Here is a 57,671-nt window from a genome sequence, read left to right on the forward strand (position 1 = left end):
ATTATTATAAAAAATGGATATACCAACTTTATCTCTAAGCATACCAGGAAGCCAGTTCTCTACAAAATCCTCTAAACTTATTGACTCTGGATATGTACTCTTCCATTTCTCAATTGAACATTGTTTTGCATGCCCTTCAGTCGGCCAAAAATGAAGTTGTATTGTTCCAATATCGTCTTCAGATGTAACCCACCCTTTATCATTACTTAATGACCAGACTTCTTCATAGTCAACAACTTTCTTAATAAAATAACGATATCTTTGATCAGGGTCTAACTTTAATGACATCTCAAGTTCTTTTTCATTCATTTTTCACTCTTCCTTGTAAGCAGTGTAAGAGGGGCATCAGCTAGTCCTTGACCCTATCTAATGCCCCTCTGGATATAACATCAGATTATTATTTCGATAAATTCCGCGTAACGGTTAGGGAAGTTTTGAAGATTTTTTTACATCTTCCAGATTTGTTTTTAAAGCATCTGCAAAGGATTCTAGCTTTTTTTCATTACAGGTAATCTCAAACAAATTAGAATTAAACTTAACATCACCTTCAAGTATAATTTTAATCTTAAAGCTGTAATTTCCGTTTTCTTCATTAATACTGAGAATTAAAAGTGGATCAATGGTTTCTATATTTATCATATCTTGATTTCCCATTATCAACGTTTCAATTCCAGATATCAGCAATTTATATTCACTCTCTAATAAAACAGCGGAAAAATCGCGAACGATTGCTTTTTTATTTTCCAACAACTCAAATATGGATAAAATAAATGGATCATCATCCATCTCTTGATACCTTCTCGGTGTTAGTTCAAGTTCAAGACAATCGTCTTTAATTTTGGCCATGCTGCCTCCTTGTTTATATGAGGATTATTTAATAAAATTTCCTTTCCAGTACTGCTGTTTGAAATCGTAATACTATCGCTGTTTACAAATTGTCTGGCTCCTGTTAAACCGTAAAAGGCTGATAACCTTTCTTATATGTTGATTTATTTATGATTTGAATGATATGCATAAAACGATTGATCATCAAAGCGAACTGTTTCAGCTTCTATAGCAATCAGCATTCTGTTCATGTCAATAAGAAAGTTAGCATTTGATTGATACTCCGGAATTATAGAATTTGATAGATTCCCGATTCCTTCTGGATGATAACTCATCTCAAATACTTGCCAATTGTATTCTTCCGGATCTATTTTTTCCAATCTCATGTCGCCAACATCTGCACTATAATAAGCGGATGCCACATTTTGAAATACTATTTTATGGGTATATTCAGCTTCACTTTCAAAAACCTTTATATTAAGTGAGAGCTCTTTTTTAAACACATTAAAATCTAAATAAAGGACACTGCACCCCTCATCAATGTAATCAACCCATTCATTAATTGTTTTGTACATTGTCATCTCCTACCTCTTTTTTAATCAATAACACCTTACCACCAAACACAAATTATTCAGTATATTGTTTGATCCAATCATTTAAATCATCTGTTGAATGCAAATAAGCTTCAGGAGAATCTTTCAAATCAATCCCACTTAGAAGGATTAACATATTCCAGACTCTATCATCTTCTACTTCGGGGTCATACGCATAAACATAAATGCCCGCCCAATCTGACACTTCTTCTCTTGTTGTTTGTCCATTTAAGACACTTTTGATTTTATTTATGCATTCTATTAGCTTTGGCTCGCTCAATTTGATCACCACGTATTCAAGTACTATATGATTTGTTATTAGTATGCAAAGCACCGTACTGATATTTAGATATTGAAGTTTTTTCCGTAAAAGATATGTTCCAAAAGGTTTCTAATCTACCAATAAACAAGCTCACAGCCATATTCCGTGTGCAATACACATAATCCGAACTGACACTCAGGCTCAACCAAAATAAAACTATGATTGAGAATCCCTTCATCGAACTCAATACACTCCAATAAGCAGTCAAGGTGCTCGAGACATTTTCCAAAAGAACAAACTAACGCACCAATTTCGCTGCAGTATTGATGAAACAGCAGAACGGCCCTGTCATCATAGGCAACATAGGACTGAGATGTATTCAAGATCAGCTGTTTCGCTTCCGTTTTTCCGAAAGCATCAACCTCACGGGTGTTGGCTGGTATTGAATTTGATAAAACCAGCTCAAGCAATTGCTTGCTTTGTGCCAGATCAGCAAAACGATAAGTGAAGCCTCTTTCTGCACACGAGACTAGTTTTTCTTTGATTTCGATCATCAACATATGTCTTTTATTCTCGGCGAGTTTTTCGATTAATCTTTTTTGCATGAGCTGCATTCCCTCCGCCGTCAATTTCTCAAGTTCTTTAAATTGATTCATCATTCTCTTGTTTTCTTTGTCGTTCGTGTTTAGATTTGTTTTAAAAAAGCTTGTATCGCTTATTGATACAAGCTTTATCTTCAACTATTTAAAACTCACCCAGCGGATTTTCCCCAAAACGCTCCCACAGCTTTGGAAACCTTTCAGGCAAATCTTCTTCTTCCCAATCCAATTCAATACCATCCGATTCGGCAAGTCCCTTTTGTTCAAGCGCATCTAAAAGCTCGTCGTGTACTTTATCAACCCATTCATCGTCTCCAGTCTTCATATATGTCAACGCTTCGATTGCCACTGACAGCAAGGCTTCATTTTGTGGATAGCCTTCCTCGTCAAGCGTTTCCTCTGTGATGTATGCTGCCAAATACTCGTGATCACCCAGCACTTTTTCGAATGTCTCTTTGCCCTGGGCAATCAGCCATCCGCGGAAATAATCAAATGTATCGTCCGAGCAGCCGTCCATTAGGATGTATGCTGCCGCCCATAGTGAGGACAGATAGCTTTTGTGCATGAATGTCTGAAGCATAAATTCAAAATCAACGATCTCATTGATTTCTTTTTTCAATAATGCATCACGCAGCCACTCATTAGGTTCTTCCTGGCTGCCAGCTTGGTCAATAAGCTGCCAAAACGATGTTTCATTCATTTGTCTTCCCTCCTCTGATATCCCTCTTATAGATCCCTGAATCTGATAGAGCATAAATAGCATTACTTGTCAGTTTCACCTGTTGTATCGAGAGCTCCCTCCCGTCTTGATCACAGCACTTCACCTCTTGTATCGGCAGACTGACATCAGCCGGAATGAGGGACAGTGAATGTTCATCTTTGCATATCCAAAACCCGTCATCTGAAATTGCAAGCTGGTCATATACTCCAGAATATTCTTTATCAGAAACAATCCACACTCGTCTCACGTCCGTCTCATCAAAGGCAGCAATGACTGTATAAGAGTAATACAGCATGTATATCAGTCCATCTTTTTCTGCAAGTGCATAGCAGTCATCTACCACGGGCGCATATATTTCTAAAAGCTGTTGATCAATATGAGTTTCCTTTAGTTGTCCGTCTAAAGTACAACACAGCACACTTTGTCCACTGGGGTTTGCGTCACCATAAATGCCTTCATCACTTAAACCCACCCAAAGGTTTTGTTTCTCGTCCAAAAGAAAGCAGGAAACCCCTGAAGGCAAGGGAAAAGCACTTTTCACCCTTCCCTCTTCTGAAAAAACCTTTACCTTCGGCTCGTACGATTCGTAATAAACGAAGACATAGCCATCTGCACTTTGTTGAAAGAGCAGAATATCGCTGTATGCAATCGGCTCTTTCACTTTAAAATCCCGAACATCACCGGAAGGATCATAGATTGAAATGGTGATATCTCCTTTCAACCCTTTTCCAATGTAGACACGCCCCTGTGGATCAGCATGGAAAAAACAACCTTGGGTGTTCGTGTTGATGATTTTATTCATTGGTTATGCTCCCAGGTTAGAAAGGGCAAGATATGTTTTCTTACTCGTTTATATACTTCATTAAATATATTGTCTTTGGTTTTTACCCATAAATCGTATAGTCTTTTACAGTTAAGTTCTGACCGCATTGGTGGAATGCTGATTGCTCTCCATATAAGCTGAAGGTGAGAGAAACCCATAAGAAGTCACGGACTTTATCACAATATTTATTGACGTTTCCCCAAATTCATTCGATATCGTAATCCTCCCATTCTTTCCAATGGTTATTAGGAACTCCTACATTAACTGGACCTATTCCGCTTTCAAGGTATTGAGCAAAAGATTGAAATGAAATTAATTCACTTGGATCTGTTAAATAATCAGGATATTCCCAGTTCTCTGTTTCGTATACACCTTCATCATCACCTTTTAAACCTAGTTCACTCTTAAGTTTTTTTGGTTTAATCCAGAGTGCGTCTCTAAAATTGGCATCCTCAAACAAATTTCTAAAATATGTTTTCCATGCCTTTTCTTTGGTCTTCTTTTGGAATTCATTTCTTTGGTGAATATTTATGCAGTAAAGGGAATCTGCAATTTTTATTTTCACTGCTTCGCTTAATTGATTAAAGTTACTTTCACTATATGTTACTTCCTCATCTTCTTTGGTCTTTAAAACGATGTCATTAATTATGATCAATTTATAGTTCTCTGAAAAACAGTTACTATAAGCATGAACAGACAGAAAGGGTCCTTCATTATCTATTTGGAAGCATTGGATTGCCAGTAACCAGTGTTCTTTATTTAATCGTACTAAGGTACATTTACTTCCAATATAATTAGATTCGCGCCATTCAAAAAGAGGTCGATTTAACTCACTGAATTCGTCATCTAATAGACTAAGAATTTCTGTTTTTTTAATCAATGTTTATTCTCCTTTTTTACTGTTTTTATCTTTATACTTGCAAACTAAATAATGATTTCGACCTTTTCAGGAAAATATATCCTTTTTATATCGTGTATGATCATCATATGATAAAATATTATGGATACACAGCCATAGGCTGTATATCCGTATCATCTTTAATAATACTGAACAGAATCTGAATATGTCCATGTTGACCAATCAGTGTTACCTTTCTCAAGTTTCTGGATATATGCAGCATCTTTACGACAAATTGCTTGAGCAATAGCTTGAAAGAAAGGAGAAAGGCTAGGAAAATCCTTTTCTGTTTCAGGATGCATCCAAGATTCAGTTGAATACAGTTGGTCATAATCGCAGGAGAGACCTGCCAATTGTAGTTGTTCTTGTTTTGTCAACCAGAGTGTGTCGAGGAATAAACGATTTTTAATCATTTGCCTTAAACATGTAATCCATTCATTCTCTGATGTAATCTTTGCTAGTATTTCTTGCTCAATGAAAAATTTAAATGTTCTCCCTCTAAGGAACACATTGATTTGTTTCCTTGTAAAACCTGGTTCTACATCTTCCAACTCTAGTTGATCTCCTAATTTATCTACAAAACAAAACGGTTCATCCACTAAATAATTTGCTGCATTATTTATTAACTGATTTCCAAACGTATAAAAATCAATGGCTGGACCCAATTTCGACAATCCAAACAGCTGGATCGTTAAAAGCCAGTTATCTCCATCAACAAATACCGAAAGTTTTCCTTTGGCAAAATCAAAATTCGAATTACAAATAAGAGGGAACTCTTCCTTTCTGAATGAATCGTTAAGTAATGCTAGAATCGCTTCTTTTTTGCCCAATTTCCTCACCTCCGTTGATGTCTTTTTCTCAAAATAGAACTCGTATATCCTCCCTGTTTCCGCGAACAAGTTTGACAGTGAGGATATAGCCTTTGACGCTGGCCTTTCTTCCTTAATTTTGATACTGGTTGGTGATCCGCAATCCAATTTCCACTTTTAGTTCCAGGATGCCTTCTACCACAAGTGTGACAGCCATATTTATTCCCAATCTTGTTTAATACTCTTCTTTCCTTTTTATTCAACCTGCTACTTGTACTTCTTGCAGGTATTGACCTTTTGGCATATTTACCTGGTTTTAAATACTTCTTAGCTCCCTTCGCAACACCTAAAACCTTCTTGGCGCCTTTCAGCACTTTTCCAGGGCCAAAGTTAGAAGCAGCTGCCCAAGCAACACTTTTCCACCCTTTACCTGATTTATATGCCTTGTACCCATCATAGGCTGCAAATCCAGCATTTACCACAAGCCAAACCCAATGCCCATCAGGGTCAACATTCATCACAGGGTTATTATTTCCATAAGCATACCCATTCTGATCCAATGAGTCGCCATCGCTGCCCGGGTCTGGGTCAAGTGAGAGGAACACGCCGTTTCTTGGCTCGTAGTAGCGGGCCATGAGGTAGTACAGGCCGGTTTCTTCGTCGTATTGGTAGCCTGCGTAGCGGTAGCGGTTGTCTTTTACTTCATCGCTTGCTTCGGTTTTTGTTGGATTTCCCCATGCGTCGTACTGATATTTGGCAACCGTTTTTCCGGTGCTGTCTGAGATCGCGATGACGTCGCCGTGTGCGTTGTAGTGATAGAAATATTTCTTGCCATTTTCTGTGTAGGATAACAGTTGGCCGCTGTCCCCGTACGTGTATGATTTTGTGACGTTGTTGTCCGCGTCTGTTTCATACAAGACGTTCAAGCTGTCTCCGTCGTAGAAGTAGTTCGTGACTTTTCCGTTGACGGTTTTTTGGATTCTGTTTCCTTTTTCGTCATACTTATATGTTGCGAATGGCTTGTCTTCGCCTTTTTTGGTAACGGCGGTCAGGTTATCTTCTGCATCCCACGTATATGTGAATTTGCCGTCGGATGTGCGGTTGCCGTTTTTATCGTAAGAGATGCTTTCATCATTGACTTTTGTCAGCTGGTTCATGATGTTGAAGGAAGCGTTCACCGTTTTGCTTGAGCCGTCTTTTACAGTTGTAACGGTTTTCCGGTTCCCGAATCCATCATATGTGTATTCAATGACAGTACCGTCTTCATGGGTTTCTTTGACAAGCTGATTCAGCTTCCCATACTCATATTTCACCTTGCCGCTTGCTGAGCTGTTTATCGTTGTGCGATTGCCGTTGGCATCATATTCATAGCTTTCCGTCAGAATGCTTCCGCCGTTTTTGTCACCGATATGCAGCGAGCTTACAAGGTTTCTTTCGTCATATGAAAAACTTGTTCCGCCGCCGTTGCCCGTAATAAAGGTTTGGACGTTTCCATTTTCATCATAATCAAATGAATATGAAGATGTACTGTCTTTCATCTCAACCATTTGGTCCAGCTTGTTATACGTAAATTGATTCGTTCCTTTTTGGTCCCCATGAGTCCACGAGAAGGTTTTCAGCTTATCGGAGTCACTAGGGTATGTCCAAGTTTGGCTGCCGCCGCGGTCAGTCAATTCGGTTAAACGGTTTTTGTTGTCAAATGTCCGTTTCTTTGTGGTGTTCTGCTCTTTATTAACGACCGACGTTTCATTTCCATTTTTGTCATACGTGAAATTGTACTTTTCTGTACCGTTATACGACTTTGATTTCACCCGGTCTGTTCCATCATAAGAAAGAGACACTTCGTTGCCATTTGGTGAAATGGTTTTGGTCAGGTTGCTGTTGGCATCATATTCGCTTGCTAGCACATTGCCCAGAGGGTCAGTTGTTTTGACAAGCTTGCCCATCACATCATATTCGTATTTATAGGTTTGATCTGCTCCCGCCCGGATGGTTTTGCTTACCTCATTGCCTTCCTTATCATAGCTGTGAAGGATAGAAGTGCCGTTGGAGAGCGTCATGTTTGTCAGTTGGTCTGCCTGATCATACGTATAGGTTGTTTTTTCACCTTTTGCATCCGTTTCAGCTGTTTTCTTACCAGTTTCATCGTAATCAGTTGAAGTGGCGTAACCTAGTTCGTCCTCTTCCTTGGTCACATAGTTGCCATTACTGTCATACGTGCTTTTAGTCAGAAGGCTTCCTTCAATCAAACGGATATCATCAAACCAGACTGTGCCTGTCGCACTCTTTTGGAACAGAATACTAATATCTACTTTATTGATCGGCTTTGTTTTAGGGATGACGACAGCTGCCCGGTTCCATTCCTGTGTTCCAGAAGGGAATTTCGCATTGTAGACGCCTGTGCTGCCGTCAGCGTAAGTGACATTCGCCTGCAGAGAATAGTCTTTTTCATCTGTAAATTTGACGCTGCTTGCTTTCGACATTCCTGTCAGTGTGAGATAAACCGGTTTGTCATTTGCGCTTTGCCCTAAGACAACGGTTTGTTTTGTTACTGATCCGGCTTGGGACGCACTGGTCCGGGCAGCTTTTAATGATACATCATCATTAAAGCCTTCTTCAGAATCAACGGATGCTCCGCTTACATTCCAGTTTTCCGTCGCTGATGTGAAGCTACTGTTTTGAACTGGGTTATAGCTTGACGATACTTCGCCTTTTTCCAGCTGGACTTCATCGAACCATGCTTTTCCTTTGCCATCTTTATCATTATGATCGACTTCCATATACACAACGGCTTTTCCTGCATTTGCTGGAGTCGTAAAAGTGATTTGCCGTTTTGTCCAGTCATTTTTTCCGGCTAATGCACTGTATTCATTGTGAATCCATTGAATTCGTTTTTGATCTTTGTCTCGCAAATCAATGTTAAAGTAGGCTCTTGTTTTTGCTAGATCTGTTTTGATTTTCCCGCTTAATGTATAGGTTGTATTCGGCTCCAGTTCAACTGTTTGTGTCGCTGAGGAAAACCCGTGATCGGTTCCGGCAGACGTTGATTGACTCAAGATTTCCAATGCCTTTGATCCGGAAAGAACTCCGCTTTTATCGGTGATAATTGAGATTTTGCCGCTGTCTTTAGAGGCAGTCAGATTCCAGCCGGATTTTTGCGCTTCAAAGCTTCCATCTTTCAAAATATTAGTTGAAGCTGATAAATCTTTGCTCGATTGAATCTGGTTTCCATATTTATCATAAACAGCTGCTGACGATGATTTTCCGCTCTGATCGGTTTCGGATACAGCATCCAGTCCGTCATAAGCAATATCAGTGACATTGCCCTCGGTATCCTTCATCTTTGTGACATCGTTGTTTTTGTTATATTCGTATGTCTCAGTTCCATATGCGTCTTTAACCGACGTAACGTTGCCATCTTTGTCATATTGATAGCTTTCCGTTGCTTTTCCGGTGCCCACGTCGTTTGGATCGACATCTTCTACGACATTGTTGCCTTCATATTTTGTATTCGTTGTAATTTTTAGCCCTTCGGCATCATCAATGACCTGAATCGGATTTCCAGCTTCATTATAGCCGTACTGTACCTTCCGGCCATTCGGCTGTGTCATGAGAAGCCTCTTTTTATCAGCATCATAGCTATAGACATATGTTTCTTTTTTAGCGTTAATCGCTTTATCGAGACGGTGTCCGTTATACTGATATTCGGTAAAGACAGGCTTTGCTTCAGTACTGTTGGCTGAATATTGTTTGACAAGGCGCCCTTCGCCATCATAGTCATAGCTTGTGACAGTCCCGTCTGTATCCGTAACCTTCTTCAGCAAATCATTCTCATATGAGTAGGTGACTTTTTTATTCTTAGGTCCGGTGATGGAAGTCACATGGCCGTTTTCATCATAGGTAAATGTAAGCTTGCGGCCTGATGCATCTGTAATGGCGGTCAGTTGATTTTTGTCATTGTAAGTATAGGCAGTTGCATTGTTGTGGCCATCCACTACTTTTTGAAGCTTACCGCCTTTTTTATTGAAATAAGCGTTGGTTTGATCCTTTGTTTTTAATATGAACTGATCAGCTGTTTCTGTTAATTCAAGATATACACCGGTCGGCGGCTGATACCTGCCATCGGCTTTTTTCGTGAATCGATGTGTCGTAGCGTCTTCATCGATATACATTGCCCCGCCATCCGTCGAGATGACAGATGTTTCTGCATCAGCATACCAGCCTTGCCCAAATAAATGATCAGAGCTGTCAAGACTGTTGTAGGTTCTCGATAAGCCAAGTCCCGGACCGCGTCCGTCAATTGACAAATCTTCTTCATTCACAATGACATTGCCTGTTGCACCATTTAACTGGCCGCTTGGGATATCAATGATAGACCAGTACTCTTCTGTACCTAGGAATTCTGCGCCTTCATGGAACGTTGGGTTAAAGGGCGCCGTTGGAATCGTTTCACCATTCGCATCATAGGCGACAAGCGTGAAAGAATAATTCTTCTTCCCTTTGTAATTCCCATTTGCATTGTTATAGACAGGTGATGGATCGAGGGCTAATTCTCCGCCTTTTCCATCAGTATGAAGCTTATAGCTTCCGGCTTTGATTTCCTCAGAAGTCGGCCAAATGTTTTTATTTTGGGTTGTCCAATGATCCGCGTCACCCACATCAAAGGACTGATATTCCTTACCGTTGTAAATGTTAACTTTATAGCCTTTCGCATTTTGAACCTTTTCCCATATCAAATTCACATAGCCCGTTTGACTCGATTTTGTATTTGTATACAAATAGCCAGTTAAATTCTTTGGCCTAGCGATATCAGGAAGTGCCGGGTTAGCAGCCGGGGATGCAATGGCTTCGCCGTCTTTGTTGTATGCGATAATTTTAAACGAGTAATTTCTTTTGGCTCCATCTCCCCCGGCGTTTTTATAGGTTGGTCCGGGATTGATCGGCAGCTCTGCTCCGCTTCCGTCCTTTAGGTGAAGAGCATATTTTCCCGCCTTGATTTCTGCACTTGTCGGCCAGATCTTTTTCCCTTTTGTGGTCCAAGACGTCTGATTTCCGAGATCAAGTGTCTCAAAGCCTTTCCCATTGAACACCTGAACCTTATAGCCGGTTGCACCGGATACAGCTTTCCAAGAAAGGTCGAAGTATCCTGTGGCATTCCCATTATTGTAGCCCTTTGCTGACGGTGCTTGTGCTTTTCCTACATTAGGGATAACAGGCTTTGCCGGTGCGGACATCGCTCCTTCTCCCTGATCAAAGATTGCACTGACGCCGATCCAATAGTTTTTGCTTGTGGCATAGCTTCCGCCGGAGTTCTTATAGACCGGAGATGGGTCTAGCGCTAGTTCAGTTCCGCCTTTTCCATCAAGGTGAAGCTTGTACTTACCGGATGAAATTTCTGCACTTGTCGGCCAAATATTTTTCCCTTTTGTGCTCCAGGAGGTCGTGTTGCCGACTGAGATCGCTTGATATTCTTTCCCATTATAGATCCATACCTTATAGCCTTTTGCACCCTCGGCTTTTTTCCAGCTGATATTGAAAAAACCAGTGCCGTTCCCATTATTGTATGCTTTAACAGCAGGTGTGCTCGCCTTCGGGATGGTATACGTCACTTCAATATACGGTTTATTGGCGGAGTTCGCTGAAGAAATTAGTTTTTTCCAATATTCCTTGCCGTTTCCGTTTGTATGAAGCTTAAATCCATAGTTGGCCCCGCCGGAGTTCCATGACTTTACAGCAGCGGTCACATCATAACTCGCCCACTGTCCTTTATGGACGTCGGCTTTTCCGATATTTTTAGATGCCGGTTTGGTGTTCCATGTCACTTTTGCATTATCATAATTGCTGTTGACCGTATCCAGCCAAAGACCGGTTGCCTTTGTTCCATAATAGGAATGGGCTACGTATGTTTTTAATGTCGCTTTAGTGACAGTCATATTTTGAATTGGCTTTAGGTTGTTAAATTTCATGAACGCATAGTTTGTGCCTGTTGTTTTGTCATAATAGCCCGTTTTCAGTACATAGGCCTTTAAATTAGCATCCCATTTTTGTGAGGAGGGTGAATAGTTCGTCGTCGGGTAGGCACTCATGACAAACGTATCCGATGAAACAGATAAAGAAGTTGACGGGTCGATAGATACTGGATATACGCGTTCTGGGTCTTTCAGCCAGTTCTCGTCAGCCGTAAGATGAAGCAAATACCCTTCTTCATTCTTTTCCAGCTTATAGCTGACTTTGTCTGACCGTTCAACCTCGCCGGAAAGCTCATCTAGTTTTGAATCCGTCATAAAAGGTTTAGGCACAGAAAAAACAACTTTGCCTTTTTCATCAGAAAAATCAATGGATCCATCCTCTTTTTCTTTAGCCTGCAAATCGGTTTTTAACTGAAATGTAAATGTGTTGTATCCATCATACTGATGAAGGACTAAATCTTCTTTTATGTTTTCATTGAATGTGAAAGTCTGAAGAGCAATATTCGGAAAAACATCCGGATACACAATCTCATTACTGTCAGTCTTATAATCTGCTGAGGTATCTTTCGGAGTAAGTGAAGTTTTATTCGGGCCTTTCGCTTCTACAAGTGAATATGTAACCTTATGGTCATTATGCTCAAAAGTCGCATAAAGCCCGTTCTTCATTTGCTTTTGAAAATCTGAATTCAAAATGGCGTTCTCTGTCTCGACTTGTTTGCTTGTCGACTCTTTTAACTCAGGAGAAATGTCTTCCCAGTCGGCATCAGGTGTTTCCTTTGTATGAATAGGATCAAGATATACTTCCTGTTTATAGACACCGTCACCTTCATAATAGAGTTTTGTATTTTCTGTTCTTTCCGAGGTGATCTCACCCTCTTTGTTTATATCTTTTGGATCAAAAGGTACAGCTTCCTCAGTTTGTTCTTTCTGAAGAGTTTCTTCTGGATCATCGGCAGCAATACGATTTCCATTCTCTTCTTCTGTGGTTTTTGCTAGTACATCGGCTGGCACTAATGAAATGATTAAAGCCAACACTAAAAATGCTGCTATGAACCTTTTAAAGTTTCGCCTCTTTCTTTTTTTCATTTTCTCTCTCCTTTTGTAATAAAAGTAATATTTACTCAATAATCTTAACTAGACTGAAATATTATTACAATATTTTTCTAGAAAATTTATCTTATTTTAAGGATTAGCGAGAGTCAATTGACCTAAAACAAAAAAAGGCCGCATAGGCCTTTTTACATTTTCCATTATTGCATTTGTTCAATATCCGTACCCTCAGCTGCCACATTCGCCTTCCCCTGCCTCCTGACAAGCGTCAAGGCCATACCCGCAAAGATCATTACGATGCCAAGCGTTTGATAGAGGTCAGGGCGGAAGCCTGTGAAGACGGTATCGAGCACGATCGCGACAGCGGGGTCGAGAAATACAATGATTGAAATAAATTTCGTTGATAAAAATCGCAAACTGTCAAAAAACAACAAATATACAATACCCGTATGGATGATGCCGGTAGATACCACCATAATCCAGTTTCCCTGAGATAGGTCAGCAAAAGCGCCAAAGTGAATAAACGGAATCAGGATGATAGCCCCTAAACCCGTCTGCAAGAAGGTGGTCGTGTAAGGACTGAGATTGTGAATGCCTTTTCCCAATAAAGTGGTGAACGCATAAAACAGTGCGGCGAGAACTGCCCATATGATCCCTGATCCCATCAGCTGTGTCAATGAAGTGCTGCCGTTAATCCCGGAAATCAGCGCAGTTCCCAGAAAACAGATGATAATGGAGCTGACGGAGATCACATTTAATTTCTCTCTGTAGAAGAAGCTCCCCAGAAGAAGAACAAGCACCGGCGCTAGATGATAAACGGAGATGGCAATTGTAACGGACGTTTCTTCAAAAGACTTAAATAAAAACACCCAGTTGAATACAAGAAAGAAACCGCACGCCAATGTTTGCAGCACGTCTCTCTTGCTCCATTTTTCAGTTTTATACTGGCCGGACGCCAGCCAGCAAAGGCCTAAAAACAGCGTCGCGCAAAGGCAGCGGACAAAGACCAATTCAAATGACGGCAGATTGGTATGCTCTGAGAAAAAGCCGATGGAGCCGAAAATCACCATAGAGATGACCATTTTGATTACGGCTGTTGATTTTTGTTTTGGTGTGATTGAGAGATCTTGCTGCATCAAGCGTATTCTACCTCCAATTATGTATAGGGAAAAGCACCCCAACTGCAAGGTGCTTTTCCCTTTTTTTATAGTTTCTTGCCGGCCGTCCAGCCGCCGTCTATGACAAAGTTTGAACCTGTAATAAAGTGCGCCTCATCAGAAGCCAAATACTTCATACAGGAAACGATATCACTCGGCTGCCCCCACGTATGAAGGGCATGGTTAGCTTTGATCAGCTGAACCATTTCATCGTCTTGAAAATACTCTTCCGTTAATTCTGTTTGGATCACGCCCGGCGAAATGCTATTCACCCTGATCCCCTTTGATCCGAACTCCATAGCGAGCTGCTTCGTCAGTCCGATGATCGCATGCTTGGAAGACACATAGGCAGCCCGCGCAGGCTCTGCCATCAGCCCGGACACAGAGGCGATGTTGATTATACACCCTCGTTTCCCCAGCTTTGACCACAGCCTTGCCGCGTCCCGAGAAAGAATAAAGGCTGCCGTGAGATTAATGTCTATGACTTTTTTGAATGATTCTGCTGATAATTCAAGAACAGGGGTGATTTCCCTTATCCCTGCTGCATTAATTAAGATGTCCGGAATCAATTGGCTTTGTTCTAGCTTTGGCATCAAAGATTCCGCCTGCTTAACATCAGACAAGTCTGCTTTTTCCATGTAAAAGTCACTATTTACTATAAATTCTGACATTTTATTCGTTTGAATATCTACTCCTACAACCCGAAAGCCTTCTGCTAAAAATTGCTTTACCGCTGCAAAGCCGATTCCGCTATTTGCCCCAGTTATCATTATATTCTTTTTCTTCATCATTTTACATTCTGCCTTTTTTCATTTTGGTAATTTGTAATAATCTGAATATTATTATTTGACAATATATTACAAATAATTTAGCATTGCACTACATCCTCTATTTTCCATATTTTCTATCATACAGGAAATTACTAAAAAAATCATCTACTTTTTAAGGAGAGATTCATATGGTTCAAGTTTCAAACGTACAAAAAGAGTTGACATCCGATATTACTAAATATGCTTCTTTTTTAAAGGAAAACGGCTATTCGTATATCCCAGCAGATTTCTACCGGCAAAAAACTACAGACGCCGCAGTCCGCAAATTACAGCTTACATATGATGCTTTGAAAGCTGATCCTAAAGGAGGCGGCCGTTACAGAGCGCATTCCCGCTACATTTTGGCTCCTCACTCCGACACTCTTGAATTAGATCCGGATAATGGATATTTCCAATCAAAAGAATATAATTATGATGATGGCGGTATCGTCAGACAATTTGAAAAAATATCAGATGAGTTTCTACAGCATCCTGTAACGCGGCACATGATACATTCAAATGTAGAAATGGCTCGCCAAACCGATTTTGTAGATTGGGAGAAAGAAGTGATCGTCGGGCTTCACCAAGTCAGATATCAAGTGACACCTGACGCGCCTTCATACAGCTCACCCATTTGGCTGCATCGTGACGATGAACCGCTTGTTTTCGTCCATCTATTTCAGCTGAGCGAAGATGCTATCGGAGGAGATAACTTAATTGCTCCGTCTGTTAAGCAAATTGATAAAGTGCTGCGGCTGACAGACCCGCTTGAGACACTTGCTCTCGGGCAAAAGGTCTTTCATGCGGTTACACCGGTCGGCACTGCCAATAGAGATGGTGCGCATCGAGATATATTATTAGTTACATTTTCTAACAGATAAAAAAAGCGCCCAAGGGCGCTTTTTTTACAAATCTATCGAACAATCAAAACCGGGCAGGTTGATAATTGAGACACTTTATGGCTGACGCTTCCAAGCATCATTTCTTTCAGACCGCTGATCCCCCGGCTGCCAACTACAATCAGGCTGACGCCTTTCTCTTTTGCATGATTTAGTATCTCATGCGCCGGCTCGCCATTCGCGTAAATGGTTTCAGCTTGAACGCCTTTTTCGGCTGCTTTTTCTTTTGCATTTTCAAGGATTTTCAGGCCCTCTTTTTTTACCTCGTTCCTGATTTCATCAATAAAGTGTTCAGGCACATAGACAATTCCCGTCAGAGAAGAAGTCGTGACGACGGCTTCTCTCCCCACATGAAGAATGCTTAGTTCCGCTTGCTGCTCTTTTGCCAAATGCACTGCGGCATCAAGCGCTTTTGCACTCATGTCTGATCCGTCAATCGCTACTAACATTTTGTTAAACATGCTCTTCCCGCCTTTCGGACTGTGGGTGGTTCATCTTTCTCTTTTATTGTCCGCCTGCATTTCGTTATTGTCAATTGAAGCGGATGAGTTTTCAAAAAATTGTCAGAGACTCTCTCCGTTTGTGGCGATGACCTGCTGATACCAGTTGAAGCTTTTTTTCTTGATGCGATTAAATGTTCCATTTCCTTCATTGTCCCGGTCCACATAAATGAAACCGTAGCGTTTTTTCATTTCCGCAGTAGATGCGCTGACAAGGTCAATTGGCCCCCATGATGTGTATCCGATTAATTCAACGCCGTCCGCAATGGCTTCGCGCACTTCAATTAAATGATCACGCAGATAGTTGATTCTGTAATTGTCCTGAATCGTGCCGTCCTCTTCAACCTTGTCTACAGCGCCAAGGCCATTTTCAACAATGAACAGCGGCTTCTGATAACGGTCGTATAAGGTGTTGAGCGTGATGCGCAAGCCTTTCGGATCAATCTGCCAGCCCCATTCTGATGATTTGAGGTAAGGGTTTTTGACTCCGCCCAGCAGGTTGCCCCCTGATTTTGCAAGCTCTTCCGGATCTGTGCTCGCCGCCATCGACATGTAGTAGCTGAACCCAATATAATCCACAGTATGTTCTTTCAAGAGCTCTTCATCGCCTTCAGCCATTTCAATTTCAATATTGTTTTCTGCCAGATAGCGTTTCATATATCCCGGGTATGCGCCTCTTGCCTGAACATCTGAGAAGAAAAGTGTTTTGCGCTCATTCTCCATTGCCGCGAAGACATCCTCCGGCTTAGAAGTCATCGGATAGGTTGTCGTTGCCGCTATCATACAGCCGATTTTCGAATCAGGAATGATGTCGTGACCCGCTTTGACAGCAAGAGCACTGGCCACAAATTGATGGTGTGCCGCCTGGTACATCGCGTTTAATTTGTTTTCTCCTTCTTCAAAAACAAGACCGCCTCCGGTAAATGGCGCATGGAGCACCACGTTAATTTCATTGAACGTCATCCAATACTTCACTTTGTGTTGATAGCGTTTGAAAACCGTTTTGGCATAGCGTTCATAAAACTCTATGACTTTGCGATTCTTCCAGCCGCCATAATTTTTCACTAAACCGAGTGGCATTTCATAATGAGAGATGGTTACGACAGGCTCAATATGATGCTTTAACAGCTCATCAAACAGATCATCATAAAATCTGAGGCCGTCTTCATTGGGCTCCTCTTCATCGCCATTCGGAAAAATTCTCGTCCACGCAATCGATGTGCGGAACGCCTTAAATCCCATTTCTGCAAATAAGGCGATATCCTCTTTATAACGATGATAAAAGTCAATCCCGTTGTGATACAGATTCAAGGAAGTCATTGATTCATCAAATGGAGACATGATCCCGTTCGGCGATACGTCAGCTGTCGAAAGCCCCTTACCACCCTCGTTATAAGCACCCTCCACTTGGTTGGCAGCAACTGCGCCGCCCCATAAAAATCCTTCTGGAAATCGTTTTGCGTTTGAACTCATATTGATCACCCCATTAGTTTTTTCAAGATAAAGCAAGCAGCGCTTCTTTTGTCTGCACTTTACCGATCTCTTTCACCGGCGAAAATGAATATTGGTCTGTGTTGGTCACGATCACCGGGGTAATGACGTCATATCCCGCGGCTTTGATTTGCTCCAGATCAAAGGACACGAGCGGATCTCCCGGTGCGACCTTGTCGCCTTCTTTGACGTGAGCCGTGAACCATTGCCCCTCCAGCTTCACTGTGTCCAATCCAATGTGTATGAGTATTTCAGCTCCCTGATCACTCGTAATGCCAATTGCGTGTTTTGTTTTAAAAACGGTGGTAACGCTTCCACGAACAGGCGAAACAACTTCTCCTTCTTCAGGCTCTATGGCAAATCCTTTTCCCATGATCCCGGCAGAAAACACTCCATCATTGACTTCACTTAATGCTTTCACTTCTCCCTTAATCGGGCTGTGAATGATCTCTCTGCTGCCTTCATGCACTGCCGGCTGCTGGCTGCCGTCAGAAGGCACATCCTCGAATCCAAGCAAATACGCAGCTGCTGTTCCCGCCGCAAACGCAATCACAAGGCCGATCATCGCGTAAATAAACGTTGGGCCAATAAAGACAGGGATGCTCGGGAGACCTGCATTCCCCCCGACGATATAGGAAGCAACACCCGTCATGCCGTAAAACGCGCCACCGGCTGCACCGCCAATCAAAGCGGCCGCAAACGGCTTTTTCAATCGCATATTCACGCCGTACATCGCAGGTTCTGTGATCCCCATCAGCGCCGTGATGCTTGTGGTAAGCGCGAGTGATTTAAATTTTTTGTTTCTGGAGCGAAGGAAGACGGCAAATGATGCTCCCGCCTGCCCCATATTCGCCAAAAACATAGCCGGCAGTAAATAATCGTGGCCGTTTTGAGCGATGTTGTTGATCATGATCGGCACAAAGGCATAGTGCATGCCCGTCATAATGATTAAAGAGAATGTACCCGCCAGCAAAATCATTGCCACAAGCCCTGCATGATCAAACAAATAATTGACCCCAGAAGACAAGTATTCTCCTAAAATAGCGCCAAGCGGACCGACTGTAATCAATGTCAGCGGCACGACAATCAATAGCGTGAATGTCGGAACCACAATCAATTTGAGAGACGAGTGTGTAAAACGGTCAATCCATTTTTCTACGTACGAAGCAATCCAAATCGCCAGCAAAATTGGGATGACCGTTGACGAATAAGTGGCAGCGGTTACAGGAAGCCCGATAAAGGAAATCGGTTTCCCCGCATCGAGCAGGGCTGTCAAATCCGGATGCAGAATCGCCGCCGCAATGGCTGCCGCTACGTACGGATTGCTTCCGAATTTTCTCGCCGCACTCATCGCTAGCAGGAGCGGCAGGAAGTAGAACGCGCCGTCACCGACAGCCGTCAAAATGACATGAACCTGGCTCTTCTCCGCCATCCAGCCAAACGTAACTGCCAGCGCAACAAGACCTTTGATCATCCCCGCTCCCGCAATCGCAGGCAGAATCGGGGTAAACACACCAGAAATCACATCAAAGACCGCACTCAGCACATTCTTTTTCTGAGAGGATGAACCAGCGCTCTTCTCATCACTGAGATTGCTGTGCCGCACAATCGCCTGATACACCTTCGGCACATCGTTTCCGATAATGATCTGAAACTGCTCGCCGCTAATATTGGTGCCCATCACTCCAGGCAGCTGCTCCAGCTGACTGCGATCCACCTTCGAATTGTCATGAAGATTAAAACGCAGTCTTGTCATGCAGTGAATCACGCGCTGAACGTTGTCTTCACCGCCTACGAGTTGTAATATGTCCTTCGATAATTTATCATAATCCATGTGTATACCTCCTTTTTATGGGGGGACTGCTGGAAGAAAGGTGGCCGCCTTTCACCAGCTTTTTTTCTATCAAATGCTGCATCACCTCCTAAAAGAGAATAAAAAAAACCTAAATGACACAGATTGCGAGAGTCTCCTCCTGCACCTGCACCATTTAGGTTTTGCCTGCTTTCACAGTAACAATCCTGACGGGTCGTTTTATTCGTTTATAGGTATACTTTAGCACTATATTCGCGAGATGTCAACGCTTTCATTTTTGGTTTTGACTAGGAGTATCGGTTCTAGTATAAAGACAATTATAAAGATTTAAACTCATTATTAACTACAATAAAAATTATTGTAATTAATAAACCTTGAAAGGCATTTTTCCAATCAAGGTTAATAATCGTCATTCATCGTTTAAATTTTATTTAAAGACTTCTTTATTTGTACTATTACAGTTTTTAGCCATTCAATTGGTTCTAAATTAAACGCAGGAAAATACACTCCATCTGCACAAGATTGAATGTAATCATTTTTCTCATTATCTGAGTGCTCACTTTCAAGAAAATCCGTTAAAAAAACAATTGCATACTCCAAATATTCTTTACTTTCCTCTGCTAATAACTCTTGTAAAGCATCATCGGGAGATTCAATATCCTGATGGAATGTTCCAGCCAAAAACTGAAAAACCGGGTCATCTTGCTTATTGATCGATAACATGTCATCTCGCTCCTTTTCTATTAATCGGGGTAACCAGTTAAGATGAAATTTCCTTTTCCATCTTTCTTTAAAACGATTCTAGCATTAGTTCTATTTTCCACTGTTTTAGAACCTCTTTTTACTCCACGTCCAATAACTTCATCTCCTTTATAACCCAAAACTAAAGTGGACTTACTTTTAGGATCATTTAACCAAGATTGGATTATTTTTTTGTTACCTTTATCGTTTAAGACCTCGCTAGCTACTTTCTCCGCTATAGCCCTATTTATAAAAGTAGAAGAACCAGAAATTTTGGGATTACTTTTTATTCTATCTAATAGTTCTTTGTCAGTTTTCCCAATATGTCTCTCTATTAAATGTCCACCTTTTAATTCGTGAGCAGCTAAACCACCACCAGGTGCCAGAGAACTTTTATCTCCTTCTTTAACATTATTTCTCGTCTTAATATCTGTATTAATGCTCGGAATTCTCTTAACTTCTTTTTCTGCCTTACTCCATACAAAAACATATTTTCCAATCTTAGCAATAGGAATAATAAAAAGAGTACTCAACATTCGTTCATCAACCGGAATTTTTTTATAGGTTTCTGGGTCTTCACCAGTTGCTGCTCGAATTCCATCATTAACGACAAAAAATTCACCTGTTAGATCCATTACTTTTCCTAAACCAGGTACTTCTTCATCAATCTTTTTTGCACCGACAGCACTTTTGCCGTCTGGAATCGTTTCAACTATTTCAATATTAGGTTTACCATTTTTAAGGTATCGACGAACGATTTGGCCATTTTCGTAGATACTGTATACTCCGCCGATATAGTTAATATCCGCTTGATCCTTCACAGATTCATCAGCAACATCTACACGTTGAATCACTTTCCAGCCCTTAACGTTATAAAGTTTACCATTTATTACTCGAATATCTCCAGCTACTTTTGGGGATATCTTAGCTGCTTCTTTTTGTAATACAGTTACATTACTGTCATCACCATAAATCTCACGCTCGATCTTCTGTTGCTTGTCATCCTTCATCACGGTATCAACGTTGGACTGCTCATGTTTCTCCAGCTTTTTCAACATCAACTCCATCGGTGAATCATCAGGCTGCTTCATTTGCGAGTTAATCGCACCAAAGGTTTTGTTGATCTTTTCTTCTTCCTGTGATTTCAAGATGGAGCCGGTTTTGTATCCTGTGATTTCAATTTTCGGACCGGTGTACATGGTTTCGAGCTGATCAATATATTTTTTCATCGTTTGAAAATCTGATTTTGCCGTTTCCAGTGCTTGAGTTTGCTGGCCGTCAAATTGAAAGAGCTTATTCAGAGTGTCCGAAATCAGTCGCTCAGCCTGTTCTGTTTCCATCCGGAAAAAGGAGTCATTGACTGTCGGCAGGCTGACGATGTGGTCGATAGCTGATGTCTGGCGATTCACTGCGTCAGTGAGCTGTTCTGTCACTTCTCGTGCATGCTTGACCCCGTGTTTCGCGTCGTGTGAGAGAAAAGCCTCTGCGATCATGCCGTGGGAGTCAGATTCTACAGAGGAAATCGCTTGCTGTGTTTGTTTCAGCACTTTTTTGTATTCGTCAATAAACATGCCAAAGAAAAGGAGAAAAGGCTTATGACACTCCTCGTAAAAAGTCCGGATCGCATCTCCGCCTTTTCCTTTTAGCGCATCCTTCTTGCCTGCCAGATGCTCAACGCTTTTTTCCAGCTTCTCCAGCTGCTGTTTTTGCTTGTCCAGTTTCTCAATGGTATGCTGAATGCCCTCGTGAAGAGCGTGGACATCTAATGTTTTCAATCCCTTGTCCTCCCGCGCTTTATTTCATGGAAGATGATATGTTTTCGTCCGTTTCCTTCATGGCGTTTACCGCGCTTTCCGTTTGTGCGATATGCTTGGCCAGAACAGACGCATATGCTTCAGTGAGCTCTTTGATGTCCTTATTTAATTGCTCGATGGACTTCACAACATTCAAATGGTTTCTGCCTGAGAGATGGCCGGGTAAGGAGGACTTGAGTTCAGCTGAATTCTTGAGCTGAGAAAGCCCTTGCTTCACTGTGCCATACACCATTTTAATTTCCTGTGCCATTTGTGCTCACCTCACTTTTTATGTTTTCCCTTCTCTATTTCATGCTCTATCCTCGTAATTTGGCGTCTTATGGAATAGACATCGCCCTCTAATGAGTGGATTTTTCCTTCTATGCTTTCGATGATTCCGCTGACTTGATCGCTTTTGATTTGCTGATATGCTTTGTTCATTCCTTCACGAATATCTTCAAACCGCTGAGCATGTGTTCCTCTCCATGCCTCCCGGTTAAGATGAGGTCGGTGAATGAGATGCTGGGCCTCGGAGAATTCGTGTTTGATTTGCCTAATTTCGTGCAGCACTCGTTTTAATTGATGGATCTGTTCCTGTTTTTCATGTAAGTCGGCTTTTACCGAATGTAACAACATTTCACTATGCATGCCGCAACACCTCATGTTTCTATCAAACTGTGTCAATTCTTTACAATACAGACTATTTTCATATTACATGATGGATCATATTGGATAAATAGGTAAAAAGGTTTGTCTTGAGGAACTTTATCCCGGTTCTAAATAGCTAAAAATTCAATTTCATAACTTTTTAAGAGGGAGAATCATCATAATAGGGACTTTTCGTTTAGGTCTTGAACCCCGCTATCACTTCTGTTTTTTCTCTCGCTCAACCATTTCTTATAGTCAATAAAGCTCATAAAAAAACACCTTCCTACGAAGGCGCCTTCTCCATCTTATTTAGATCCCCATACAGCCTCACCGCTGCCATTTAACACACTAAACGTCATGACGTTCTTCTCTCTCACCGAATCCCACTGGCGTAAAAATACCCCGTTATACTTCTTGCCCGCTAACGTGATGTCGGCTGTGTTTTTTCCGGTTTTCTGCCATGTTCCGGTCATTTCCCCGGAAATGGTGTGGTTTTTGTTGAGCTGGATGTTGATGGTTTGTTTGATGTCGGCTGAGATGTCTTTTCCGTGCTGGATAAGTTTGTATGTTCCTGTGATGTCTTTTTGTTTTACTTCTTTCAATGTTTCGCCCGCATAACGATATGGTGCTGCTACCGGCCAGCCGTCTTTGTTCATGAACAATTGGTGGACTCTGACTTCGTGTTCTTCACCCCTGCCCGGGAAGCGGGTGTGGAAGATTAAATAGGAACGCCCGGTTTTCTCGTCATAATATGCGGAGTTGTGGCCTGGTGAGACGTACCCGGTGCCTTTTTCATTTTCTGTTTCAAAAGTGTAGCTGCCCATGAGTTTGACGCCGTATGGTTCGATGGAACGGTCGTCGAAGAATGTGCCTTCTTTGCCGCGGACGTCGAGCATTGGATTGCCTTCTGCATCATAGTAAGGGCCGTCTGGTTTCTTGGAGCGGGCCACACGGATGTTATAGCCGCCTGTTGCATCGAGACCGCCATATGATAAGTATAAGTAGTAGTATTGGGTGTCTGGATTGTAGAGAACATACGGGCCTTCGATTCTGCTGTGGTTGCCGCCGAGCAGTTTTTTGCCGTAGCCCTGCCCAGGAAGCGGGAAGCCCGTTTTCGGATTCATTTCAAGTATGAAAATGCCGCCTGAGTATGATCCGTACACCATCCACAGCTTTCCGTCTTTATCAAAGAAGGTATGCGGGTCGACGACATTCGGATGTTTGGTTGCGTCATACGGTGTTCCATCGCTGCTTGTGCCTTCCATTCCTGATTTCAAAAAGATGCCTTTGTTTTTGTATGGCCCTTCGATGTTGTCAGCGACGGCAACACCCATGGCGGACCTAGGCGAGTCGCCGCGGCAGGCGTTGTAGTACATGTAGTATTTGCCGTCCGCCAGCTGCGTGACGTCAGCCGCCCAAAGAGTATCGGATTGCGCCCATTCGAAGGTTTCTTTTAATTCTTCATAGACATTCGGGATAAGTGGGTTGTCATTGCTTACGCTGGTGGTCAGCTGCTGCCATTGCATGAGGTCATTCGATTTAGCTGAAGCGAGATGAGATCCAAAAACATAAAAAGTGCCGTTTGTTTCAATGATGGAAGGGTCATGGACGCTGACTTCTTTAAATATAGGTTTTTGTGCATAGACGGAGTTTGGGAGGGTGAAGGCCATGATAAGAGCTGCAAGAAAACATACAAAGAACAATCGGTTGAACATCTAAACAATTCGCCTCTCTTTTTTATTAAATTTTAAACGCTTACATTTCTCTATGAAGATACCCCGGCCTATTAAAACAGCCGAATGTTTTCATATTCAAACAGATAGGTGATTTCTCACTTCTCTTACATAGTCAGACTGATGTCTGTCTGTTTTGCGCAGAACTTGTTGCTTGCATATCCTCTCCTTCATAGTTCAACTCTTTTGCTGTTTCTCCTTCTTCAATTACTTCTGTTTCTACATTTGCGTACGTAATGAATACCTTGTCCAGCCTTGTGAAGTCGTCGACTTTTCTCCGGTAACTACGCCTCTTTTGGGCACTTTACCCTCATTGTCAGCAATATGACAGCGGCCGCTTCCACTCCTGTCTGGCCATCATGTGCAATGTGCTGAAAGAAAACCCGTCCCGCATTCTCTGTCACACTATTACAATAGCAATCTAACTTGTTAAAGACTGTAAAAAATCTTTTGACTTCTGCTGCTGAACCAATTAATATAATACTCAGTTAATAGTTATCAGAATTTTTAGGAATTGAGTGATTCATATGACACTGCATAAAGAGCGTCGGATCGGACGGCTGTCTGTTCTCCTGCTGCTGAATGAGGCGGAAGAGAGTACGCAGGTTGAGGAGCTGGAGCGAGACGGATGGAAGGTCTGTCTTGGCAAGGTAGGATCAATGGACGCGCATAAAGTAGTAGCCGCAATTGAAACCGCTTCCAAAAAGAGCGGTGTCATTCAATCTGAGGGTTATCGGGAGTCACATGCGCTTTATCATGCGACGATGGAGGCTTTGCATGGCGTGACCAGAGGTGAAATGCTGCTAGGATCGCTGCTTCGGACGGTGGGCTTGAGGTTTGCCGTTTTGAGGGGAAATCCTTATGAAAGTGAAGCGGAAGGCGATTGGATTGCTGTCTCGCTTTACGGAACAATCGGGGCGCCGATTAAAGGTCTTGAGCACGAGACATTCGGTGTTGGAATTAATCACATATGAAACAGCCCATAGATCTTAGACGATAGGGGGCTATGCGTGAAAACAGAAGTTCACAGCATAGCTCCTTTTTGTATGGGTGCTTTACCAAAGTAAAGAAAAAGGAGTTGGGCTTATGGTGACTTTAGACGGTTCTTCATTGACAACAGCCGACGTCGCTCGTGTGCTGTTTGATTTTGAGGAGGCAGCGGCTTCTGAGGAAAGTATGGAGCGCGTGAAAAAAAGCAGAGCGGCAGTGGAACGGATTGTACGCGACGAAAAGACAATCTACGGCATCAACACCGGATTTGGCAAATTCAGCGATGTCCTGATTCAGAAAGAAGACTCGGCGGCGCTGCAGCTGAATTTAATCCTTTCTCATGCCTGCGGAGTCGGCGACCCTTTTCCTGAGTGTGTTTCCAGGGCAATGCTGCTTTTGCGCGCCAATGCGCTGTTAAAAGGCTTTTCCGGTGTACGCGCTGAGCTGATCGAACAGTTGCTTGCTTTTTTAAATAAACGCGTCCATCCTGTCATCCCCCAGCAGGGATCACTTGGCGCAAGCGGAGATCTGGCGCCGCTTTCCCACCTGGCGCTTGCGCTGATCGGGCAAGGAGAGGTCTTTTTTGAGGGGGAAAGAATGCCGGCAATGACAGGCTTGAAAAAAGCCGGTATTCAGCCGGTAACGCTGACATCCAAGGAAGGGCTTGCCTTGATTAACGGGACTCAGGCCATGACTGCAATGGGAGTGGTCGCCTACATCGAAGCTGAGAAACTAGCCTATCAAACAGAGCGAATTGCCAGCTTAACGATTGAAGGTTTGCGGGGAATTATCGATGCATTTGACGAGGATATTCACTCAGCACGCGGCTATCAGGAGCAGATCGATGTCGCAGAACGAATTCGCTTTTATCTATCTAACAGCGGCCTGACAACCTCCCAGGGAGAACTGCGGGTTCAGGATGCCTATTCATTGCGCTGTATTCCGCAAGTACACGGTGCGACTTGGCAGACACTAGGCTATGTCAAAGAAAAATTAGAGATTGAAATGAACGCTGCTACAGACAATCCACTCATTTTCAATGACGGTGACAAAGTGATTTCCGGCGGAAACTTTCACGGACAGCCAATCGCCTTTGCCATGGATTTTCTGAAAATCGCAATATCAGAGCTTGCGAATATCGCAGAGCGTAGGATCGAACGACTTGTGAATCCGCAGCTGAATGACCTGCCGCCGTTCCTGAGCCCTCATCCCGGTCTGCAATCCGGTGCAATGATCATGCAGTACGCCGCGGCCTCACTCGTTTCTGAAAATAAAACACTGGCCCATCCTGCAAGTGTGGATTCCATTCCGTCATCCGCCAACCAAGAGGACCATGTCAGCATGGGAACCATCGCCGCTCGGCATGCTTATCAGGTGATCGCAAATACAAGGAGAGTCATTGCGATCGAAGCCATTTGCGCATTGCAGGCTGTTGAATACAGAGGCATAGAACATGCAGCGTCCTATACGAAACAGCTTTTTCAAGAAATGAGAAAAGTCGTGCCGTCCATTCAGCAGGATCGTGTTTTTTCCTATGACATTGAACGCTTGACTGACTGGCTGAAGAAAGAATCTTTAATACCTGATCATCAGAATAAAGAACTAAGGGGGATGAACATATGACTGATGTAAAAAAATCAATCCGTGCCAACAGAGGAACAGAGCTTGAATGCTTAGGATGGGAGCAAGAGGCAGTGCTTCGGATGCTTCGAAACAACCTTGATCCAGAAGTCGCCGAGAAGCCGGAGGACCTCATCGTATATGGCGGGATTGGCAAAGCCGCACGGGATTGGGACGCTTTTCACGCCATTGAGCATTCCTTGAAAACATTAAAAAATGATGAAACATTGCTCGTGCAATCCGGAAAGCCCGTTGGCATGTTCCGTACACACCCGCAGGCCCCTCGCGTGCTCCTAGCAAATTCTGTTCTTGTTCCGAAGTGGGCAGACTGGGAGCATTTCCACGAACTTGAGAAAAAAGGGTTAATGATGTACGGACAGATGACGGCTGGCAGCTGGATTTACATTGGCTCACAAGGCATATTGCAAGGAACCTATGAAACCTTCGCTGAGCTGGCGCGACAGCACTTCGGGGACAGCTTAAAAGGAACGTTGACGCTGACAGCGGGTCTCGGCGGAATGGGAGGCGCCCAGCCGCTGTCAGTCACGATGAATGAAGGCGTCGTGATTGCCGTCGAGGTTGACGAGAAACGCATCGACAAGCGGATCGAAACAAAATACTGCGATCGAAAAACAGCATCGATTGAGGAAGCCTTAGCTTGGGCTGAAGAGGCAAAGCTGGCAGGAAAACCTTTGTCCATTGCACTTCTCGGAAACGCAGCTGAGGTGCATCACACACTTTTGAACCGAGGCGTCAAAATTGATATTGTGACAGATCAGACATCTGCCCATGACCCTTTAATCGGTTATGTTCCCGAGGGCTATTCCCTTGATGAAGCTGACCGTTTGCGTCAAGACACTCCAGAGCTTTACGTGCGCCTTGCGAAGCAAAGCATGAAAAAACATGTCGAAGCCATGCTGGCCTTTCAGCAAAAGGGCTCTATTGTATTTGACTACGGCAACAATATCCGGCAAGTCGCAAAGGATGAAGGGCTGGAGAATGCCTTCGATTTTCCGGGGTTTGTCCCTGCCTACATCCGCCCCTTATTCTGTGAAGGAAAAGGGCCGTTCCGCTGGGCGGCGCTTTCCGGAGATCCGGCAGATATTTACCGTACGGATGCGTTATTAAAAGAGCTGTTTCCGACAAATAAAGCCCTTCACCGCTGGATTGATATGGCACAGGAAAAAGTCACCTTCCAAGGCTTGCCGTCCCGTATCTGCTGGCTTGGATATGGAGAACGAAAAAAGATGGGCCTCGCCATTAACGAGCTGGTTAGAAGCGGGGAGCTAAAAGCGCCTGTCGTTATTGGGAGAGATCATTTGGACTGCGGGTCTGTCGCCTCTCCAAACCGGGAGACAGAAGCGATGAAGGACGGAAGTGACGCTGTTGGTGACTGGGCTGTGCTAAATGCGCTTGTCAACACGGCGGCGGGTGCAAGCTGGGTTTCTTTCCACCATGGCGGCGGTGTCGGAATGGGCTATTCCCTGCATGCCGGCATGGTTGCAGTGGCCGATGGAAGTGAGCTGGCTGACGAGCGGCTCGCGCGGGTCTTAACGAGCGACCCAGGAATGGGCATTATCCGTCATGCGGATGCGGGTTATGAACGTGCCGTTGAAGTAGCGAAGGAACAGGACATTATCGTGCCGATGCAAAAATAAAGGAGTGATGACATGCCAAAGCAAATTGATACGATTCTCATCAACATCGGTCAGCTTTTGACGATGGAAAGCAGCGGTCCGCGGGCAGGCAAAAGCATGCAGGATCTTCATGTGATCGAAGACGCTGTTGTCGGCATCCATGAACAGAAAATTGTGTTCGCCGGACAAAAAGGGGCTGAAGCCGGTTACGAGGCAGACGAAATCATTGACTGTTCGGGACGCCTTGTAACGCCCGGCCTCGTTGATCCGCACACCCATCTTGTATTTGGCGGATCTCGTGAAAAGGAGATGAACCTTAAGCTTCAGGGCATTTCATATTTGGATATTCTGGCGCAGGGCGGCGGGATTCTGTCTACAGTCAAGGATACCAGGGCGGCTTCAGAAGAAGAGCTGCTGCAAAAAGCCCATTTTCATCTGCAAAAAATGCTGTCCTACGGCACAACCACAGCAGAAGTGAAAAGCGGCTACGGCTTGGAAAAAGAGACAGAGCTCAAACAGTTGCGTGTCGCAAAAAAACTGCATGAAAGCCAGCCTGTTGACCTTGTTTCCACATTTATGGGGGCCCATGCGATTCCTCCCGAATATCAAAACGATCCAGATGAATTTCTGGATCAAATGCTTTCCCTTTTGCCGGAAATCAAAGAGCAGGAGCTCGCCAGCTTTGCTGATATTTTTACAGAAACAGGCGTTTTTACAGTCAGCCAATCCCGCCGTTATTTACAAAAAGCAGCTGAGGCAGGCTTCGGATTAAAAATACACGCAGATGAAATCGATCCGCTTGGAGGTGCTGAATTAGCAGGTGAGCTAAAGGCCGTCTCAGCCGACCATTTGGTAGGGGCATCGGACGAAGGCATAAAGAAATTGGCTGAGGCAGGAACGATCGCCGTCCTCTTGCCGGGCACGACATTTTATCTTGGCAAAAGCACATACGCCAGGGCAAGAGCTATGATTGATGAAGGGGTATGTGTCAGCTTGGCAACGGATTTTAACCCTGGCAGCTCGCCGACTGAAAATATCCAGCTGATCATGTCGATTGCCGCGCTTCATCTGAAGATGACTGCAGAAGAAATATGGCACGCGGTCACAGTCAATGCCGCATATGCCATAGGAAAAGGAGAAGAAGCCGGTCAGCTCAAAGCTGGCCGCTCAGCTGATCTTGTCATTTGGCAAGCCCCGAACTATATGTATATTCCGTATCACTACGGGGTCAATCATGTACATCAAGTCATGAAAAATGGAACAATTGTTGTCAACAGGGAGGGAGCCATTCTTGGATAAGTACCCTTTTCTCAGAGAGGCCGGATCTTCGTTTAAAGACCGGGATGTCACAAAAATGAGCGACCTGATCGCAACATGGGACGGCCAGGACATTAAGGGACCGGCGTTGATAGGTGTCCCCCTATCAAAATCCTCCATCAGTCATTCAGGCGCTTCCTTTGCACCCGGAACAATACGCCAGGCTCTGAAACATTCATCAGCCTATTCTGCTGAGCTTGGAGAGCACGTCGTATCAGAGCTTCTATATGACCTGGGGGATATCGATATTCATGTCACTGATATCGTAAAGTCACATCATCACATTTTCCAAACCATGCACGCTCTGCTTTCGGATCATCCGGATTGGGTGCCGCTCATACTTGGGGGAGATAACTCTATCAGCTACTCCACAATAAAAGCGATAGCACAAACAAAAGGAACGACAGCGGTGATTCAATTTGATGCCCATCACGATGTTCGCAATACGGAGGACGGGGGGCCGACAAACGGCACCCCCTTCCGCCGCCTTTTGGATGAAGAGATCATTGAAGGTCAACATTTGATCCAGCTGGGTATCAGAGAATTCAGCAACAGCCAGGCCTATGAAGCATATGCAAAAAAACATAACGTGAACATTCACACGATGGACATGATCCGGGAAAAAGGACTAATCCCAACGATAAAAGAGATTTTGCCTGTTGTTCAAGATAAAACAGATTTCATTTTTATATCTGTTGACATGGATGTCTTAGACCAGTCCCATGCACCCGGCTGTCCAGCGATTGGCCCGGGCGGCCTCTATACAGACGAATTGCTTGAAGCAGTCAAGTACATCGCACAACAGCCCAATGTTGCCGGGATTGAAATTGTTGAAGTCGACCCTACCCTCGATTTTCGAGATATGACAAGCAGAGCTGCAGCTCATGTTCTGTTACACGCATTAAAAGGAATGAAACTCTCCCCATTCAAGTGATCTTCTGGCAGGTTGTATTTTGGGTATAAGAAACTCATCTGCCTAAGGAATGGCAGCTAAAAGGAGGGCGAGACAGTGAATCTTCAGGAGAACAGCAGCCAACAGCTAAAACGCACAATGAAAAGCAGGCACCTATTTATGATCTCATTGGGAGGCGTCATAGGCACAGGACTTTTCCTCAGTACGGGCTATACGCTACATCAAGCCGGACCCGGCGGTACGATACTCGCTTATGTAATCGGCGGGTTGATGATGTACCTCGTCATGCAATGTCTCGGCGAATTGTCGGTTGCCATGCCGGTGACCGGCTCTTTTCAAAAATATGCTACAACATTTATCGGTCCATCTACCGGTTTTATGGTCGGCATCATGTACTGGATCAATTGGGTGGTGACGGTAGGCTCTGAGTTTACCGCATCCGGTATTCTCATGCAGCGCTGGTTCCCTGACAGCAGTGTATGGATGTGGAGTGCGATTTTTGCAGCCCTTCTTTTTATATGCAACGCATTTTCAGTTAAGTTATTTGCGGAAACTGAATTTTGGTTTTCCAGCGTAAAGATTGTCACCATTATTTTATTTATCATTTTAGGAGGAGCCGCCATGTTTGGCCTGATCTCTTTAAACGGAACGGCGGATGCTCCTATGTTGTCAAACTTCACAGATCATGGCGGGTTGTTTCCAAATGGCTTTCTCGCCGTTTTTATCGCGATGATATCTGTGAGCTTCGCCTTTTCCGGTACAGAGTTAATCGGCGTTACAGCAGGAGAATCAGCAAATCCTCAAAAGGATATACCGCGATCCATCCGTAATGTCGCATGGAGAACCGTGATTTTTTTCATTGGCGCTGTCTTCATATTATCCGGGTTGATTTCATGGAAGGACGCAGGCGTGATTGAAAGCCCGTTTGTCGCCGTATTTGCGGAGATCGGAATTCCTTACGCTGCTGATATTATGAATTTCGTAATATTAACAGCCTTGCTGTCTGTCGCCAACTCAGGCTTATATGCTTCGACCCGTATGATGTGGTCTTTAGCAAATGAAAACATGATCAGCTCCCGTTTTAAGAAAGTGACATCTAAAGGCATTCCTTTAAATGCCTTAATGATCAGTATGGCTGTATCTTGTTTATCTCTCGTTTCCAGTATCGTGGCCCCTGGAACTGTCTATGTGGTGATGGTAGCAATTGCTGGATTTGCAGGAGTCGTGGTCTGGATGAGCATTGCCTTGTCCCAACTCTTGTTTCGAAAGAGATTTTTGAAAAAAGGGGGGGATGTAAAAGATCTGACATTTCGCACGCCGCTTTATCCTCTTATGCCTATAGCCGCTCTCTTATTATGTTCTGCTTCTTGTATCGGTCTTGCTTTTGATCCCAATCAAAGAATCGCACTTTTCTGCGGAGTTCCTTGTATCATCCTTTGCTATCTCATCTACCATTTCAAAAGAAATGTTACAAAAGCGAAAAAAATCAGCCAAGAGGAATATCCAGCCGATCACATCCTATAATTAAAAAAGCACACCCCGCTCAGCATGGGATGTGCTTTATTTTTTATTCTGTAATTAACGTATGAATCAGCTTCGGCGCCTTCGCTTCCGCGGCGATGCGGATGTTGTCATAGACTTTTGCGATGACTTCATCGACGTTTTCTCGGTTAGCGTAAAGCGTTACGAGCGGTTCCCCTTTTTCTACTTTGTCGCCGACCTTTTTGCGGAGCATGATGCCGACGGCTAAATCGATTTCGTCTTCTTTTGTGGCGCGGCCGGCACCTAACAGCATCGCCGCGACGCCGATTTCGTCCGCGACGATTTCGGAGACGACACCCGCTTCTTTGGCAGGCACATCAATTTGATATGCGGCTTGCGGAAGCTTAGACGGATCGTCAACAATTGAGCTGTCGCCGCCTTGGTTTTTCAGGAAATCCTTGAATTTCTCAAGCGCTTTGCCGTTTTTCATGACTTCTTCCAGCTTCGCTCTCGCTTCGTCCAATGTATCGGCTTTTTTCGCAAGCACAACCATCTGGCTGCCGAGCGTTAAGACAAGCTCATGAAGATCCTCAGGCCCCTCGCCTTTGAGTGTGTCGATCGCTTCTTTGACTTCAAGCGCATTTCCGATCGCAAAGCCGAGTGGCTGGGACATGTCTGAAATGACAGCCATTGTTTGACGGCCGACGTTATTTCCGATGCGTACCATCGCTTTGGCAAGTTCAGCTGCGTCTTCTTCTGTTTTCATGAAGGCGCCCGCTCCCGTTTTTACGTCAAGCACGATGGCGTCCGCCCCGGCAGCGATTTTTTTGCTCATAATCGAGCTTGCAATGAGCGGAATGGAATTGACCGTTCCCGTTACATCACGAAGCGCGTACAGTTTTTTATCAGCCGGCGTTAAATTGCCGCTTTGGCCGATGACCGCAACCTTGTCGCGGTTCACAAGTTTAATAAATTCATCCTTCGTCAGTTCCACGTGGAAGCCGTCGATTGCCTCTAACTTATCAATCGTGCCGCCCGTATGGCCGAGGCCGCGGCCGGACATTTTGGCAACCGGCACGTCAAGAGCCGCAACAAGCGGAGCGAGAACGAGTGTTGTCGTGTCGCCGACGCCGCCGGTGGAGTGTTTATCCACTTTAATTCCTTCAATGGCAGAAAGATCAATCGTTTCACCGGAGTTCACCATAGCCATCGTCAAGTCCGCGCGTTCACGGTCACTCATATCCTGGAAGAAAATCGCCATAGCAAGCGCGCTTGCCTGATAATCAGGAATGCTTCCGTCTGTATAGCCGTTCACGAAAAATTGAATTTCTTCAGTGGTGAGTTCTTTTCCGTTTTGTTTTTTGATGATGATATCTACCATTCTCATGTTTGGTCACCGATCCTTTTCGATTAAGTTCAGTAAATCAAGCCCACAATTGCTGCTGATAAAAAGCTGACAAGCGTAGCACCGTATAATAATTTCAAGCCGAAACGAGCGACGACATTTCCTTGCTTTTCATTCAGTCCTTTTACGGCACCGGCAATGATTCCGATTGAGGAGAAGTTCGCAAATGACACAAGGAATACCGATACGATCGCTGTTGTACGGCCGCTGAAATGGAAACCGTTTTGCGTAAGCGACGTCATGGCGACAAATTCATTCGATACCATTTTTGTTGCCATAATGCTTCCCGCATTAACAGCTTCATTCCATGGGATACCCACAAGAAAAGCGAATGGAGCAAACACATATCCAAGAATGCCTTGGAACGAAATACCGAATACTGCATTAAAAATGCCATTGATCAAGGCAATAATCGCGACAAATCCAATCAGCATCGCAGCGACGACAACCGCTACTTTGAAACCGTCAAGGATGTATTCTCCGAGCACTTCGAAGAAGGATTGTTTTTCTTCTTCCTCAACACGAAGCATATCCTCTTCTTTTGCAACCTCGTACGGATTAATAATAGAAGCAATTATGAAACCGCCAAATAAGTTCAAAACCAGCGCTGTTACAACATATTCCGGTTTCAGCATTGTCATATACGCGCCGACAATCGACATTGATACAGTTGACATCGCAGATGCGCAAAGCGTGTACAAGCGCTGCTGATTTAAAAGACCGAGTTCTTTCTTCAAGGAGATAAATACTTCTGACTGCCCTAAAATCGCAGAAGCCACTGCGTTATACGATTCCAATCTTCCCATACCGTTTACCTTGCTGAGGGCAAGGCCGATATATCTAATAATAAACGGGAGGACTTTCCACTTTTGCAGAATCCCGATCAGAGCGGAAATAAACACGATTGGCAAGAGAACATTCATAAAGAATGTCGTTTGGTCCGCATTCACCAAGCCGCCAAACACAAAGTTGATTCCCTCTGCCGCGTATTCAAGCAGATAACCGAATCCTTTTGCAAATCCTCCCACGAGGAAATTCCCTATTCCGGTATTGAGGAGAATGTAGCCAAGAATAAATTGCAAAATGAGCATAACAACAATTGGGCGGATCTTAATTCTTTTTTTGCCGCTGCTCGCGATCCACGCGAGGCCTAAAAACACGAGTAAACCGATAATCCCAATCAAATACTTCATATGTGTTTCTCCTTTATTTGTATTCGCTTACAATTACTGTTTCCTCAGAAAACGGAAAGCAGTCTGCCTTCCGTCAGCTCTTAATAGTTGTCTCCGCCTGATGCATTTTCTCCTTTTACGATAGAAACGCCTGCGCTGGCGCCAATTCGGCTTGCTCCGGCCTCTACCATTGTGTCTACATCTTCTTTCGTTCTGACGCCGCCAGATGCTTTCACGCCGATATCAGGTCCTACTGTTTTGCGCATTAAGGCGATATCTTCCTTCGTTGCGCCGCCTGTAGAAAAGCCTGTTGATGTTTTTACGAAATCCGCTCCCGCAGACACCGCTAAACGGCATGCACGTTCTTTTTCTTCATCAGTCAGAAGGCACGTTTCGATAATGACTTTGACAAGCGCTTTTCCGGCTGCAGCTTCCACTACACCGCGGATATCAGCTTCCACCACATCGTCTTCCTTGTCTTTTAAAGCGGCAATATTAATGACCATATCCACTTCAGTGGCGCCTTTTGAAATGGCGTCTTTTGTCTCGAACGCTTTTGTTTCAGTTGTATTGGCACCGAGCGGGAAGCCGATGACCGTACAAACGTCGACTCCAGTTCCCTTAAGCTCTTTTGCAGCAAGCTCCACCCATGTCGGATTGACACATACTGAAGCAAATTTATATGTTTTCGCTTCTTCAATTAGTTTTAGAATGTCCGCTTTTTGTGTATGCGGTTTCAAAGCTGTATGATCAATTATGTTGGCTAATGACATCCTTCGCACACTTCCTTTTTTGTTAAGATATTTTTTAGCATAACCGACTTTTGAACATATGTAAATTGGTAATTGAAATTTTGTTCAACGAAAGGTTTGAACGTGTCACAAATCATTAACAAGCGCCCTCGCGGTATGCTGGTCAATGATTAAAACGTTGGCATATTTTCCGGTTAATGCTCCGTGAATGGAAGATACTTTTCTGCTTCCGCCGGCAACTAAAATGGAGCGTTCCTTCAGTCTAAGGTCTTGAAGCTCAACACCGATGGTCCGGTCATTGATGGCGCTGCTGCAAATATTCCCTTTCGCATCAAAAAAGCGTGAACAAATATCCCCCACGGCCTGTTTTTTCAGCAGGGCTTTCTCTTCTTCGTTAAAATATCCGAGCCGGAACAACAGCGCTTCATCACGGACAGTCCCCACCGTGAAGAGAGCGATATTCGCCTGCTTTCCCATCTCGATGATCCGCTCAATATGACGGTCTTTCTCCACCATTCGCTTCACATCCGCATTATCAAACACGACGGGAAGCGGGAGATAGCGCGGCATCGTTTGAAAAGCCTCTGCAAACAGCTGAATCGTTTCAGCCGAATACGTGTTTACCCGGGAATGGCTGATGCCGCCTTTCAGCTGGACGACCTCGACGCCTTTTACCTGCTTCGGCTGCATGTTTTGCGCGATTTGATACATGGTGGTTCCCCAGCTGACGCCGACAATGTCGCCGTCTTTTACCGTTTCATGCATATATTCTGCACCATAGCGGCTTAGGTCATGTGTAATTCCTGCATAATCGGGTGTCGGGGAAAACACAACATGCGCCTCGAGGAGCCCGTATTTCTCTTCAAGTATGGAACCGAGCGCATCCAAATCCTCAAAAGGGTCCATGACGCGAATCTGGACATACCCTTTTTCCTTTGCATATTGCAGCAGCCGGGAAACGGTTGGCCTTGAAATGTTGAGCTGCTCAGCAATTTGCTGCTGACTGTAGTCAGACTGATAGTAAAGCCTTGCCGCTTCTATGCTTAATTGTTGTTTTTCCCGATCCATTCTGCACCTCCCTGTGGATCAGTCCTGATAAAACTGCTTTTGATTTGCTTTTATTATACAGGCTGGCGCCGGCTTTCATCCACCTGATTTCTAAGAAACTGAAAAACGCTCTGGGCGCGGACCTGCCCAGAGCTTACTTCTCCCAGGTCATATGCTGATAAATGCCTTTGATAATGGCGTACATTCCATATAGGATCAGGCCTAATGCCAATATAGACAGAATCAATTTGCCATGCGGCTGCTGCGCGAGTTCGGCGAGCGCGCCGTCAAAGCCTCTTGTGTCGTCGGGATCAGCGGTCATGGCTGTCTTGATGAGAAAATAGCCGATGGCTGAGAAAATAATGGCGCGGGCGATATTGCCTGCGCGCCCGGTGTTTTTCGTGATGCATATCATCTGTTTGTTCATTTTTGATGTATCGAATTCTTTCATAAAAGCAGCCCGAACGCCTTTCATAAATTGAACAATCGCAAATACGATAAAACCCGCACCCGTAAGCCCTGTGAGCCATTGGCCGAATGGCTGCGCCAATACATAAGCGGACCACGTCTGTTCTGAAGTGCCGCCGTCCCCTTGGCCAAACACAAATCGCAAGGCATTCCAAGCGATGGATGTATAAACGGCGGCACTGAAAAAGTTTCCTATTCTCCGTGACAGGCCTCGCCTGCTGTTTCCGTGCCCCTCCGTGTCCTTGATTGCGCTTAACACCATCCAGCTTACATAGCCGATAAGGCCGATGCCTATTAAAAAAAGCAATAGTGACCCATACGGCATGCGTGATAGCGTTTGGAGAGCTCCGCTCGAATCTTTGGCGCGGCCTGCCCCGGCAGCCGTCATAAAAGCCAAAACCCCAAGCAGAATAAAAACGCCGCCGAATGCAAAATAACCAAGCCTCCCGAATCGTTTGATCCAAGGCTTGGTTTCCTGTTTTATTTTTGACATGTACCGGTCTTTCACCGCCATGTGTCCAACCCTCTTTCACAGAAATCTTTACTGTAACATTCCCGATTGGACAAAGTTGAAACAGCTTCTGCCTCAGCTATGGCCGGCTGAGATACGTTTTTGCTGATTAGCTGATTGTGCAGGTGTCATCCAAGCAGCCGCTGCGGCAGCTGTGACTCCGCCTGCTAATTTCCCAATGATCATGGCCGCCGCCATTTCTTTTTTCATTCCAGCCACAAAACCGAGGTGGCTGCCGAGTACAAAGGCGCCGCTGACCGCAAACGCGACATTGATGACCTTTCCTCTCGGCGTCATATCCTTTAATGAAGCCAGCATTGGGATATGGTGCGCCAAAGAGGTCACCAAGCCTGCTGTTGCTGTCTCATCTAAATGAAGGCATTTCCCCAGAGCCTTTAGCGGTTTTTTAAAGGTTTTTGTAATAAAAGCCGTCATCGGAAATGCCCCTGCCAGAGCAATGGCAATGGTCCCTGTCGTTTGTATCCCTGTCTCGACATTCTCCATTCCCGGAATCAGCACAATGCCTGTCAGCGTTTCAACGGAGACAGCCGCAAGCCCGATAATCGCAACCACACTGACCGCTTTCCCGAAGAGATGAAACAACCGAATCATACTGTCGGTATACCGCCATAATCCAAAAGCGATCACAGCAGATAACAGACTCGGGATCAGAAGGTTTTTACCTATCATGCCGATGTCAAAGCCCGCGCATAATCCGCCGATGAAACAACCGATCGGCACTGTGCACAGCCCGATTAATATGCCTTTCGCAAAATACGGATGATCCTCTTTTTCGATGATGCCAAGAGCGACGGGAATTGTGAAGACGATTGCCGGTCCCATCATTGTTCCTAAAAACACCCATGAAAACAGCCCGGCCTCCGGATCTTTCGCCATTTCTCCAGCCAGCGCATATCCTCCCATATCAATCGCCAAAATGGTGTTCGCAAAGGAAGAAGGGTCCGCGCCAATCGCTGTGTAAAACGGAGCAACAATGGGAATCAGGATTGCTGCCAGCACGGGCGCCAGCGACACAATTCCGATCATGGACAGCGCCAGCGGCCCCATAGCCTTAAACCCGGCCGCAAACCGCTCGCCTAGCCCCCATCTGTTTCCCAAACAATAATCCGCCGCTCCCCATAGTAAAAAGGCAGCCAAAATGAATACAACCGCGTCATTCACCGTCATGGTTTTCTCCTTTTTCAAACATATGATTGGTTTTATCATATCATCTGAAATCACCGAATAGAGTTGATCTTATTCAATATGAGCTAAAAATTCTTTTATATCGGCTTTTTCAACGGCTGTTATGATGCTCCGCGCTTTTTCTTGCGGGACCGTTAATGTCAATTTTTCTATTATGTCTTCTTCAGACAGCTCATTTCCTGGCGCCCCTTTTGGGCAGTCCACACGCGCTTCGCAAATCCGGCCGTCTGATAAATAGGCCCGGACAATCGTAAAACGGCCTTTTGGAACGGCACGGGGAGCCGGCTGAGTAGCATTGTCATATACGCGCTGAATATGCCCTATTGTCGTTTGAATGCCGTTTGGGATCGGCTGGCTGTTGAAATGTTCAACGGTCAGGTCGTGTCCGTGCAAAGCAAGAGCAATCACATATTCAACGCTGAAACGGCCTTCCTCTCCAGTTTTTGGAGATCGTTCCGTCAATGCAGCATCTCCGCCTGGCGGAAATATCACTTCAATACGTTCGGTATTGGCCGCAGAAATGGTTTCTTCGGAGATAAGCTGTCGTACCGCATCTGCAGCATGGTGTGCCGCGGAACAAAATGGATAGATTTTAAACCATAGACCCGGCTGCACAATTCTCCACGGTGCCCCCCAATCGTTTAGCAAAGTGTGTTGTGCTTTTTCAACGTCACCGTACAGACTGAAGAAACCAGTTTCTCCATCAAGTGCCGTGCGGGACCCGCCAAATTCTGATTGGGCCAGCTTAACGGCCAGCAAGCCAGCCTGAGCCGCCAGACCGGCGTGCAGCGGTTTCATTTCTGTTCCAAATTGCACCCTCATCCCAGCAGATTGCGTAGCCGCAAAACCAATTGCTTTTTCCAACTCTTCCTGAGTCAGCTCCTCAGCATAACCTACGGCGCAGGCAGCAGCGATGGCACCAAGCGTTCCTGTATTATGCCAGCCCTTTTCATAGTGGCGGCTGCCAATTGATTCTCCCAGCCGTGCCATCACTTCAACACCAACAACATAAGCGCCAAGAAGCCGCTCGTTATGTCCGCGAGCGGCAGATGCAATAAGGGCCGGTACGATGACTGCACTGGGGTGTCCTCTTACATCGGAGTGGACATCATCAAAATCCAATGCATGAGCGATAAATCCATTGAGCATCGCGGATTGTAATGGCGCGGCCTTTTTGCCCTGTCCGATAATAGGAACAAGAGGCAGGCCTCCTTCATCCTCTATCAGCCGGAGCAGCTTTTGAATTCCTTTATCTTCTCTTCCTGCGAATGAAGCGGCAGTAAAATCAAGTAATCCCTTTTTTGCTTCGTGAATCGCGTCAACTGAATGCTCAGGTTGTGACGTTCTCACAGCCGCTGCAAGACCTGCTGTCAGCCCTTGTTTGCTCATTTGATGGTCTCCAATACAATAACCGCCAGCTCCGCAAAGTACTGAGAGGCAACCGTAAGGGCTTCTTCATCCAGTGTAAAGGCCGGATGATGCCACTCCTCCGTCCCGTTCGTTCCCATCCAGACAAAAAATCCCGGAATCTTCTCTTGATACAGAGCGAAGTCTTCTCCGCCCGGAGACTGCTCAGCGTGAACGGTTTGATAGCCAAGCCGTGCCGCAGCTTCGGATGCCGCATTCAAAAATGTGCCGTCATTCTGAACGGAAGGCAAATAAGGAAACCACTTGAATTCTGCTTGTGCCCCATAGCCCGCTGCAATTCCTTCAGCCACTCGTCTCATATGCTCCGGAACAGCCTGCCTCGCTTCTTTTTGAAAGGTTCGAACCGTTCCCTCCATTTCAGCTTGGTCTGGAATTACGTTCCACGAGGTGCCCGCCTGTACTCTTGTGATACTGACGACTGCGTTTTGCAGTGAGCTGATATTGCGGCTGACCACAGATTGCAGCCCGCTGATGATTTGTCCGGCTGCAGCGATTGGATCAATACTGTTATTTGGGATGCCGGCGTGCCCGCCTTTCCCTTTGATGACGATCTCAAATCGGTCAACACTTGCCATGAGCGGACCTTCCTTTACACCAATGGTCCCGACAGGCAGATCCGGCTTATTGTGCATGCCGAAAATCGCAGAAACGTCATTAAGTACGCCAGCTTCTAGAACCTTTCTTGCTCCTGCGGCAATTTCTTCGGCCGGCTGAAAGATAAAGCGGACTGTACCTTTCAGCTCGGCCTTTCTTTGATTCAGCAAAATCGCTGTGCCAATAATAGAAGCAGTATGAAAATCGTGTCCGCACGCATGCATTGTGCCATCAACCTTAGATGCAAACGGGAGATTCGTCTGTTCTTGGATCGGGAGCGCGTCAATGTCCGCTCGTATTGCTATCACGGGGCCGTCTTCCCGTCCTTTGATTTCTGCAATCACGCCAGTCTCCAATTGAGGAACATCAAGTATTTCGATTTGCTCCTCCTCAAGCCAGCGGCGGATTTTTTTCGTCGTTTCAACCTCTTGAAATGACAGTTCAGGATGTTCATGAAGATCACGCCGCATATTGATTAAACGGGTATAAAACGCTTTGTCGGCCATTGTTCTTCTCCCCTTCTTATATAAGCTCTGCAGGCTCTCCCACCTGCTTGATAAATCGTTTCGTCCGTTCGTTTTTCGGATGGTCAAACAGTTCCTCTGGCGTTCCCTGCTCGATAATATGGCCGTCTGCCATAAAAATCACTTTATCAGCAACCTCTTTTGCAAACGCCATTTCGTGTGTAACAATGATCATCGTTGTTTGTTTTTCCGCAATGGACTTGATGACCTGAAGCACCCCTGTGACGAGCTCAGGGTCAAGCGCTGACGTTGGTTCATCCAGCAAAATCGCATGCGGATTGACCGCAAGCGCCCGCGCGATGCCGATTCGCTGCTGCTGGCCGCCGGACATTGTGATCGGATAGCTATCAGCCTTATGCTCCAGACCGACTTGTTTCAGAATCTCCATTCCAATACGTTTCGCTTCGTCGCGTGGTTTATGTTGAGCCACGATTAAAGCTTCTGTAATGTTTTGCAGAGCCGTTTTATTTTTAAACAGATTGTAGTTTTGAAAGACCATGGCCGTTTGCTGGCGAAGCCGGTGTGCTTCTTTGCGTGTAAATTTTTCCGCGTTCAGTTTGGCTTCTCCGATTTCAATGAGGCCTTGATCCGGACGTTCTAATAGATTCAAGCACCGGAGAAGCGTTGATTTTCCGGAACCGGACGGACCGATGATCGCCACCACTTCTCCGCGCTTCACTTCTAGATCGATTCCATCTAGCACGACGAGATCTTTAAACGCTTTGCGAATATTTTTTACTGTTATCAACTGATTTCACCTCTAAGTCCGGTATGGCTTGCTCATGGCGCGTTCAAACAAGTCCTGCAACATGCTGTAGATCATGGTAAGAACCCAATAGACGATCGCAACCGCCAAGTACGTCTCAAAATATTTGAGGTTTCCTGAAGCGTACATCTTCCCTTGGGCGAACATCTCCATGACCCCTAATGTAAAGGCCAGTGACGTTTCTTTCAGGAGCCCGATAAATGTATTGCCCGTTGCCGGAATCGCATTTCGGATCGCTTGCGGCAAAATAATCCGTCTGTATGCCTGAAATTTTGTCATACCGACAGACAGGCACGCCTCCAGCTGCCCGTCATCAACAGAATTGAGGGCAGCCCGGAAGATTTCTGCCAAATATGCTGCATTTTTTAAGCTTAACCCGATGATAGCGGCTGTGAGAGCTGTCATTTTGCTCATCTCTGGAAATAGCTGCGGCAGCCCATAATAGATTAAGAACAGCTGCACCAGTGTCGGCACGCCTCGAAAAAAGGATATATACAGCTTTGACAGCTGATGAAGCACTGGAATTTTGTTCTTTGTAATGAGTGCGAGAATAAGTCCTCCGATAATGGCAAAAATCATAGCCGCTATGGCCATAAACAACGTGATCGGAAGGGCCTGAATTAAAGTCGGGAACGCTGATATCATGAATTCCCAATCAATCGTGTTCATTCTGGTGATTCACCGCCGTTTCTTAATGCTTCTGTTCTACTGTGATATCTTCATTAAAGTATTTTTCAGAGAGTTTTTTCAGTGTTCCGTCTTTACGCAATTCATCTAGCGCCTTATTGACTTTTTTGCGGAGCTTGTCGTGCGCATCGTCCTTGGCAAATGGGAATGCAACCTGTTCGTAAACAATCGGATCTCCTGCAAGCTTTAATGGCAAACCGGTCTTCTTGATTTGCGCGATCAATACAGTTCGGCTGTTGACATAAGCGTCTACCCGGCCGTACGCAACATCCTTCAGCGTACCCTCTTGTGTTTCATACGTTTTGATATTGATTTTTTTATCAGGATCTTTGCTTTCAAGGTTTTTCGCGTGGTTTGAACCGAGAACGGCTGCGACTGTCTTGCCTTTTAAATCGTCTACTGATTTGATGTCTGTATTGTCTTTTTTGACGACAATCTGTGTTCCCGCATAAGCGTATGGTTTCGTAAAGTTATACGTTTCCTTACGTTCGTCTGTCACAGCTACCTGGTTAGAAATGGTGTCAAGCTTGCCTGTTTGAAGCTCTCCCATCAGCCCGCTGAATTCAAGCAGCTTCCAGTCCAGTTTCATGTCAATTTTCTTAGCGACTGCTTCCATCACTTCCACGTCAAAACCTGTCAGCTTTCCGTTTTCTTTATAAGCAAATGGGTAACTTTGTCCTGTCGCACCGACATGAAGCACATTGTCATCCTCTTTACTGCTGCTGTTTCCATTGCCGCAAGCTGAGAGCACCGCTAATAATGCAGCAACGACCAGCACTGTCCATTTTTTCATCTTCATTTGATTTTCCCGCCTTTTCTATTTTTATAGATCATGTCGCAATTGTTTTTTCATATAGACTGTGATATGCCCTTTTCCAAGGTCTTGTTCACCTGAGCGGACATATCCTTTTCGTTCGTACATCTCAATCAGCCACGGATGCTTATCCGCTGTTCCGAGTGAGACAAACGGAACCTTTAACGTATCGCGAAGGATTGTTTCCTCCAGCCATTGAAGCAGCTTTGTTCCGATTCCTTTTTTTCCGGTGTCGGGGTCCACAGCAAACCACCAGATATGCGGAACGCCATACGGTCCCGGCTGTTTTCCCCAAGGCATTCTCAAGGTGATGGTCGCGATGATCCGCCCGTCTTCTTCCATGACGTAGCAAGCATTTTCCCGAATATTTTTCAGCACCAAATCCAAATCCGCATGAGCGGCAGCAAAACGAATGCCGAGCTTTCGAATCGGTTCATAAGCCCGCAATGTCAGCTCGAGAAGCTGTTCGGCATCACGTTCAACTGCAAGGCGGTATTGTGGCTTCATCTAGCGTTCCTCCTTACTTTGCATAGCGGTTTACCGGCTTTTCCAAACCGAAGTGCTCTCGTAATGTTGTGCCTTCATATTCTTTTCTGAACACGCCGCGCTCCTGTAAAATCGGAACCACTTGATCAACAAACACTTCAATTCCTTCTGGAAGAAGCGGAGGCATGATGTTAAACCCGTCACACGCTTTCGTATCCACCCATTCCTGCATCTTGTCGGCGAGCTGCTCCGGCGTGCCGACAAAGATATGGTGGCCTCTGGAGCCTGCAACGTATTTGTAAAGCTCTCGTATCGTCATATTGTCACGTTCAGCCATCTCCTGAACAAGCTTGAAGCGGCTCTTCACCGCATTGGAAGCTTCTGCGTCAAGCTTCGGCAGCGGCCCATCAAGCGGATATGCCGACAAATCAATTCCGCCTAAGTAATTTTGGAGAATTTGCAGACCGACAGATGGGATAATTAGATCTTGAAGCTCCTTGTATTTGGCTTGCGCTGCTTCTTCTGTATCGGCAATGATTGGGAAAATACCCGGCATGATGGCAATTTTTTCTGGATCACGTCCGAATTCCGCAGCCTGTTCTTTAATGGATTGATAAAATTCTTGAGCTGATTCCAGGTGGTTTTGTGCTGTGAAGATCACTTCGGCTGTTTTGGCAGCCAGCGCTTTTCCGTCTCCTGATGATCCTGCCTGGATAATGACCGGCTGGCCCTGCGGGGTTCTTGAAACGTTCAGAGGTCCGCGAACCGAGAAATATTCTCCTTTGTGATTCAGCTCGTGCATTTTTTCTTTGTCAAAGAATTCACCCGTTTCTTTATTACGGATAAAGGCGTCCTCTTCCCATGAATCCCAAAGCCCCTTTACAACCTCGACAAATTCCTCTGCCCGCTGATAGCGCAAATGGTGTTCAAGGTGCTTTTCACCGCTGAAATTCAGTGCTGTTGATTCAATAGATGAAGTGACGACGTTCCATCCGGCACGGCCATTGGAGAGATGATCCAATGACGCAAACTGTCTGGCAATATGGAATGGCTCGCTGTATGTAGTGGAGGCTGTTGCTGTCAGTCCGATTTTTGATGTGACCTGCGCCAAAGCAGAGAGCAGGGTGAATGGCTCAAACCTTGTTAATACATTTGGATGTGATTTGCTGTCAATTGAAAGGCTGTCCGCTAAAAACAGCATATCCAGCTTGCCCCGCTCCGCTGTTTTCGCAAGCTCTTTAAAATAATCCAAATTCATGCTCGCATCTGAGGGCGCGTCCGGGTGCCGCCAAGACGCAACATGATGGCCTGTACCTGCTAAAAATACCCCTAATTTGATTTGTTTCTTTTTGCTTGTCATGACGATACTCCTTTTATCATGTTTTTAGGCTGAATAATCCGAAAAATAAACTCCTATATTCCTAGTCGTTTAATATGAATAAATCAAAATGTACCTTTGTCTTGGACGTTTGTCAATGAGTTAAGATTAATTTTTTCTATTCAAGCGAAAAGACCCTTGCGTGACCATGATGGAACGGCATTGATTCATTCAACTAGTGCAACCTCTATATCGGCAAGAAAACTGAGTCTAATGAAGCAAAGACTCAGTTTTCATCCAAGAATTTCATATAAGATTTCGCCATTTCCTTTGCCTTTTCTTCCTTTTCTTCGCTTTTGCAAACCGCCTATCCATTCAGACGCCGTAACGATTGTATAAAAAAACAGCTGACTCCAGATATTCAAACCGGAATCAGCTGATTGATGTGAATTAATTAAGCTCATGAATACTCTCTTCTGCTTTAGCAGAAAACACTTTAGGCTCCAAACAGTCAAGGTCTTCATGAAATAAACTCACTTTTTGGATTTGCCGATTGTCATAGTGGTGGAAATAGTAGTTTCCAGTTTCGTTGCACATCACGGAAGTATATTGCGTATAATGAATTTCGTCTTCTTCCGTTATCACTGCGCCCTTTGGTATCGTCATATTTGCCAAAATTTGAAAAGCGGCTGTTACACCTTTCGTTTCATCGGCCGCCGGCTCTAGATGTTCTTTCAAATAAACAGCTCTGACAAACCGGGAAGGCGGTGTATAATCCCCCGGCAGACCAACAGTTCCTAAGCCTTGGCCAAAAGCGGAAAGGGCTAATCCGCCCATCTCTTTGCTCTCTAATTGCTTCGGTCTGATTCCTGTATATTGCTGCAGATTGGTTACATGCCATATAAAGTCGGGGCTGTTCGTCATGACACCAGGTTGATTATCATAGACTTTGAGGCCGTCTGCTCTCGGTTCTATCGTCAGGCTTCGGCCCGTCCGGTCTGACAATATCCAGTGAAGCGGTAAAACTGTATCCAATAGATCTAATTTTTTCTCTACAATCGTTAAAGATCGAATCTTTTCTTTTACGTCTTCCAAAGACTTACAGACTGACAGCACCCATGTCACAAACTCATGCGGGGCAATGTGAACGGTATCTTCCCGTATCGTTTTTTCGTACTCCGCATAGCCCGGAAAATAAAGCGCCGCACAAGATAAACCGCTTTCATTAACGCCGTCGGCAAATAATATATTTCCAAGTTTTCTCCCCATACCGATAAACGCGTACTGTGTCTGATGGGCCTTTCCGTCAGCTTCACTCTTCCAGCTGTAACGGCGCGGATAGAGAATGACCTCCGTCCCCAGCTGAAATGCAAAATCCATTGTTCTCGCTAATAAATGATTCCGGTCAGCAGTTTCCAATGTAAGACTTGTGCACATTTGATCAGTCCCCTTTTCAATTCAGATTAATATCATACATATTGTGAACGAATTGGTTTTATCAGCATAACGAAAGTCAAATCGATTCGTCAAAGAATTGACATTACATCAAATAAAACGAAAAAATCCAGCCTTCTAAGAGGCTGGATTTTTTATTATTTAGCCAAAACAAGCTCGTGAATCGCATGCGCAACACCATGTTCATTATTGGAGCGCGTTTGAAAGTTTGCGGCTTCCAATACTTCTGGGATGGCGTTTGCCATGGCAACCCCGCAGCCCGCCCATTCGATCATTGTCAGGTCGTTCCCGTTGTCGCCTATGCACATGACTTCCGCCTGTTCAATTCCAAGCAGCTGAGCCAGCTGGCGTACAGCATTTCCTTTGCTGGCTTCCGAGTGCAGAATTTCATAAAAGAAAGGCGCGCTTCTGACCATTGTATATTTTTCTCTCACGTCATTTGGAATCGATGTAATGACGCGGCTTAAGTTCTCCGGTTTATCAATAAACATCACTTTCGGGATGAGGATATCTTTTGGCACCTCGTCAATTTTGCGGAAATGAAGCGGCACCTGTGTCACATAGGATTCGTATACGGTAAATTCGCTAATGTCCCGGTTAGGCGTATACAAATTAGATGAGTCAAAGAAATGCATCGGCGTCTTCAGCTCTAAACTCAGGTCATATAATGAAGTCAAATCATCATAACCGAGAGACAGCTCCGAGACCACTTCATTTGTATGCGTATTTTGAACAAGTGCTCCATTATACGCAATAACATAGTCGCCTTCTTCAATTAAATTCAGTTCATCTAAATATCTCTGCACACCCCCGATAGGCCGGCCGGTGCAAAGCACAATTTTGACACCTTCCGCTTTTGCCGCGTGAAGGGCGTCGCGGACCTCCTCTGTTACTTCATGATGATCATTTAAAAGTGTTCCATCCATATCAATTGCAATTAGTTTGTACATCCTGCATCTCCTTCATGTCGTTTTCAGGCTATAGTCCCATCATATCGTTTTTTCTTTTTGATATTCAACCGGAAGAGATGGTTTTCTCCGAATTCTATTTAGACGCCGCCCTTGTCTTCGGATACGCAAGCGCGGTTTCCGCTTTCTTTCTGCCTTGACGCCGTTTTCTGCTTTTTTCTGTTTCATCAGCAGAAAGCCGGCAGCTAAAAATGGAATGCCGGTTATATTCAAGATGGCAAGCTTCACACCCGCAGCGATTAAAAAGAACCCCCATGAAGATGATGGATTCCGCCTGATCATGACGTAAGCCGCCATTTCCAGAACAATCAGGATGGCATGAAGCACTATGCCATAAATCAGCCATACAAGGGCAAAAAACAATACATAATTCACGATTGCCCCTGAGTACATCATAGCGCGCATCATTTGTATAAACGATAAGGACTGCATGGAGCCGCTGATGACATTAGGGTTATAGATCGTATAGTCACTAAATAAATGTTTGACTTTGAGAAAAGCCCATAATATAAATATCCACTGAATAATATGTAAAACAAGCCCCGCTGCCACCAGTCTTTCAGCTTTTTGATTTCTCATCTTTCTCCTCCCTGCCGGTCTTTGATTCAATTCTCGTCATCGTTTTTCTCTGTCCATTTTGCTTCCATATCAACGTCCCGTTTTCTCCTCTTTTCAGCGTGCTTTTGAGCGGATAATAGGGGCCGAGGTACTGAATCTCGATAGACCCGTCAGTGCTTTGGGAAATCACCTTGTATGCCATAAAAGGCAGCTGTACCTCTCCTCTTCCTTCCATCACTTCCGTTTCCACAACCTCGTCTTCGGTAAATGTGACTGTTGCTGATTTCACGCCGTCCGTTGGCCCGGGGGCAAGCCCCTCATCCCACGTTCCGTAATAAAACGGCGTCTCTTCTTTTTGCTGCTGGCAGCCCGATACCATGATGCATACAACAATTAAAAACAAAATGCCATATTTGTTTCTCAAGGGGATCACCATCCTTTCCTCCTTTTTTTGGGCGAATGCCGTGCCACTGTGCCAAGGACTACATAAGTTATAAGGAATTCACCCACAAGGAGATTGATCATAATGAACCCTTATCAATATTACAGCCCTCAGCTGCCTCAGCAGGAACCTTACTATAGCCACTATGAGTACAATCCTTATCCGCAGCAGGATGTATACGATCCATACCAAATGGATAGACAGCCGGCATTGGAAAGAAGAATCGCAGCACTTGAACGGCAAAATGAACAGCAGTCAAGAGAATTAACCCGGCTGACAAACGAAGACCGCCGTCAAAATCGGGAAATTGCACGGATTGCCGAACAGGTCAATCAGCTAAGCCAGGCTGTTGAACGCCATACACGCCGCCTAAATCGGCTCAATCAGCGCCTCCGTACAGTAGAAAACCGGCTGAATATCCCATTTACTGCAGGGGAAGGCGGTTTCTGAGCGAAACAAAGAAAAAAAGCGGAATACGATTCTCCCATCTCAGGGTTTCGTTTTCCGCATTTCTTATATGTTAAAACGGAACATTTACATAAAAAGGGTTTGTACCCAGTATACAATCTTTACCGTTTTCATTCAAAGATAGAGGGGCTGAGGAAAATAATTGTAGTTCCTCTTTGACGGAATTTCTTTTCATTCAAGTTGCATGATAATACCGACTCACGTCAATCGATACATGGAGGGATCATTCATGCATAATACACAACACGGCTTGCAGCAGCTGAACCAATGCCGCCAAACTGCTCAGCAGCTCATTCAGCAAACACAGCAAAGCAGCCAGCAATATCGCCAAATGCTTCATCAGGAACAGCAAAACATCCAAATGCTGCAGCAGATTCTAAACCACGAACAACAAGCTGCACATACCATTCAGCAAGCACTGCACGGGCATGATATGGCGATTCAAAAGTGCCAGCAGGTTGTCAACATGTGCAACCAAATGCAACAGGAACTTACTGGACAATCCAGCGTCATGAATACGAATGTGTCTACACTTCCATTCGGCCAAAACACGCCATTTCAGCAGCAATCCTATCAGCAGTAACATATAAAAAGCTCAACACAATGCGAGTGTTGAGCTTTTTTTCTTACTGTTCTTTGCGAATATGTATATCCTGAATAGACTGTTTCGGTGCATGAAATCTGCTCTCGGCTTCACTTCTTGCCTCGGCAAAAGCCCGCGCCTCCACATGATCTTTGTAGACATCCAGCTGAATCAAATACAGCGGGCGCACTTTAAATCCATGAATAATGGTCACCGCCCATAACGGGACCACAATAAAAACACCGGGCAGATCGGGCAAAACAAAACCAAACGCAAAAATGAAAAAATAAATGATGCCGTACATGATCCACTTTCTATTTCTAACCTTGATGCCAATAAATAAAAAGGCAAAAAAACTGGTAATGGCAAAAGGCATGAAAATAAACAGCATCCACCAGCTATGCAGCCATTCCCAAGCGGAACCTCTTTTTGTAATTCCCATATTTTTCTCCTCCTATTTACCTATAATAATCGATTAGGCATACCGCGTCACCCATAAACGGGAAAAACTTTCTCCCTTAAAAATAGTGATAGACGGGGAACAGGTTTCTTGCTATATTATTAATTGATAATGATAATCATTACTAATCTATTGAGATACATAGTGGGAGGGTTCTTGATGAAAAAGAACATATTGCTCGTGGGCATGTTTGTGCTGCTTCTCATGTTTGTCAGCGCTTGCAGCGGCACGGCTTCTAAAGGGAGCTCAAGCGATTCTGCTTCCGAAAAAACAGAAGTGAGAACATACAAATCACCAAAAGGGAACGTCAACATTCCTGCACATCCGAAACGCATCGTCACTGATTTTTATGCCGGTGAATTGCTGTCTGTCGGGGCCAATGTGGTCGGCTCAGGCTCATGGTCATTTGATAATCCGTTTTTAAAATCAAAGCTGAAAAATGTGAAGGATGTTGGTGATCCAATAAGCGTTGAAAAAGTGATGGAGCTTCAGCCTGACTTAATTGTTGTCATGAATGAAGAGAATGTTGATAAATTAAAGAAAATCGCTCCGACTGTTGTCATACCTTATAACACAGCGAAAAACGTAGAAGATACAGTCAGCATGTTCGGAGATATCGCCGGATCGAAAGACAAAGCAAAATCCGTTATGGCTGACTTTAACAAAAAAGCGGAAGCAGCTAAAAAGAAAATTGCCGGCGTCATTGACAAAGATGCGACCTTCGGCATTTATGAAAACACAGACAAGGGCGAATTCTGGGTGTTCAATGACAATGGCGGACGCGGCGGCCAAGCTGTATACAATGCACTTGGGTTAAAAGCGCCTGAAAAAATTGAGCAAGATGTCATCAAAAATGGAGAGATGAAACAGCTCTCTCAAGAGGTTATTCCTGAGTATGCCGCAGATTATATGTTCATTACGGATTACAACCCGAAAGGCGAAAGCAAAACACTCGACAAGCTGGAGAATTCCTCTATTTGGAAAAACCTTGATGCTGTTAAACATAATCGCGTGTTTATCAATGACTTTGACACGTTCTACCCGTACGACCCGATTTCTGTCAGCAAACAGGTGGATATCATCACCGACATGCTGATCAAACGGGCCGAAGAAAATAAAAAATAAAAAAACGGCACAGTCATGACGCTGTGCCGTTTTTTATGATTCACTTTAATTTTGATTGTACGGAGTCCGGCATATCTTCAAACTTGACTTCTTCCCAAGTCTCGACATACTTTCCTTTCGCCTTCACCTTCAAATACGCGTTCTTCCGAAGCTCTTTGCCGGCGAAAAAGGTCACTTCTTCTTTTTTTCCGGATGCATTATATCCGTCTAATGTATATTCAGTACCGCCCGGACTAAGATGTCTGCCATCTCGATCAATCTGAACATAGACATCTTGCTGGTGAATAAACGGATTAAATCTGTCTGTAACATCGTTATGAAAAAAGAGAAGCCCGCATATTACGGCAGCAGCCGCCAAGACGGCCAGGATTGCCATTGCTTTTTTCATCTTTGCACTCCCCTTACTTGTTCATTTTTTTCAAATAGCTTGACCGCACCGCGAGGAAGAATAGAAGCTGAAAAATGAAAAACCCTCCGATGGTGAGACTGAGCGGCCCCGCGACATCAGAATAGCCTTCCACAGCCAATGTTCTCAAGGCAAACAGTGTATGCATGACGGCAATGACAAATGGAAAGAAGAAAAGAATGGCCAATTGTATTGTCACGCTTTGTGCCATTTCTCGCTCACTCAGACCGATTTTGGCCAGTGAACGGTAGCGCTCCCGGTCTTCATCTAAATCAGTGAACAGCCTGAAATATAAGAAACTTGCTGCCGCGACAAAGAATACAATTGCGATAAACAGGCCGATAAATAAACTCAGGCTCGGCAGCTGCACCGTATCATAGTAAGTCCCGGCTTTTGAAGCAAAATCAGAATGCACGTCGATATAATTGCCGTAAATCTCATTTTGCAAGGATTGGCTGATCTCAAGACTGTCTTTCCAATGATCATAGCTGTAGCCGTATAATGACGCTTGATCACCGAGTGATTTCAGCTGATCAAAGGTTTGATCATTCACCGCGATGATAGCATTCAATGAGATCAGCGGTTTTTTGACTTCTTTTACCGACAGTTTTTGATCAGACAGCTCCCCTTTTTGGTTCAGCAGCTTCAGCTGATCCGGCGCTTCGTTTTTGAAATTGCGGTCATACGTGCCCGGGAAATAGACAGCCTCATCATTTTTCAGGCCGCTCAGCTTAACATGGAAGTATTTTGATACATCCGATTTGCTGATCATGTAAACAGGGGGAACAGTTTCTCCTTCCTGATAGCGAACATAGGAAACATCTATTTTGTCTTTCTTATACGTAAAGCCGTGTGTTTTCAATTCATGGTCAATATCTTTCAAATGAGTCTGTTCTTTTGGATTGTTGCTGTAAGATAAATACTCCATTTCATAAGCGGACTCTTCCGCTCCGACGGTCGATTTGTACATTGCGAGCACGCCTGTCGCAGTAAACGCAACCGCGGAAATAATGCTGACAATAAAGAACAGGCGGGCGTTGTCTTTTAGACGATAGACAAGGTCAGAAACCCAAATGACATTTTTCCCGCGCAGATAAAAGGTTTTCCACTTCTTCAGCGCGCGCAGAATCCATATGCTGCTTTGGCTGAAAAAGAAATATGTTCCGATGACGGTGAGCAGTAAAATGATAAACGGTTCGGCCCCGTGGACATTGCCTTTAAGGACCATACCGTACCCGCCGCACAGACAGGCGATGCCGAATAAGGACAGAAGCACGGACGGCTTAGGCTCCGGCTTAATCTTGTCAGTGCCCTTTATTAATTTGATAACCGTATTTGATCTGACAAAAAGGATCGTAAACTGCGATAAAAAGAAAAATAAGAGCAGAAATCCGCAGGCCGTAATACCGAGCGCTTTCCAAGGCATATACAAAGGCAGCGCGTCCATTTCTAAAATATAAGCGCCGACCGTAAAGAACGTCTTTGAAAAAATGAATCCTCCGATAATGCCGGCTGCAATTGACATGACGCCGATGATCATATTTTCCGCTGTAATGAGCTTTCTCAGCTGCCCCGGCGTGATGCCCTGCATGAGCAGAATGCCGAATTCTTTATTTCTCGATTTCAAAAATGCATTAACCGAATACAGAACAAATAAGAAAGAAAAAACAAAGATCATCCATTCCGCGGCGGTTAAGCCTTTTTTGGCGATGTTATTCAGGTAGCCTTCCTTTAATGCCGGATGAAACAGGAACATCGCAAAGGTAAAGAAAATCAAAACGGAAAAGGCGCTGCTTAAAAAGAATGCAAGATAGGCCCTTTTGTTTCTCGTGACGTTTTTATAAGCGAACTGAAGAAAGGTCATTTGCGTTTCCCCCCAGCATAGACAGCACATCAAGAATTTGTTCATAAAAGACTTGGCGGTTTTCCCCGCGGTAAATCTCATTAAACAATTCGCCGTCTTTTATAAAGATGACGCGGCGGCAGTAGCTTGCCGAAACCGGATCGTGGGTCACCATCAAAGCCGTGACATGATCATCCCGATTCAGGCTCTGCAACGTTTCCATGACGTCTTTTGTCGCTTTGGAATCAAGGTTTCCAGTTGGTTCATCGGCCAGAATGAGTGACGGCTTATGAATGACCGCTCTTGCGATGGCGGCCCGCTGGCGCTGGCCTCCGGATACTTCAAACGTCCGCTTGTTAAGCAGGTTTTCGATACCGAGCTTTGCCGCGATGCCGTGCAGTTTTTCTTCCATGACAGACGGCGCTTCTTTTTCAAGCGTTAACGGCAGCATGATATTTTCACCGATCGTCAGCGTGTCCAGAAGGTTGAAATCCTGAAACACAAATCCGAGCTGCTTGCGGCGGAAATGAGCGAGCTTTGTCCGCTTCAGGCGATGCGGGTTTTCACCGTTAATCAGGATATCGCCTGAATCTGGACGGTCAATCGTTGAAATGATATTCAAAAGCGTTGTTTTTCCGGACCCGGACGGCCCCATCACCGCCGTGAACTCGCCTTCTTCTATTGAAAATGAAATTTGCTTTAAGGCTTGATAGGACACTTGTCCTTTATAGGTTTTATTTATATGTTTGACTTCAAGCATATTCGCCATGAAAATCCTCCTTATGGTTTTATTCTTGTTGATCTGGGCTGCTTTCATGTAGTGCCGGGACGTTCAACATAAAAATCCCCTTGACATAAATCCATGTTATCAAGGGGAAACAAAACGGGCTATGTTGTTTTCTTAACGCAGCCTTACATTTTTGTAAGAAATGAAAATCGAACTGATGTCCCTTCACCGGGAGACGAGCTGATGTCCACCGTATGATTGAGCTTATCTGTAATTTCTTTGACGAGATGGAGGCCGATTCCCGTAGATTCTTGGAAACGCCGCCCGTTTTCACCCGTGTAATAAGGGTCAAACACCCGCTTGATGTCTTGTGAGGGAATCCCGACACCGTAATCTTTGACTTCAAGCACCGTCCTGTCTTCATCGCGGAAGACATTCAGCTCAAGTCTGTCACTCTTGCCCGCTGAATACTTGACCGCATTTGTGACCACTTGGCCAATCGCAAATTTGAGCCATTTGGCATCGGTGTAAATCTGATGATCATCGCAAACGTTCATTTTCGGATAAACGCGATATTGAATAAAAAATCGTTTATAGCTTTGAATGACTGATTGGAGAAGCTCGGATAGGGAAACCGCTTCAATTTTAAAATCCCGTTCAAACAGGTCGAGCCTTGAAGAATAAAGAAGCGTCTCCAGCCCGAATTCAATCTGCCGGACTTCTTTTTTGATTTGTTCAAAAACGGGCTCATCCTCTTCTTGAATGATTAAATTAATGACCGACAGCGGCGTCTTTACTTGGTGCACCCATTGATTCATATACGTCACCCGCGCGTCAAGCTTGGCTTCGGTCTCATGGAGCTTCTGGTGCTGCAGCCGGATCAGCTCCATCTGCTTTTCATACAGCTCTGAACAGAACACTGAAGAACCGAGATACGGGATATCCGTCCCTTCCTGCCCCGAGCTGAGCCAATGATACACGCCGCGGTCTTTGTACCAGCGATAGGCAAGATAACCCGCCAAAATAAGAAGCTGCACGCCCAATATGTAAAACAAGTGAGAAAAAGAATGCAGACCCGCAAACCAGTAATAAAAGAAGACAAACAGCCCTTGAAGGAGAAAAAGCAGAATCAGCACTGCATGAGACCGGAGAAACAGCTTCATGACTGCGCCCTCAGCTGGTAGCCTTCGCCCCGCACCGCTTCAATAGAAACAGGCGCATTCAGCTCCCGCAGTTTTTTTCTGAGCCGCGTGATATACACGTTAAGTGTATTATCATCGATGAATATGTCGGTGTCCCACGTCTTTTCCATGAGACGGTCCCGACTCGTCACCTTTTCTCCCCGCTCAAGCAGCACTTCCAAAAGCTTGCTTTCTTTTTTAGAAAGCTCGCTTTTTTCATCCTGAAAACGCAGTTCAAACCGTTCCACAAAGAGCTGGACGCCGGCATATTCAACCACTTTCTCTCCCTGCTTTGCGGCGTACTCCCCGTACGCCCTCCGGATCTGGCTTTTGATTTTCGCCAGCACAATATCATAAGAAAACGGTTTTTCGATATAATCGTCTCCCCCATTTTCAATCGCCATCACCTGATCCATTTCCCCGCTTCTGGCAGAAATAAAGATGATCGGGCTTGTGGAGTGCTGGCGGATCTGCCGGCACCAATAATATCCGTCATATGCCGGCAAATTGATATCAAGCAGCACCACATCGGGCTTTTCCCGCAAAAAGACATCAAGAACAGCTGTAAAATCCGCGGCGACCACTGTTTGATATCCGTATTTTTCAAGGTAATTCTGCAATAGTCCGCGAATGTCTTCACTGTCTTCCACAATCATGATTTTATTCAAACTGAACCACTCCCGTTTCTTACACTGCTGCCATCATCATAATCGTTTTGGGCGTATGGACGCAACACCGCACAAAAAAACCGCCATCTCGGCGGTTTCTGGTCTCTTTAGCCGACCTGCTGCTTAGCTGCTTTACCGGCTGATCCGAACTCTCTCATTTTGCTTCGCACTGTCTCTTCCACGGCTTCAATGCCGGGTGTCAAATAGCCGCGCGGTTCGTACAGATCGCTGTTTTCCTGAAACATGCGGCGTGTTTCGTCTGTCCACGCTACCATACATTCCGTATTGATATTGATCTTCGCGTGGCCGAGCGTGATGGCTTTTTTGATCTGATCCTGCGGAATCCCGGATGCCCCGTGAAGAACGAGGGGAATATCAGTCATGCGGGAGATAGCCTCCATTTCCTTAAATCCGAGATTCGGCTCACCCTGATATTTGCCGTGTACAGAGCCGAGGGCGGCGGCCAGCGCGTCGATATTGGTTTCTTTGACGATCCGCTCACATTCCGTGATATCGGCATAGCGGACCCCGCCGACCAGTCCGTCTTCCATTCCGCCGACCGTGCCGACTTCGGCTTCTACTGACACGCCGTGTTTTGCGGCATAATCGGTGACTTCTTTTGTCATCGAGATATTCTCGTCAATCGGCTGATGGGAGCCGTCAATCATCACTGAGCTGAATCCGGCATCAATGGCCTGTCTGCAGCGTTCCGCACTGCTGCCGTGATCGAGATGAAGCACGACCGGAACGGTAATCGCCATGTCCTCCATTAACGCGCCTACCATGGCAGCAATCGTTTTAAATCCGCCTAAATAGTCGACCAGGCGATCGGAAGCCGCGGCGATGACCGGTGATTGCTCCTTTTGCGCCGCCTGCAAAATCGCCTTCGTCCACTGCAAACCATTGATATTAAACTGGCCGATCGCATACTGCTCCCGCTTTGCATCTTCAAGAAGCTCTTTCATCGATACAAAAGCCATATTCATCCCTCCTTTATCCATTACATGCTGAAGTATTTTGATACAACATCAACCGTTGTTTTTTTTGCTGTTTGAATGGCTTCCTCAGCAGTCAGCTTATAGTATTCAGGCCGGAAGAGCTCAACCGATACAACATCAGAGAAGCCAATTTCCTTCAGTGCTGATAAGTGGGCATCTAAGTCAATTGCCCCTTGTCCCGGCCATACACGATCCTCATCTGTTAAAAAGCCGATTGGGAAATCTTCTGTATCATCAATATGATAGATGAAGATTTTCTTTCCGTCCGCCTGCTTTAAGCTCTCAATATTTGAACCCATTGCATGGAAGTGAAAACTGTCAAGGACAAGCCCGACATTGTCACGGTTAACTGTGTTTACGATCTCATACGCCTGTTCAAACGTATTGACCGTACATTGCGGATGGCCGACAAATTCAAGCGCGATTTTTACGCCGTACGGCTCCGCGATATCTGACAGCTCAGTCAGCACCTCTACACTGCTCTTTTTGATCTCTTCTTTTACAATCTTCTGCTCTGTC

At 44.8% G+C, this 57,671-nt stretch carries 54 protein-coding genes and 3 pseudogenes (2 of these 57 cut by a window edge); 10 read left to right on the forward strand and 47 right to left on the reverse strand.

Features of this window, described 5'->3' with window-relative positions; genetic code table 11:
- From NSQ16_RS20465 to NSQ16_RS20520, 12 genes and pseudogenes are all read right to left on the reverse strand, one after another.
- Positions 1–309 carry the 5' portion of a DUF2750 domain-containing protein gene (locus NSQ16_RS20465; protein WP_230488711.1) on the reverse strand. The gene continues 69 nt to the left of window position 1, outside the view, so the window shows 309 of its 378 coding nt (coding positions 1–309); the start codon lies at positions 307–309; its stop codon lies off the left edge, out of view.
- Positions 310–423: 114 nt separating this feature from the next.
- Complete coding sequence (locus NSQ16_RS20470; protein ID WP_230488710.1) at positions 424–846, reverse strand: hypothetical protein; 423 nt, start codon at positions 844–846, stop codon at positions 424–426.
- Between the two features lie 143 nt (positions 847–989).
- Positions 990–1,406 carry a hypothetical protein gene (locus NSQ16_RS20475; protein ID WP_230488709.1) on the reverse strand — a complete coding sequence of 139 codons (417 nt, stop codon included), beginning with the start codon at positions 1,404–1,406 and terminating at the stop codon, positions 990–992.
- Between the two features lie 46 nt (positions 1,407–1,452).
- Positions 1,453–1,761: a hypothetical protein gene (locus tag NSQ16_RS20480; protein WP_230488754.1), complete on the reverse strand. Its 309-nt coding sequence runs from the start codon at positions 1,759–1,761 to the stop codon at positions 1,453–1,455.
- A gap of 53 nt (positions 1,762–1,814) precedes the next feature.
- A complete protein-coding gene (locus NSQ16_RS20485; RefSeq protein ID WP_128993671.1) occupies positions 1,815–2,285 on the reverse strand; it encodes a hypothetical protein in 471 nt (156 codons plus the stop codon).
- Between the two features lie 139 nt (positions 2,286–2,424).
- Positions 2,425–2,979 (reverse strand): DUF4240 domain-containing protein, encoded by a 555-nt coding sequence (locus NSQ16_RS20490; RefSeq protein ID WP_230488708.1) that lies wholly within the window; start codon positions 2,977–2,979, stop codon positions 2,425–2,427.
- A 511-nt stretch (positions 2,980–3,490) separates the two neighbouring features.
- Positions 3,491–3,802, reverse strand: a pseudogene (locus tag NSQ16_RS20495) (DNA-binding protein); the annotation flags it as partial.
- 226 nt (positions 3,803–4,028) lie between these two features.
- Positions 4,029–4,703 carry a hypothetical protein gene (locus tag NSQ16_RS20500; RefSeq protein WP_033881892.1) on the reverse strand — a complete coding sequence of 225 codons (675 nt, stop codon included), beginning with the start codon at positions 4,701–4,703 and terminating at the stop codon, positions 4,029–4,031.
- Positions 4,704–4,861: 158 nt separating this feature from the next.
- A complete protein-coding gene (locus tag NSQ16_RS20505) occupies positions 4,862–5,551 on the reverse strand; it encodes a hypothetical protein (protein WP_014481368.1) in 690 nt (229 codons plus the stop codon).
- A 5-nt stretch (positions 5,552–5,556) separates the two neighbouring features.
- Complete coding sequence (gene wapA / locus NSQ16_RS20510) at positions 5,557–12,585, reverse strand: tRNA nuclease WapA (protein ID WP_230488707.1); 7,029 nt, start codon at positions 12,583–12,585, stop codon at positions 5,557–5,559.
- A gap of 164 nt (positions 12,586–12,749) precedes the next feature.
- Positions 12,750–13,685 (reverse strand): DMT family transporter, encoded by a 936-nt coding sequence (locus tag NSQ16_RS20515; RefSeq protein WP_230488753.1) that lies wholly within the window; start codon positions 13,683–13,685, stop codon positions 12,750–12,752.
- 68 nt (positions 13,686–13,753) lie between these two features.
- Positions 13,754–14,497: an SDR family oxidoreductase gene (locus NSQ16_RS20520; RefSeq protein ID WP_230488706.1), complete on the reverse strand. Its 744-nt coding sequence runs from the start codon at positions 14,495–14,497 to the stop codon at positions 13,754–13,756.
- 167 nt (positions 14,498–14,664) lie between these two features.
- Here NSQ16_RS20520 and NSQ16_RS20525 point away from each other — a divergent pair, with 167 nt between their 5' ends.
- Entirely contained in the window at positions 14,665–15,396 is a 732-nt protein-coding gene (locus NSQ16_RS20525; RefSeq protein WP_230488705.1) for a 2OG-Fe dioxygenase family protein, read from the forward strand.
- 32 nt (positions 15,397–15,428) lie between these two features.
- Here NSQ16_RS20525 and NSQ16_RS20530 read toward each other — a convergent pair whose 3' ends face one another.
- The 9 genes and pseudogenes from NSQ16_RS20530 to NSQ16_RS20570 all read right to left on the reverse strand — a co-directional run.
- Positions 15,429–15,875, reverse strand: coding sequence for a universal stress protein (locus NSQ16_RS20530; RefSeq protein WP_003227162.1), 447 nt, complete (start codon positions 15,873–15,875; stop codon positions 15,429–15,431).
- Between the two features lie 102 nt (positions 15,876–15,977).
- A complete protein-coding gene (gene bglH / locus NSQ16_RS20535) occupies positions 15,978–17,387 on the reverse strand; it encodes an aryl-phospho-beta-d-glucosidase (RefSeq protein WP_029726170.1) in 1,410 nt (469 codons plus the stop codon).
- Between the two features lie 22 nt (positions 17,388–17,409).
- The gene (bglP, locus tag NSQ16_RS20540) at positions 17,410–19,239 is read right to left on the reverse strand and encodes a PTS beta-glucoside transporter subunit IIABC (RefSeq protein WP_230488704.1); all 1,830 of its coding nucleotides are present in this window, start codon (positions 19,237–19,239) and stop codon (positions 17,410–17,412) included.
- Between the two features lie 399 nt (positions 19,240–19,638).
- The gene (locus tag NSQ16_RS20545) at positions 19,639–19,941 is read right to left on the reverse strand and encodes a contact-dependent growth inhibition system immunity protein (RefSeq protein ID WP_230488703.1); all 303 of its coding nucleotides are present in this window, start codon (positions 19,939–19,941) and stop codon (positions 19,639–19,641) included.
- 20 nt (positions 19,942–19,961) lie between these two features.
- A complete protein-coding gene (locus tag NSQ16_RS20550; protein ID WP_230488702.1) occupies positions 19,962–21,734 on the reverse strand; it encodes a T7SS effector LXG polymorphic toxin in 1,773 nt (590 codons plus the stop codon).
- A 19-nt stretch (positions 21,735–21,753) separates the two neighbouring features.
- Positions 21,754–22,023 carry a YwqI/YxiC family protein gene (locus NSQ16_RS20555; protein WP_003218942.1) on the reverse strand — a complete coding sequence of 90 codons (270 nt, stop codon included), beginning with the start codon at positions 22,021–22,023 and terminating at the stop codon, positions 21,754–21,756.
- A gap of 11 nt (positions 22,024–22,034) precedes the next feature.
- On the reverse strand, positions 22,035–22,400 hold the full coding sequence (locus tag NSQ16_RS20560) for a DUF5082 family protein (protein WP_230488701.1): 366 nt from the start codon (positions 22,398–22,400) through the stop codon (positions 22,035–22,037).
- A 305-nt stretch (positions 22,401–22,705) separates the two neighbouring features.
- Complete coding sequence (gene abnB, locus NSQ16_RS20565; RefSeq protein ID WP_230488700.1) at positions 22,706–24,115, reverse strand: arabinan endo-1,5-alpha-L-arabinosidase AbnB; 1,410 nt, start codon at positions 24,113–24,115, stop codon at positions 22,706–22,708.
- A 133-nt stretch (positions 24,116–24,248) separates the two neighbouring features.
- Positions 24,249–24,353, reverse strand: a pseudogene (locus tag NSQ16_RS20570) (hypothetical protein); the annotation flags it as partial.
- A gap of 307 nt (positions 24,354–24,660) precedes the next feature.
- Between NSQ16_RS20570 and hutP the strand changes: the two are divergent.
- From hutP to NSQ16_RS20600, 6 genes are all read left to right on the forward strand, one after another.
- On the forward strand, positions 24,661–25,107 hold the full coding sequence (gene hutP / locus NSQ16_RS20575; protein ID WP_003243875.1) for a hut operon transcriptional regulator HutP: 447 nt from the start codon (positions 24,661–24,663) through the stop codon (positions 25,105–25,107).
- Positions 25,108–25,219: 112 nt separating this feature from the next.
- Positions 25,220–26,746, forward strand: a complete 1,527-nt coding sequence (gene hutH, locus NSQ16_RS20580; protein ID WP_032676948.1) for a histidine ammonia-lyase — start codon at positions 25,220–25,222, stop codon at positions 26,744–26,746.
- On the forward strand, positions 26,743–28,401 hold the full coding sequence (gene hutU, locus NSQ16_RS20585) for a urocanate hydratase (protein ID WP_003227141.1): 1,659 nt from the start codon (positions 26,743–26,745) through the stop codon (positions 28,399–28,401). Before hutH ends, hutU begins: the two co-directional genes overlap by 4 nt.
- 12 nt (positions 28,402–28,413) lie before the next feature.
- Complete coding sequence (gene hutI, locus NSQ16_RS20590) at positions 28,414–29,679, forward strand: imidazolonepropionase (RefSeq protein WP_046664027.1); 1,266 nt, start codon at positions 28,414–28,416, stop codon at positions 29,677–29,679.
- A complete protein-coding gene (hutG, locus tag NSQ16_RS20595) occupies positions 29,672–30,631 on the forward strand; it encodes a formimidoylglutamase (RefSeq protein ID WP_003243908.1) in 960 nt (319 codons plus the stop codon). The genes hutI and hutG overlap by 8 nt, the downstream gene beginning before the upstream one ends.
- Before the next feature lie 75 nt (positions 30,632–30,706).
- Positions 30,707–32,134, forward strand: coding sequence for an amino acid permease (locus NSQ16_RS20600; RefSeq protein WP_003227134.1), 1,428 nt, complete (start codon positions 30,707–30,709; stop codon positions 32,132–32,134).
- A gap of 43 nt (positions 32,135–32,177) precedes the next feature.
- Here the strand turns inward: NSQ16_RS20600 and NSQ16_RS20605 are convergent, their stop codons facing one another.
- From NSQ16_RS20605 to NSQ16_RS20690, 18 genes and pseudogenes are all read right to left on the reverse strand, one after another.
- Complete coding sequence (locus tag NSQ16_RS20605) at positions 32,178–33,479, reverse strand: pyrimidine-nucleoside phosphorylase (RefSeq protein WP_003227132.1); 1,302 nt, start codon at positions 33,477–33,479, stop codon at positions 32,178–32,180.
- A gap of 29 nt (positions 33,480–33,508) precedes the next feature.
- On the reverse strand, positions 33,509–34,690 hold the full coding sequence (gene nupC, locus NSQ16_RS20610; RefSeq protein WP_003227130.1) for a nucleoside permease NupC: 1,182 nt from the start codon (positions 34,688–34,690) through the stop codon (positions 33,509–33,511).
- An 80-nt stretch (positions 34,691–34,770) separates the two neighbouring features.
- On the reverse strand, positions 34,771–35,442 hold the full coding sequence (gene deoC / locus NSQ16_RS20615; protein ID WP_003227127.1) for a deoxyribose-phosphate aldolase: 672 nt from the start codon (positions 35,440–35,442) through the stop codon (positions 34,771–34,773).
- Between the two features lie 105 nt (positions 35,443–35,547).
- Positions 35,548–36,489, reverse strand: a complete 942-nt coding sequence (gene deoR, locus NSQ16_RS20620; RefSeq protein ID WP_003227124.1) for a DNA-binding transcriptional repressor DeoR — start codon at positions 36,487–36,489, stop codon at positions 35,548–35,550.
- 133 nt (positions 36,490–36,622) lie between these two features.
- On the reverse strand, positions 36,623–37,450 hold the full coding sequence (locus NSQ16_RS20625) for a DUF1206 domain-containing protein (protein WP_003227122.1): 828 nt from the start codon (positions 37,448–37,450) through the stop codon (positions 36,623–36,625).
- A gap of 72 nt (positions 37,451–37,522) precedes the next feature.
- Complete coding sequence (gene eutH, locus NSQ16_RS20630; RefSeq protein ID WP_032676947.1) at positions 37,523–38,635, reverse strand: ethanolamine utilization protein EutH; 1,113 nt, start codon at positions 38,633–38,635, stop codon at positions 37,523–37,525.
- Positions 38,636–38,704: 69 nt separating this feature from the next.
- Positions 38,705–40,042: an MmgE/PrpD family protein gene (locus tag NSQ16_RS20635; protein WP_003227118.1), complete on the reverse strand. Its 1,338-nt coding sequence runs from the start codon at positions 40,040–40,042 to the stop codon at positions 38,705–38,707.
- Positions 40,039–41,181 (reverse strand): N-acetyl-sulfur-metabolite deacetylase SndB, encoded by a 1,143-nt coding sequence (sndB, locus tag NSQ16_RS20640; protein ID WP_003227116.1) that lies wholly within the window; start codon positions 41,179–41,181, stop codon positions 40,039–40,041. Before sndB ends, NSQ16_RS20635 begins: the two co-directional genes overlap by 4 nt.
- Before the next feature lie 16 nt (positions 41,182–41,197).
- Positions 41,198–41,947 carry an amino acid ABC transporter ATP-binding protein gene (locus NSQ16_RS20645; protein ID WP_014478463.1) on the reverse strand — a complete coding sequence of 250 codons (750 nt, stop codon included), beginning with the start codon at positions 41,945–41,947 and terminating at the stop codon, positions 41,198–41,200.
- A gap of 12 nt (positions 41,948–41,959) precedes the next feature.
- The gene (locus NSQ16_RS20650) at positions 41,960–42,634 is read right to left on the reverse strand and encodes an amino acid ABC transporter permease (RefSeq protein ID WP_003227111.1); all 675 of its coding nucleotides are present in this window, start codon (positions 42,632–42,634) and stop codon (positions 41,960–41,962) included.
- A gap of 22 nt (positions 42,635–42,656) precedes the next feature.
- Positions 42,657–43,451, reverse strand: a complete 795-nt coding sequence (locus NSQ16_RS20655) for an amino acid ABC transporter substrate-binding protein (RefSeq protein WP_003227109.1) — start codon at positions 43,449–43,451, stop codon at positions 42,657–42,659.
- A 24-nt stretch (positions 43,452–43,475) separates the two neighbouring features.
- Positions 43,476–43,973: a sulfur-containing aminoacid acetyltransferase SnaB gene (gene snaB / locus NSQ16_RS20660; RefSeq protein ID WP_003227107.1), complete on the reverse strand. Its 498-nt coding sequence runs from the start codon at positions 43,971–43,973 to the stop codon at positions 43,476–43,478.
- Between the two features lie 13 nt (positions 43,974–43,986).
- The gene (locus NSQ16_RS20665) at positions 43,987–45,312 is read right to left on the reverse strand and encodes an LLM class flavin-dependent oxidoreductase (RefSeq protein WP_003227105.1); all 1,326 of its coding nucleotides are present in this window, start codon (positions 45,310–45,312) and stop codon (positions 43,987–43,989) included.
- 185 nt (positions 45,313–45,497) lie between these two features.
- Positions 45,498–45,734: pseudogene (locus NSQ16_RS20670) on the reverse strand (hypothetical protein).
- Complete coding sequence (yxeI, locus tag NSQ16_RS20675) at positions 45,721–46,707, reverse strand: penicillin V amidase (RefSeq protein ID WP_029726152.1); 987 nt, start codon at positions 46,705–46,707, stop codon at positions 45,721–45,723. Before yxeI ends, NSQ16_RS20670 begins: the two are co-directional and overlap by 14 nt.
- 155 nt (positions 46,708–46,862) lie before the next feature.
- Positions 46,863–47,675, reverse strand: a complete 813-nt coding sequence (gene yidA, locus NSQ16_RS20680) for a sugar-phosphatase (protein ID WP_003227099.1) — start codon at positions 47,673–47,675, stop codon at positions 46,863–46,865.
- Between the two features lie 39 nt (positions 47,676–47,714).
- Positions 47,715–48,272, reverse strand: a complete 558-nt coding sequence (locus NSQ16_RS20685; RefSeq protein ID WP_003227097.1) for a hypothetical protein — start codon at positions 48,270–48,272, stop codon at positions 47,715–47,717.
- On the reverse strand, positions 48,253–48,687 hold the full coding sequence (locus tag NSQ16_RS20690; protein ID WP_003227095.1) for a DUF3255 family protein: 435 nt from the start codon (positions 48,685–48,687) through the stop codon (positions 48,253–48,255). The genes NSQ16_RS20685 and NSQ16_RS20690 overlap by 20 nt, the downstream gene beginning before the upstream one ends.
- A 90-nt stretch (positions 48,688–48,777) precedes the next feature.
- Here NSQ16_RS20690 and cotNE point away from each other — a divergent pair, with 90 nt between their 5' ends.
- The gene (gene cotNE, locus NSQ16_RS20695; protein ID WP_003227093.1) at positions 48,778–49,143 is read left to right on the forward strand and encodes an inner spore coat protein CotNE; all 366 of its coding nucleotides are present in this window, start codon (positions 48,778–48,780) and stop codon (positions 49,141–49,143) included.
- Positions 49,144–49,390: 247 nt separating this feature from the next.
- Positions 49,391–49,744, forward strand: coding sequence for a hypothetical protein (locus tag NSQ16_RS20700; protein ID WP_003236356.1), 354 nt, complete (start codon positions 49,391–49,393; stop codon positions 49,742–49,744).
- Between the two features lie 43 nt (positions 49,745–49,787).
- Here the strand turns inward: NSQ16_RS20700 and NSQ16_RS20705 are convergent, their stop codons facing one another.
- Positions 49,788–50,186: a hypothetical protein gene (locus NSQ16_RS20705; RefSeq protein WP_003227087.1), complete on the reverse strand. Its 399-nt coding sequence runs from the start codon at positions 50,184–50,186 to the stop codon at positions 49,788–49,790.
- A gap of 177 nt (positions 50,187–50,363) precedes the next feature.
- Here NSQ16_RS20705 and NSQ16_RS20710 point away from each other — a divergent pair, with 177 nt between their 5' ends.
- Complete coding sequence (locus NSQ16_RS20710; protein ID WP_032676946.1) at positions 50,364–51,329, forward strand: iron-hydroxamate ABC transporter substrate-binding protein; 966 nt, start codon at positions 50,364–50,366, stop codon at positions 51,327–51,329.
- 40 nt (positions 51,330–51,369) lie between these two features.
- On the opposite strand, the gene NSQ16_RS20715 is transcribed toward NSQ16_RS20710, so the two are convergent.
- From NSQ16_RS20715 to iolI, 7 genes are all read right to left on the reverse strand, one after another.
- Positions 51,370–51,717 carry a YxeA family protein gene (locus NSQ16_RS20715; protein WP_003227084.1) on the reverse strand — a complete coding sequence of 116 codons (348 nt, stop codon included), beginning with the start codon at positions 51,715–51,717 and terminating at the stop codon, positions 51,370–51,372.
- A gap of 13 nt (positions 51,718–51,730) precedes the next feature.
- Positions 51,731–53,599, reverse strand: coding sequence for an ABC transporter permease YxdM (gene yxdM, locus NSQ16_RS20720; protein ID WP_069703574.1), 1,869 nt, complete (start codon positions 53,597–53,599; stop codon positions 51,731–51,733).
- Positions 53,574–54,347 carry an ABC transporter ATP-binding protein YxdL gene (gene yxdL, locus NSQ16_RS20725; protein WP_003243557.1) on the reverse strand — a complete coding sequence of 258 codons (774 nt, stop codon included), beginning with the start codon at positions 54,345–54,347 and terminating at the stop codon, positions 53,574–53,576. The genes yxdM and yxdL overlap by 26 nt, the downstream gene beginning before the upstream one ends.
- A 143-nt stretch (positions 54,348–54,490) precedes the next feature.
- Positions 54,491–55,468, reverse strand: coding sequence for a two-component system sensor histidine kinase YxdK (yxdK, locus tag NSQ16_RS20730; RefSeq protein ID WP_015385109.1), 978 nt, complete (start codon positions 55,466–55,468; stop codon positions 54,491–54,493).
- Complete coding sequence (yxdJ, locus tag NSQ16_RS20735; RefSeq protein ID WP_003243527.1) at positions 55,465–56,154, reverse strand: two-component system response regulator YxdJ; 690 nt, start codon at positions 56,152–56,154, stop codon at positions 55,465–55,467. Before yxdJ ends, yxdK begins: the two co-directional genes overlap by 4 nt.
- 107 nt (positions 56,155–56,261) lie before the next feature.
- A complete protein-coding gene (iolJ, locus tag NSQ16_RS20740) occupies positions 56,262–57,134 on the reverse strand; it encodes a 6-phospho-5-dehydro-2-deoxy-D-gluconate aldolase (RefSeq protein WP_160221918.1) in 873 nt (290 codons plus the stop codon).
- A 20-nt stretch (positions 57,135–57,154) separates the two neighbouring features.
- On the reverse strand, positions 57,155–57,671 hold the 3' portion of the coding sequence (gene iolI / locus NSQ16_RS20745; RefSeq protein WP_134983167.1) for a 2-keto-myo-inositol isomerase. 320 nt of this gene lie beyond the right edge of the window; only the last 517 of its 837 coding nucleotides appear in the window; the start codon falls outside the window, past its right edge; the stop codon is at positions 57,155–57,157.

It is taken from the genome of Bacillus sp. PS108 (assembly GCF_037963335.1).
Lineage (GTDB): Bacteria > Bacillota > Bacilli > Bacillales > Bacillaceae > Bacillus > Bacillus subtilis.

Excerpts from the sequence above, each read along its gene's own strand:
- NSQ16_RS20530 (WP_003227162.1), bottom strand. The coding sequence starts at position 15,875 with ATGTTTAACAAAATGTTAGTAGCGATTGACGGATCAGACATGAGTGCA.
- eutH (WP_032676947.1), bottom strand. The coding sequence starts at position 38,635 with ATGACGGTGAATGACGCGGTTGTATTCATTTTGGCTGCCTTTTTACTA.
- NSQ16_RS20515 (WP_230488753.1), bottom strand. The coding sequence starts at position 13,685 with ATGCAGCAAGATCTCTCAATCACACCAAAACAAAAATCAACAGCCGTA.
- yidA (WP_003227099.1), bottom strand. The coding sequence starts at position 47,675 with ATGTACAAACTAATTGCAATTGATATGGATGGAACACTTTTAAATGAT.
- NSQ16_RS20475 (WP_230488709.1), bottom strand. The coding sequence starts at position 1,406 with ATGACAATGTACAAAACAATTAATGAATGGGTTGATTACATTGATGAG.
- NSQ16_RS20560 (WP_230488701.1), bottom strand. The coding sequence starts at position 22,400 with ATGCATAGTGAAATGTTGTTACATTCGGTAAAAGCCGACTTACATGAA.
- NSQ16_RS20555 (WP_003218942.1), bottom strand. The coding sequence starts at position 22,023 with ATGGCACAGGAAATTAAAATGGTGTATGGCACAGTGAAGCAAGGGCTT.
- bglH (WP_029726170.1), bottom strand. The coding sequence starts at position 17,387 with ATGAGTTCAAACGCAAAACGATTTCCAGAAGGATTTTTATGGGGCGGC.
- NSQ16_RS20655 (WP_003227109.1), bottom strand. The coding sequence starts at position 43,451 with ATGAAGATGAAAAAATGGACAGTGCTGGTCGTTGCTGCATTATTAGCG.
- NSQ16_RS20605 (WP_003227132.1), bottom strand. The coding sequence starts at position 33,479 with ATGAGAATGGTAGATATCATCATCAAAAAACAAAACGGAAAAGAACTC.
- snaB (WP_003227107.1), bottom strand. The coding sequence starts at position 43,973 with ATGAAGCCACAATACCGCCTTGCAGTTGAACGTGATGCCGAACAGCTT.
- NSQ16_RS20700 (WP_003236356.1), top strand. The coding sequence starts at position 49,391 with ATGCATAATACACAACACGGCTTGCAGCAGCTGAACCAATGCCGCCAA.
- cotNE (WP_003227093.1), top strand. The coding sequence starts at position 48,778 with ATGAACCCTTATCAATATTACAGCCCTCAGCTGCCTCAGCAGGAACCT.
- NSQ16_RS20705 (WP_003227087.1), bottom strand. The coding sequence starts at position 50,186 with ATGGGAATTACAAAAAGAGGTTCCGCTTGGGAATGGCTGCATAGCTGG.
- sndB (WP_003227116.1), bottom strand. The coding sequence starts at position 41,181 with ATGGCCGACAAAGCGTTTTATACCCGTTTAATCAATATGCGGCGTGAT.
- NSQ16_RS20635 (WP_003227118.1), bottom strand. The coding sequence starts at position 40,042 with ATGAGCAAACAAGGGCTGACAGCAGGTCTTGCAGCGGCTGTGAGAACG.
- bglP (WP_230488704.1), bottom strand. The coding sequence starts at position 19,239 with ATGGATTATGATAAATTATCGAAGGACATATTACAACTCGTAGGCGGT.
- yxdK (WP_015385109.1), bottom strand. The coding sequence starts at position 55,468 with ATGAAGCTGTTTCTCCGGTCTCATGCAGTGCTGATTCTGCTTTTTCTC.
- hutI (WP_046664027.1), top strand. The coding sequence starts at position 28,414 with ATGCCAAAGCAAATTGATACGATTCTCATCAACATCGGTCAGCTTTTG.
- NSQ16_RS20485 (WP_128993671.1), bottom strand. The coding sequence starts at position 2,285 with ATGCAAAAAAGATTAATCGAAAAACTCGCCGAGAATAAAAGACATATG.
- NSQ16_RS20715 (WP_003227084.1), bottom strand. The coding sequence starts at position 51,717 with ATGAAAAAAGCAATGGCAATCCTGGCCGTCTTGGCGGCTGCTGCCGTA.
- NSQ16_RS20490 (WP_230488708.1), bottom strand. The coding sequence starts at position 2,979 with ATGAATGAAACATCGTTTTGGCAGCTTATTGACCAAGCTGGCAGCCAG.
- yxeI (WP_029726152.1), bottom strand. The coding sequence starts at position 46,707 with ATGTGCACAAGTCTTACATTGGAAACTGCTGACCGGAATCATTTATTA.
- NSQ16_RS20470 (WP_230488710.1), bottom strand. The coding sequence starts at position 846 with ATGGCCAAAATTAAAGACGATTGTCTTGAACTTGAACTAACACCGAGA.
- iolJ (WP_160221918.1), bottom strand. The coding sequence starts at position 57,134 with ATGGCTTTTGTATCGATGAAAGAGCTTCTTGAAGATGCAAAGCGGGAG.
- NSQ16_RS20625 (WP_003227122.1), bottom strand. The coding sequence starts at position 37,450 with ATGGCGGTGAAAGACCGGTACATGTCAAAAATAAAACAGGAAACCAAG.
- NSQ16_RS20545 (WP_230488703.1), bottom strand. The coding sequence starts at position 19,941 with ATGTTATCGATCAATAAGCAAGATGACCCGGTTTTTCAGTTTTTGGCT.
- yxdL (WP_003243557.1), bottom strand. The coding sequence starts at position 54,347 with ATGGCGAATATGCTTGAAGTCAAACATATAAATAAAACCTATAAAGGA.
- nupC (WP_003227130.1), bottom strand. The coding sequence starts at position 34,690 with ATGAAGTATTTGATTGGGATTATCGGTTTACTCGTGTTTTTAGGCCTC.
- hutU (WP_003227141.1), top strand. The coding sequence starts at position 26,743 with ATGACTGATGTAAAAAAATCAATCCGTGCCAACAGAGGAACAGAGCTT.
- yxdM (WP_069703574.1), bottom strand. The coding sequence starts at position 53,599 with ATGACCTTTCTTCAGTTCGCTTATAAAAACGTCACGAGAAACAAAAGG.
- NSQ16_RS20710 (WP_032676946.1), top strand. The coding sequence starts at position 50,364 with ATGAAAAAGAACATATTGCTCGTGGGCATGTTTGTGCTGCTTCTCATG.
- NSQ16_RS20525 (WP_230488705.1), top strand. The coding sequence starts at position 14,665 with ATGGTTCAAGTTTCAAACGTACAAAAAGAGTTGACATCCGATATTACT.
- NSQ16_RS20690 (WP_003227095.1), bottom strand. The coding sequence starts at position 48,687 with ATGGTGATCCCCTTGAGAAACAAATATGGCATTTTGTTTTTAATTGTT.
- NSQ16_RS20665 (WP_003227105.1), bottom strand. The coding sequence starts at position 45,312 with ATGACAAGCAAAAAGAAACAAATCAAATTAGGGGTATTTTTAGCAGGT.
- deoC (WP_003227127.1), bottom strand. The coding sequence starts at position 35,442 with ATGTCATTAGCCAACATAATTGATCATACAGCTTTGAAACCGCATACA.
- wapA (WP_230488707.1), bottom strand. The coding sequence starts at position 12,585 with ATGAAAAAAAGAAAGAGGCGAAACTTTAAAAGGTTCATAGCAGCATTT.
- NSQ16_RS20650 (WP_003227111.1), bottom strand. The coding sequence starts at position 42,634 with ATGAACACGATTGATTGGGAATTCATGATATCAGCGTTCCCGACTTTA.
- hutP (WP_003243875.1), top strand. The coding sequence starts at position 24,661 with ATGACACTGCATAAAGAGCGTCGGATCGGACGGCTGTCTGTTCTCCTG.
- hutH (WP_032676948.1), top strand. The coding sequence starts at position 25,220 with ATGGTGACTTTAGACGGTTCTTCATTGACAACAGCCGACGTCGCTCGT.
- deoR (WP_003227124.1), bottom strand. The coding sequence starts at position 36,489 with ATGGATCGGGAAAAACAACAATTAAGCATAGAAGCGGCAAGGCTTTAC.
- NSQ16_RS20520 (WP_230488706.1), bottom strand. The coding sequence starts at position 14,497 with ATGATGAAGAAAAAGAATATAATGATAACTGGGGCAAATAGCGGAATC.
- NSQ16_RS20685 (WP_003227097.1), bottom strand. The coding sequence starts at position 48,272 with ATGAGAAATCAAAAAGCTGAAAGACTGGTGGCAGCGGGGCTTGTTTTA.
- abnB (WP_230488700.1), bottom strand. The coding sequence starts at position 24,115 with ATGTTCAACCGATTGTTCTTTGTATGTTTTCTTGCAGCTCTTATCATG.